The sequence below is a fragment of the Pseudomonas sp. NMS19W genome, assembly GCF_051554255.1.
In the GTDB taxonomy this organism is placed as follows: Bacteria; Pseudomonadota; Gammaproteobacteria; order Pseudomonadales; family Pseudomonadaceae; genus Aquipseudomonas; species Aquipseudomonas kribbensis.
This window is the reverse complement of sequence record NZ_CP136718.1, coordinates 4,589,319-4,646,989: the sequence shown is the minus strand read 5'-3', so window position 1 is coordinate 4,646,989 and position 57,671 is coordinate 4,589,319. Positions and strand designations below refer to the sequence as shown.

The 57,671-nt window shown below is 57.4% G+C and carries 44 protein-coding genes, 4 tRNA genes, 1 pseudogene and 1 riboswitch (1 of these 50 only partly in view); of the genes and pseudogenes, 34 read left to right on the top strand and 15 right to left on the bottom strand.

Annotated features, from left to right (window positions below):
- Positions 1-126: the 5' portion of a TetR/AcrR family transcriptional regulator gene (locus tag R1A29_RS21195; protein WP_438299473.1), read on the bottom strand. The gene continues 483 nt to the left of window position 1, outside the view; only the first 126 of its 609 coding nucleotides appear in the window; it begins with the start codon at positions 124-126; its stop codon lies off the left edge, out of view.
- Positions 127-341: 215 nt separating this feature from the next.
- Between R1A29_RS21195 and R1A29_RS21190 the strand changes: the two genes are divergently transcribed.
- Positions 342-1,415: an MBL fold metallo-hydrolase gene (locus R1A29_RS21190; RefSeq protein ID WP_438299472.1), complete on the top strand. Its 1,074-nt coding sequence runs from the start codon at positions 342-344 to the stop codon at positions 1,413-1,415.
- Positions 1,416-1,527: 112 nt separating this feature from the next.
- Positions 1,528-3,045: an amidase family protein gene (locus R1A29_RS21185; protein ID WP_438299471.1), complete on the top strand. Its 1,518-nt coding sequence runs from the start codon at positions 1,528-1,530 to the stop codon at positions 3,043-3,045.
- Positions 3,046-3,094: 49 nt separating this feature from the next.
- Here R1A29_RS21185 and R1A29_RS21180 read toward each other — a convergent pair whose 3' ends face one another.
- The 3 genes from R1A29_RS21180 to R1A29_RS21170 all read right to left on the bottom strand — a co-directional run bounded on the left by R1A29_RS21180 (position 3,095) and on the right by R1A29_RS21170 (position 4,637).
- The gene (locus R1A29_RS21180; RefSeq protein ID WP_438299470.1) at positions 3,095-3,415 is read right to left on the bottom strand and encodes a helix-turn-helix domain-containing protein; all 321 of its coding nucleotides are present in this window, start codon (positions 3,413-3,415) and stop codon (positions 3,095-3,097) included.
- A 43-nt stretch (positions 3,416-3,458) separates the two neighbouring features.
- Complete coding sequence (locus tag R1A29_RS21175) at positions 3,459-3,776, bottom strand: XRE family transcriptional regulator (RefSeq protein ID WP_438299469.1); 318 nt, start codon at positions 3,774-3,776, stop codon at positions 3,459-3,461.
- A gap of 93 nt (positions 3,777-3,869) precedes the next feature.
- A complete protein-coding gene (locus tag R1A29_RS21170; protein ID WP_438299468.1) occupies positions 3,870-4,637 on the bottom strand; it encodes an AraC family transcriptional regulator in 768 nt (255 codons plus the stop codon).
- Positions 4,638-4,749: 112 nt separating this feature from the next.
- Between R1A29_RS21170 and R1A29_RS21165 the strand changes: the two are divergent.
- Positions 4,750-5,572, top strand: a pseudogene (locus R1A29_RS21165) (sulfite exporter TauE/SafE family protein).
- 63 nt (positions 5,573-5,635) lie between these two features.
- The gene (locus R1A29_RS21160) at positions 5,636-6,784 is read left to right on the top strand and encodes a hypothetical protein (RefSeq protein WP_438299467.1); all 1,149 of its coding nucleotides are present in this window, start codon (positions 5,636-5,638) and stop codon (positions 6,782-6,784) included.
- Positions 6,785-6,787: 3 nt separating this feature from the next.
- On the opposite strand, the gene R1A29_RS21155 is transcribed toward R1A29_RS21160, so the two are convergent.
- The 3 genes from R1A29_RS21155 to R1A29_RS21145 form a co-directional block, all read right to left on the bottom strand.
- Entirely contained in the window at positions 6,788-7,774 is a 987-nt protein-coding gene (locus tag R1A29_RS21155; RefSeq protein WP_438299466.1) for a hypothetical protein, read from the bottom strand.
- A gap of 173 nt (positions 7,775-7,947) precedes the next feature.
- Complete coding sequence (locus R1A29_RS21150) at positions 7,948-8,457, bottom strand: BRO-N domain-containing protein (RefSeq protein ID WP_438299464.1); 510 nt, start codon at positions 8,455-8,457, stop codon at positions 7,948-7,950.
- A 388-nt stretch (positions 8,458-8,845) separates the two neighbouring features.
- Complete coding sequence (locus R1A29_RS21145) at positions 8,846-9,265, bottom strand: very short patch repair endonuclease (protein ID WP_114884943.1); 420 nt, start codon at positions 9,263-9,265, stop codon at positions 8,846-8,848.
- A 580-nt stretch (positions 9,266-9,845) separates the two neighbouring features.
- On the opposite strand from R1A29_RS21145, the gene R1A29_RS21140 reads away from it, so the two are divergent.
- The 6 genes from R1A29_RS21140 (at position 9,846) to R1A29_RS21115 (ending at position 19,413) form a co-directional block, all read left to right on the top strand.
- Positions 9,846-12,143 (top strand): sigma-70 family RNA polymerase sigma factor, encoded by a 2,298-nt coding sequence (locus tag R1A29_RS21140; protein ID WP_438299463.1) that lies wholly within the window; start codon positions 9,846-9,848, stop codon positions 12,141-12,143.
- A gap of 141 nt (positions 12,144-12,284) precedes the next feature.
- Positions 12,285-13,292, top strand: a complete 1,008-nt coding sequence (locus R1A29_RS21135) for an ATP-binding protein (RefSeq protein WP_438299462.1) — start codon at positions 12,285-12,287, stop codon at positions 13,290-13,292.
- A 486-nt stretch (positions 13,293-13,778) separates the two neighbouring features.
- Positions 13,779-16,652 carry a Z1 domain-containing protein gene (locus R1A29_RS21130; protein ID WP_438299461.1) on the top strand — a complete coding sequence of 958 codons (2,874 nt, stop codon included), beginning with the start codon at positions 13,779-13,781 and terminating at the stop codon, positions 16,650-16,652.
- Between the two features lie 96 nt (positions 16,653-16,748).
- Positions 16,749-17,645: a PD-(D/E)XK motif protein gene (locus R1A29_RS21125; RefSeq protein WP_438302073.1), complete on the top strand. Its 897-nt coding sequence runs from the start codon at positions 16,749-16,751 to the stop codon at positions 17,643-17,645.
- Entirely contained in the window at positions 17,642-18,610 is a 969-nt protein-coding gene (locus tag R1A29_RS21120) for an AIPR family protein (RefSeq protein ID WP_438299460.1), read from the top strand. The genes R1A29_RS21125 and R1A29_RS21120 overlap by 4 nt, the downstream gene beginning before the upstream one ends.
- A complete protein-coding gene (locus R1A29_RS21115) occupies positions 18,607-19,413 on the top strand; it encodes an AIPR family protein (RefSeq protein WP_438299459.1) in 807 nt (268 codons plus the stop codon). The genes R1A29_RS21120 and R1A29_RS21115 overlap by 4 nt, the downstream gene beginning before the upstream one ends.
- Positions 19,414-19,531: 118 nt before the next feature.
- Here the strand turns inward: R1A29_RS21115 and R1A29_RS21110 are convergent, their stop codons facing one another.
- Together R1A29_RS21110 and R1A29_RS21105 are read right to left on the bottom strand one after the other, a co-directional pair.
- On the bottom strand, positions 19,532-20,191 hold the full coding sequence (locus tag R1A29_RS21110) for a DNA cytosine methyltransferase (RefSeq protein WP_438299458.1): 660 nt from the start codon (positions 20,189-20,191) through the stop codon (positions 19,532-19,534).
- On the bottom strand, positions 20,188-20,757 hold the full coding sequence (locus tag R1A29_RS21105) for a DNA cytosine methyltransferase (protein ID WP_438299457.1): 570 nt from the start codon (positions 20,755-20,757) through the stop codon (positions 20,188-20,190). Before R1A29_RS21105 ends, R1A29_RS21110 begins: the two co-directional genes overlap by 4 nt.
- Before the next feature lie 330 nt (positions 20,758-21,087).
- On the opposite strand from R1A29_RS21105, the gene R1A29_RS21100 reads away from it, so the two are divergent.
- Positions 21,088-21,351 (top strand): hypothetical protein, encoded by a 264-nt coding sequence (locus tag R1A29_RS21100; protein WP_438299456.1) that lies wholly within the window; start codon positions 21,088-21,090, stop codon positions 21,349-21,351.
- Between the two features lie 173 nt (positions 21,352-21,524).
- On the opposite strand, the gene R1A29_RS21095 is transcribed toward R1A29_RS21100, so the two are convergent.
- The gene (locus R1A29_RS21095) at positions 21,525-22,772 is read right to left on the bottom strand and encodes a ribonucleotide-diphosphate reductase subunit beta (RefSeq protein ID WP_085709714.1); all 1,248 of its coding nucleotides are present in this window, start codon (positions 22,770-22,772) and stop codon (positions 21,525-21,527) included.
- A gap of 554 nt (positions 22,773-23,326) precedes the next feature.
- Complete coding sequence (locus R1A29_RS21090) at positions 23,327-23,587, bottom strand: DUF2790 domain-containing protein (protein WP_085709715.1); 261 nt, start codon at positions 23,585-23,587, stop codon at positions 23,327-23,329.
- 394 nt (positions 23,588-23,981) lie between these two features.
- On the opposite strand from R1A29_RS21090, the gene acs reads away from it, so the two are divergent.
- The 7 genes from acs (at position 23,982) to argR (ending at position 31,794) form a co-directional block, all read left to right on the top strand.
- On the top strand, positions 23,982-25,937 hold the full coding sequence (gene acs, locus R1A29_RS21085; RefSeq protein ID WP_085709716.1) for an acetate--CoA ligase: 1,956 nt from the start codon (positions 23,982-23,984) through the stop codon (positions 25,935-25,937).
- A 613-nt stretch (positions 25,938-26,550) separates the two neighbouring features.
- Entirely contained in the window at positions 26,551-27,324 is a 774-nt protein-coding gene (locus R1A29_RS21080) for an ABC transporter substrate-binding protein (RefSeq protein ID WP_065261786.1), read from the top strand.
- Between the two features lie 91 nt (positions 27,325-27,415).
- Positions 27,416-28,105: an ABC transporter permease gene (locus R1A29_RS21075; protein WP_065261785.1), complete on the top strand. Its 690-nt coding sequence runs from the start codon at positions 27,416-27,418 to the stop codon at positions 28,103-28,105.
- Positions 28,102-28,800, top strand: a complete 699-nt coding sequence (locus R1A29_RS21070; RefSeq protein ID WP_248742494.1) for an ABC transporter permease — start codon at positions 28,102-28,104, stop codon at positions 28,798-28,800. Before R1A29_RS21075 ends, R1A29_RS21070 begins: the two co-directional genes overlap by 4 nt.
- Position 28,801: 1 nt before the next feature.
- Complete coding sequence (locus R1A29_RS21065; RefSeq protein WP_438299455.1) at positions 28,802-29,914, top strand: succinylglutamate desuccinylase/aspartoacylase family protein; 1,113 nt, start codon at positions 28,802-28,804, stop codon at positions 29,912-29,914.
- Positions 29,915-29,937: 23 nt separating this feature from the next.
- Positions 29,938-30,702 (top strand): ABC transporter ATP-binding protein, encoded by a 765-nt coding sequence (locus R1A29_RS21060; protein WP_003227281.1) that lies wholly within the window; start codon positions 29,938-29,940, stop codon positions 30,700-30,702.
- 111 nt (positions 30,703-30,813) lie between these two features.
- On the top strand, positions 30,814-31,794 hold the full coding sequence (gene argR / locus R1A29_RS21055; RefSeq protein WP_085709719.1) for a transcriptional regulator ArgR: 981 nt from the start codon (positions 30,814-30,816) through the stop codon (positions 31,792-31,794).
- A gap of 49 nt (positions 31,795-31,843) precedes the next feature.
- Here argR and R1A29_RS21050 read toward each other — a convergent pair whose 3' ends face one another.
- The gene (locus R1A29_RS21050; RefSeq protein WP_438299454.1) at positions 31,844-32,620 is read right to left on the bottom strand and encodes a hypothetical protein; all 777 of its coding nucleotides are present in this window, start codon (positions 32,618-32,620) and stop codon (positions 31,844-31,846) included.
- Between the two features lie 257 nt (positions 32,621-32,877).
- Positions 32,878-39,573 (bottom strand): dermonecrotic toxin domain-containing protein, encoded by a 6,696-nt coding sequence (locus R1A29_RS21045; protein ID WP_438299453.1) that lies wholly within the window; start codon positions 39,571-39,573, stop codon positions 32,878-32,880.
- Positions 39,574-39,877: 304 nt separating this feature from the next.
- Here R1A29_RS21045 and R1A29_RS21040 point away from each other — a divergent pair, with 304 nt between their 5' ends.
- The 7 genes from R1A29_RS21040 to astE all read left to right on the top strand — a co-directional run bounded on the left by R1A29_RS21040 (position 39,878) and on the right by astE (position 47,586).
- Entirely contained in the window at positions 39,878-41,098 is a 1,221-nt protein-coding gene (locus tag R1A29_RS21040; protein ID WP_085709721.1) for an aspartate aminotransferase family protein, read from the top strand.
- A 131-nt stretch (positions 41,099-41,229) separates the two neighbouring features.
- Positions 41,230-42,249 (top strand): arginine/ornithine succinyltransferase subunit alpha, encoded by a 1,020-nt coding sequence (aruF, locus tag R1A29_RS21035; protein ID WP_025112905.1) that lies wholly within the window; start codon positions 41,230-41,232, stop codon positions 42,247-42,249.
- Between the two features lie 51 nt (positions 42,250-42,300).
- Positions 42,301-43,326, top strand: a complete 1,026-nt coding sequence (gene astA, locus R1A29_RS21030) for an arginine N-succinyltransferase (protein WP_027612638.1) — start codon at positions 42,301-42,303, stop codon at positions 43,324-43,326.
- Complete coding sequence (gene astD, locus R1A29_RS21025) at positions 43,323-44,792, top strand: succinylglutamate-semialdehyde dehydrogenase (RefSeq protein WP_164872184.1); 1,470 nt, start codon at positions 43,323-43,325, stop codon at positions 44,790-44,792. Before astA ends, astD begins: the two co-directional genes overlap by 4 nt.
- A 73-nt stretch (positions 44,793-44,865) precedes the next feature.
- Positions 44,866-46,212, top strand: coding sequence for an N-succinylarginine dihydrolase (gene astB / locus R1A29_RS21020; RefSeq protein WP_134827827.1), 1,347 nt, complete (start codon positions 44,866-44,868; stop codon positions 46,210-46,212).
- Between the two features lie 60 nt (positions 46,213-46,272).
- Complete coding sequence (locus tag R1A29_RS21015) at positions 46,273-46,563, top strand: hypothetical protein (RefSeq protein WP_011335531.1); 291 nt, start codon at positions 46,273-46,275, stop codon at positions 46,561-46,563.
- Between the two features lie 12 nt (positions 46,564-46,575).
- A complete protein-coding gene (gene astE / locus R1A29_RS21010) occupies positions 46,576-47,586 on the top strand; it encodes a succinylglutamate desuccinylase (RefSeq protein ID WP_085730358.1) in 1,011 nt (336 codons plus the stop codon).
- A 45-nt stretch (positions 47,587-47,631) separates the two neighbouring features.
- On the opposite strand, the gene R1A29_RS21005 is transcribed toward astE, so the two are convergent.
- On the bottom strand, positions 47,632-48,141 hold the full coding sequence (locus R1A29_RS21005; protein ID WP_039772077.1) for a 6,7-dimethyl-8-ribityllumazine synthase: 510 nt from the start codon (positions 48,139-48,141) through the stop codon (positions 47,632-47,634).
- 102 nt (positions 48,142-48,243) lie between these two features.
- A riboswitch (FMN riboswitch) is annotated at positions 48,244-48,416 on the bottom strand.
- Positions 48,417-48,613: 197 nt separating this feature from the next.
- Here R1A29_RS21005 and ltaE point away from each other — a divergent pair.
- The 9 genes from ltaE (at position 48,614) to mgtE (ending at position 57,035) form a co-directional block, all read left to right on the top strand.
- Complete coding sequence (gene ltaE, locus R1A29_RS21000; protein ID WP_438299452.1) at positions 48,614-49,618, top strand: low-specificity L-threonine aldolase; 1,005 nt, start codon at positions 48,614-48,616, stop codon at positions 49,616-49,618.
- Between the two features lie 146 nt (positions 49,619-49,764).
- Positions 49,765-52,389, top strand: a complete 2,625-nt coding sequence (alaS, locus tag R1A29_RS20995) for an alanine--tRNA ligase (protein WP_438299451.1) — start codon at positions 49,765-49,767, stop codon at positions 52,387-52,389.
- Positions 52,390-52,479: 90 nt separating this feature from the next.
- Positions 52,480-53,721, top strand: coding sequence for an aspartate kinase (locus R1A29_RS20990; protein WP_007951048.1), 1,242 nt, complete (start codon positions 52,480-52,482; stop codon positions 53,719-53,721).
- A 187-nt stretch (positions 53,722-53,908) separates the two neighbouring features.
- Positions 53,909-54,097, top strand: coding sequence for a carbon storage regulator CsrA (gene csrA / locus R1A29_RS20985; RefSeq protein ID WP_002554426.1), 189 nt, complete (start codon positions 53,909-53,911; stop codon positions 54,095-54,097).
- 62 nt (positions 54,098-54,159) lie between these two features.
- A tRNA-Ser gene (locus tag R1A29_RS20980) sits at positions 54,160-54,250 on the top strand.
- Between the two features lie 107 nt (positions 54,251-54,357).
- Positions 54,358-54,434 (top strand) — tRNA-Arg (locus R1A29_RS20975).
- 72 nt (positions 54,435-54,506) lie between these two features.
- Positions 54,507-54,583: transfer RNA gene (locus R1A29_RS20970), tRNA-Arg, on the top strand.
- 72 nt (positions 54,584-54,655) lie between these two features.
- Positions 54,656-54,732, top strand: a tRNA-Arg gene (locus R1A29_RS20965).
- An 860-nt stretch (positions 54,733-55,592) separates the two neighbouring features.
- Complete coding sequence (gene mgtE, locus R1A29_RS20960) at positions 55,593-57,035, top strand: magnesium transporter (RefSeq protein ID WP_011335525.1); 1,443 nt, start codon at positions 55,593-55,595, stop codon at positions 57,033-57,035.
- Positions 57,036-57,148: 113 nt separating this feature from the next.
- Here mgtE and R1A29_RS20955 read toward each other — a convergent pair whose 3' ends face one another.
- A complete protein-coding gene (locus tag R1A29_RS20955) occupies positions 57,149-57,475 on the bottom strand; it encodes an Arc family DNA-binding protein (RefSeq protein ID WP_003178899.1) in 327 nt (108 codons plus the stop codon).
- Positions 57,476-57,671: the final 196 nt, after the last annotated feature.

Genomic DNA, 57,671 nt, shown 5'->3' with positions numbered 1-57,671 from the left:
CACCCCGGCGGTGGCCGCGATTTTGTCCATGCTGGTGACTTCGAAACCGTTGGCACGGAATTCGGAAATGGCCGCCAGGATGATGGCTTCGCGTTTGCGGTCGGTGAGGCGCGTTGGAGCTGTCATAAATTCGATTCGGCAGGAAAAAGGAGGAAATTACACTCGGCAGTTTACTTGTCATCCGGATTCATGCAACCTAGAAAGTACACCGATCAGTGTAATGTTGCGTTAATCGGTGCAACCTAAAACCAGATGTCCGGCTAATGCGTGCGTGCCTTGGCCATTTATCGTCCCACCGTGGAAAACCGTGAATTGCGCGGTTTTTCTGGAGTCATTCAGTCATGGCCAAATCAATTTCTTCCGCGATCAGTCCCATACCTGAAGCTTCGCGCCAGGCCGAAGGGACGTTCCGCAACCACGCGCCGGTACAGCGCGAAGGTGTGCGCAAGATGCTGCGCATCATGTGGAACATGATCTTCCACAAACCGCGCAACACCCGTCCTGCGTCGGCCATTCCCGTGCAGCCACTGACCCGCGCCGACCTGCTCGCCGCCCCGAACCACAGCGTCTACCGCCTCGGTCACTCGACCCTGCTGCTGAAGCTGCAAGACAAGTTCTGGATCACCGACCCGGTATTCGCCGAGCGCGCTTCGCCGGTGCAATGGGCCGGCCCGAAACGCTTCCACCAGCCACCGATCAGCATCGACGAGTTGCCACCGATCGAAGCGGTGATCCTGTCGCATAACCACTACGACCACCTCGACTACGAAGCGGTATTGAAACTGGCAGACAAGGTCAACGTGTTCCTCACCCCTCTGGGTGTCGGTGACACGCTGGTCAAATGGGGCATCGATGCCAGCAAGATCCGCCAGTTCGACTGGTGGCAGGGCACCGAAGTCGCCGGCATCCGCTTCATCGCCACCCCGTCGCAGCACTTCTCCGGCCGTGGCCTGTTCGATGGCAACCAGACCCTGTGGGCTTCGTGGGTCATCATCGACGGCGACACGCGGATTTTCTTCAGCGGCGACAGCGGCTACTTCGACGGCTTCAAACGCATCGGCGAACAGTTCGGCCCGTTCGACCTGACCCTGATGGAAACCGGTGCCTACAACGTCGAATGGCCTCACGTGCACATGCAACCGGAAGAAACCCTGCAAGCTCACATCGACCTCAAGGGGCGCTGGTTATTCCCGATCCACAACGGCACGTTCGACCTGGCAATGCATGCCTGGCACGAACCCTTTGATCGCATTCTTGCCTTGGCCTGGGAACGCAGTGTTTCCATCACGACGCCGAAAATGGGTGAGGCGTTTAACTTGATGCAACCCCAGCGTGGGGACGCATGGTGGTTGGAAGTGGAACAGGAGATGTCAGAAAAAGGGCGCGTTGCTTGTAGCGGCTACAAGGCTGGGTGAGTTTTCCTACCAGCACTGGTTCTTGTTGCTGACAGCCGTTTCCTGCGGCTTCGGTAGGCTTGGTCGCGAGTGAAATGACTCACTCGTGATTGGCTTAAACAAGGATTAGAAAATGAAATGCCGCTTTAAACGCAACATGAATACGCTGGCGCAGGCCATCCTGCTCTCGCTGGCCAGCAGCGCTGCCTTTGCGGCGCCTTCCGGTGCTGAACTTGAATACGCAAGCGCCAGCGAGCTCAGTGCAATGATGGTCAGCAACGAACTGACTTCGGTTGCGCTGGTTCAGCACCTCATTGCGCGTATTGCGGATCTGGACAAGCAAGGTCCAACCCTCAACGCCATTATTGAAATGAATCCCGAGGCTCTCGACATCGCGACGGCGATGGATGAAGAGCGTGCGCAAGGCAAGATCCGTGGCCCGCTGCACGGAATTCCGGTCCTGTTGAAGGACAACTTCGATACCGCTGACGGCATGCAAACCAGTGCCGGCTCAATGGCCATGGTCGGACAGCCGGCGACTCAGGATGCTTTTACGGTTCAACAGCTTCGCGAGGCCGGCGCCATTTTGCTGGGCAAAGCCAACATGAGTGAATGGTCGGGCATGCGTGATATGTCTCTGCCTTTGGGGTGGAGCGGGCGCGGCGGCCAGGGGAAAAATCCTCACCTGTTGAGCGCAAGTACCTGTGGTTCCAGTTCCGGCCCGGCAACCGCAGTGGCCGCCGGTTTCACACCGCTGGCAGTGGGCACAGAAACCAATGGCTCGATCAGTTGCCCGGCCTCGGCCATTGGCGTGGTCGGCGTCAAACCGACGCTTGGACTGTTCAGTCGTTCCGGCATTGTGCCGATCACTCGCTTGCAAGACACACCGGGCACACTGACCCGGACTGTGCGGGACGCTGCATTGATGTTCAACGTCATGCAAGGCACCGATGCTGCGGACAGCGCCAATGCCAACGCCCCCACGGGAATCGACTACACGGCATTGCTTTCCGATGCTGCTCTGCAAGGCAAGCGGATTGGCTATCCAATCGCGTATACAGGATCCCACGATACGTCACTGACGCTGAGTCCGGAGATGCTCGCCGCGATGGCTGTCTTGCGGGAGCAGGGCGCTACGCTGGTCCCATTGACCGTGCGTCTTCCAGACATCGAGGGCTACCTCAATGGTCTGATGGGCGCGATGAAGCATGAGTTGCCCGAGTACCTGACCAGCCGTCAGGGCTTGCCGATTGATTCATTGCAGACGCTGATCGATTTCAACCAGGCCAACCCCGGTGATGAGCATTACGGCCAGCAGATGCTGGAGGCGATCAACACCGTGGAACTCACCCATGAGGAGGCGAGTGCACAGATTGCAATCATCAGCCAGAATTTCAAAGACGCTATCGATGAGCAACTGCGCGAACACAACCTGGACGCCCTGTTTGCCGAAAACGATGGTTATTCCCAGTTTTCTGCGGCTACCGCAGGCTATCCGGCAATCACCTTGCCCTCGGGCATGAACGATGACGGTACGCCGACTTCCGTGTTCTTTTACGGCCAGCAATGGAGCGAGCCGCAGTTGTTGGCGATGGCGTACAGCTACGAACAGGCTTCGATGGCATTGCGGCAGCCGGGGTTCAAGGATTAAGCACCTTGTTGGCACTGCGTTGTCTTCGACTATTTGATGCACTGCCGTATCAAGCGAACACCACCTCAATTCGGCCCTCTTTGCGAGAGCGGGGGGCCGATTTGACCACAATCTGCACATCTCGGCCGAGGTGTGAAAGGCATTCCATCATCTTGGCTTCACTGATGCCGCGGAATTTTCCTCTCAGCATTTCGGACAGCTTGGGTTGTGATAGCCCCAGGATTTCAGATGCTTGAGATTGAGTGAGATGACGCGCTTTGATGATTTCGCCGATCTTTGCGGCTAGCTGTGATTTGATCCTCATCTCATTGGCGTTTGGTATCTCTAGATCCTCGTAGATATTCCTTCTGCTTTCTTCGATTCCAATCAATTTCGAGTTCCTTCCGCGTGTGGGCCGACATCAATGGGTCTATTCAATCTGCCATTGCATAAGTATCGCGATCAACCGATGTGGGCATCTCACCGCGGATATTCCCCCCACGCCCCGGCGCAAATCCTGGAAAGAACACCAGCCCCTGCGCCTCAAACCGATACGTCAACGCCAACCGCGCCGCATCTGCCACGTCCTGCTGCGCCTCGAACCGCTGAATATCGTCTATCGAAACCCCTGCCTCCCGCGACAGTTGTTCCACGCTCCAGCCCAACATCCCTCGGGCCTGGACGCAATGAGTCGGGGTGAACTGGAAAAGGGCGATACGTTCGAGGATGAGGTTCATCGCTGAAGAGGCCATGGTGTGCTCCGGGCTCGAGAGTGCTGATGGAAAATGTACTGTGTTTTTGTACAGTTGTTTTCAGCCGGGATCAAACGCATTTTTTGATTTGCCCTAGTTCGCCGGCTCCAACCAGACGGACGGTGCCTGACCGAGGATTCGGCGGAACATCGTCGAGAACGCTGCCGGGCTGTCATAACCGAAATCCAGGGCAATCCGCGTCACCGCCTCACCGGCGGCCAGCCGTGCCAGCGCCAGTACCACGCAGGCGCGCTGGCGCCATTGACTGAAACTCAGGCCGGTCTGCTGACGAAACAGTCTGTTGAAGGTGCGCAAGCTTACGTGCAGTTGATCGGCCCATTGCTGGGGGGATTGGTGGGCGTTCGGCTGATGCAGAAAGGTCTGACACAGTTCGAGCAGTCTTCCGTCAGACGGCAGCGGGATATGCAAGGGAAGCGGTGCACTGCGCAACAATTCATGCAGCAACAAATCGATCAGCACACCGTCACGCCCGGCAAGGTCATAGGTCAGCGGCAGCTCCACGGCTTCCATCAGCAAGTGCCGCATCAACGGCGACACACTGATCACCTGACAACGCTCACCCAGATCCACCGCCCCCGGCTCGATATACAAACTGCGAGTGCTGACCCCCAGCATCAACACCTCATGCGCCACCCCCGGCGGAATCCATACCGCCCGCTGCGGCGGCACTACCCAGTTGCCGTCATGCGTGCTGACCTGCATCACCCCGGTCGCTCCGTACAACAATTGCGCCCGCCGATGCGTATGACGTGGCAACAGATAGCCGTGGGAATAATCCGTACCGATCGCCACTACCGGGCGCGGCGTGTCATCCAGCAGATTGATCGAAACATTGCGCATCGAGCGGCACCCGGCAATTGGCGGAAACGCAAACATTATTGGCTGACTTGCTGAAGCAGGCCAAGCGTCGCCGCTCTATTGTCGACCGCTCCCAAGCAACGGACGACGCACCATGTTCTACCTCCTGCTGACACTCTTCGGCTGCCTGACCGGCGTCACCGCCGTGCTCTTCGGCTTCGGCGGCGGCTTCGTCGTCGTGCCGCTGCTGTACTGCCTGCTCACCGCCAGCCACGGCATCGACGATCCCATCAGCCAATCCGCCATGCACATCGCCGTCGCCACCTCGACCTGCGTGATGATCGTCAACGCCCTGGTTGCCACCGGCAAACATCGCCGCGCCGGCAACCTCATCGGGGATTACCTGTGGCCCTTGGGCGGGTTCATCGGGGTGGGCGCGGTTGTCGGCGCAATCGCAGCGGTGAGGGTCAGCGGCGAAGTCATTCGGTATGCCTTCATCGCCTACCTCGGCGTGACGATTGTCGATTGCCTGCTGCGACGCGGCTTTCTCACACAGTCTGAAGGCGTCATCCCACGGCGATTGGGAACAGTGGAAACGTCTGGCGGCGGTGTAGGCATTGGCGCCATCGCAACCTTTCTCGGCGTAGGAGGAAGCGTCATGACCGTGCCGTTGTTGCGGCGTTGCGGGTTGAGCATTGAGCATGTCGCAGGCGACTTCCATGGCCAATCCATTGAGCGTGCCGGTGGCGCTGGCGGGGACGCTGACGTACATGATGTTGGCGGGGTACAGCGAGACAGACCTCGGGCCATGGTTTGTCGGATATGTGGATCTGCTGGCGTTTGCGGTGCTGATGCTGGGCTCGATGCTGGGGATTCGACTGGCGACGCCGTGGATCGGGCGGATACCGGATCGGGTGCATGCTTGGGTGTATATCGCTCTACTCATCGTCGTGATGCTGGGCATGACCCTGAAGTAGCACCTCGATTCCTGCGCGCATCCTCTGCATACTCGGCAGCCTTATTCACTCAGGGATCGATCAATGCTCAAGGGACTGTTGCGCCTGGCGCCATACGCCGCCGTGCTGTTTTCACTGCTTTCCACCGCTCAGGCTGACGACGGCCGACGTGTGTTCACCGGCACGCTGGGCAAGACGCCGATTGTGGTGGAACTCAACACTCAGCAGCCGGATGAAGTAACCGGCCGTTACTTCTACGAGAAGTATCACCGCGATTTGGCCCTCAGTGGTTCATTGCAGGAGAGCACGTTGACGCTGGTTGAGGGCAACAATCGCTTCAGCGAGGACAAGCCACTGCCAACCCTCAAACTGAAATCCACCGCCAGCGGTTGGCAGGGCGAATGGCAAAACCCGAAGGGCAAAAAGCTGCCGGTACAACTGGTCGAGGCCAGACTTCCCGCGCCGACTGCAACGACGTTGCCCTTTATTGCCACGTTGCCGAAAGACGACCCCTACGAGTATTTGCGCCTGCAGGGGCTCAAGCTCAAACCGGGGAAGAAAGAGAACTTCATGGGCTACGAGCTGCAGTGGTGGGCGGAGCCTGAGTCGAAAATCTCTTTCTTTAGTATCGAGTCCGGTTATCCGAAAGAGGAGCAACAGCGGATCAACGAGCAATTGTTGGGACGACTCTGGAGAGAGGTCATCAGTTATCACGCCTGCATGTTGCAAGGTGGCGAGAATGCCGAGCAATGGCAAAGCGTTGCGCCCACGTTTCTCTCGTCCGATATCGTCAGCCTGAACATCAACACCGGTTACGACTGCGGCGGCGCGCACCCGGATGTCGGCAACTCCCCGATCAAACTCAATGCTCATACTGGGCAAGCGATAAAGCTGGAAGACGTTTTGGCGGTGGGTGGGCCTGAAGGCACCTCGACTGGAACAAGCGAAGGCAAACAGAGGGAGGAGTTTGCGCAGTGGCTTATAAAGCAGTTCACCTCGCTGTATCCCCAGGAAATGAAGAAGCCAGCCGAAGGTGATGAAGACAGCTGCGACTACACCGATGAAAACGTCTGGGGCGTTTTCGATTGGTACTTCACCGCCAAGGGCATTTACCTGGGGCCGTACTTCCCGCGGGTACAACGTGGTTGTGATGAACCCGAGTGGTCGATCCTGCCGTACTCCGTCGTCAAACAACACCCCGGCGCCGTCAAACTGCAACTGCCCCAGGGCTAACCCTCACGCCAGACCCGGCGCTTCACGAATAATGAAGTGATCCAGGTTCTCGATATTGGCATTGAAGACCTCGAAAGGCTTTTCGGGGTTCTTCTTGCCCGGCACCTGTTTCAACTCCGGCGTCACGCCATAAAAGAAGCAGAACAACTCCTTGTCGCTGTCGATGGCGTGCTTGATCTCTTCCAGAAACGCCTTGCGCTTGCGGTAGTTGTCGATCAGCTTTTTGTTGAGATAAACACTGACCGGATAAGGCTTCTTCTTGCTGTCATCCGGTTTCTTGAACCAGACCTTGTCCTCGAAATCGATCCGGAAACTGGCGCTGTGGAAGTCCTCGATCTTCTTGATCCGGCCCCAGTAAATCAGCCCCTTGTTGTCCATCAAGTACTCGATCTTCTTGAAGAACGAACTGTACGGCGCCGTATGCTCGCCAATCTTCAACGGCATGCGCTTGAGCAAATCCTTGTCCGCGAAGTTCGACACAAAACACTCCACGGGGTGAGCGAAGACACTGGTCTTGTCCGGTGCCGTGTCACGACTCGGCGACTCTTTTGAGGGGGAAGCCGCCACCCGCACCGGATCATCCCGCAACACATCCGCCGCCCCCGCTGGCGCGGCAGGCTTGCGCACATACTCACGACGCGTCAGCAACAACTCCGACGGGAAATGCTCCTCCCGACCGTCATCCGTTTCCCCATCCGCCGCCTCAACCCCCAACGCAGACGTCTTCAAACTCACATACGGACAGCCCGCCACATGCTGCGTACCGGGCAGATTCTTGAAGTGCGGCGTGCGCACGTAATTCACGTTCTTGGCGTTGAACGTGCCCAACTCGTTGGAAGCATCGAACGCCGCACGACAGGCATCGTTGGGGCACTGGAAGTGTTCCTTCGCAGAATCGAACGCCACCGTCTCATCGAAATTGAGATCGCGAACGTCATAGATCGACAGCTTGTCGTCGAGACTGAGGCAGTAGGCGAGGTCGAATTTCATGGTGGGGCTCGGGTCCTTGAGTGGGGAGAGGGGTATTAATAGCGGGTGGTGGGGTGGGTTGCACTGATTGTTTTCAGAATGATGCGGAACCAGCCTGCCGAGGATTGGCTATCCCAGGCAATCCGGGCCATAAAAAAACGCTGCTTGAAAACTCAAGCAGCGGTTTTTTAATGTCAGTAACTACGCAGCATTCGTGAAGCTTTACGCCACCAGGATTCCTGCCGATTGAACGGGTCCTCCGCCAGCAAACACGGCATGTCCCGCAAACGAATCCACGGCTCATCTTGCCAGTGCAACGTGCTCAACGACATCTTGGGCCAGCTCAAAACACTCAGTATCGGCCGCTCAACGGAGCGCATCGGACGGGCATCTCGCAGCGCAGGCACAACCTGATGCGTCACCCACTCACGAAGCTGCCGATACTCGGGGCAGTAGTGATAGATCAGCAGCGCATATACGCCTGACTCGCTCACCATCAAGTGTTCTCCGGCTTCGCCATAAGTCTTCACGCACATCATCTGCCGCTGATCGGCATCGAGTTTGCGTAGCTGTCGCTCATCCAGATATTTGCCCATCAGCCGCCCCAGTTCATGGACGCAGAACCAGGCCTGGTTCTCCACCAGAAGAGCATGCAGATGGGTTTTGTGGCGGGTAAAACGAGTCGGAATAAGTGGTTCAGACATGGCGTGCCTCCCGAGTCCGGAGCACGGGATTCAAACGACGGGTACAGCGATTCGCCTTCATCATGAAGGCTGAGTAGTCAGGCATTTCCATTTACCTCTGGCTGCTTTCTTAGGGCATTCGTTAAGGGTGTCGGGAGCTAAGAAACCCACCAGAGACGGGCCGGACATATTCCCCTTTCGGGTCTTGTATTCGCCCACTCCCGACATAACGGGACTTTTCGCAGACGTAGAGAAACCGCAGACGAAAAAAAGCCGCATGACTGTCGGGTGCGGAGGACCGCTCTGGTTGAGGCGTTTCTTAGGCGCCGGGACAGAAGCCTAGGGCTTCAAAGCGGCGTGGTCAATCCTATAAAAATGATCGTCGACTATTTGCTCGATTCCCGTAGGTCTAAGCATTCAAATCAAATGCAGAACGGATTTCATTGTGTAGGATTTCTCTGTCTTTGGTGTGGCACTCCCAAACGATCACTACTTTCCAACCAAGCTCCTTCAGCTTCTCCTGCACCTGCAAGTCCCGCTCAACATTCTTCGCGAGTTTAGGAAGCCAAAAGTCGAGTCTGCTTTTTGGTGTGTACGCATATTTGCAGCCCGGATGTCGGTGCCAAAAGCAGCCGTGGACGAAGATACATAATCGGTGCTTGGGGAATACCAGATCAGGCGAACCTGGCAGATCTTTTCGATGCAGGCGATAACGAAATCCCAATTCATGGCACATCGAACGCACGACCATTTCGGGCTTGGTGTTTTTGCCCTTGATCATTGACATGATCTTCGAGCGGTGTTCGGGGGAGACAATGTCTGCGCTCATCCAATGTAGGCATCCGTACTAGTCCATTGATTCGACTTTTTCGCGGCGCTCGAAACATGACATCAATGGTTCGGGGAGGTAGTCGAGATTGCATCTTCTCGGAAAGTCATGCCTATACCCCCAGTTGAAAAACATATCTTGGCGTATCCAATGTGCCGCCTGTCGGACGAATTTACATGTAGGGCACCAATATTTTCAGACGATCGGTACTGTATTTACTAACAGATAAGCAACGCGTGGCTGCTCAGAAATGCAAGCGCTGACAACCCGAATCAGTGTAGTGATAGGCATCCTTGGTCTGTCCTTTACGTGCCTTTAACAAGTGGATATTGTGGATGGCGTTGCGCCACTGTGCTCCTCTTTGAGGAAAACGTAAGTGACTTCGGGAAGGCCTCGCACGACATTCAACCGCGTTCTCATTAGGCCAAATTAGTGTCAGCACTAAGGGGTATGAGCTTGCAAATGGAAGCATGAACAAGGAGTCGGTTCTGAAAAAAGAAGGATGTAGCAAAGTCATTTCTCAACTGATTGATGTGGGAGTGACTTTTAAGGCGAATCGCTTGGGCGTGTGGGTAGCACCGTGGCTAAATTGAACCCCTTGCTCCGTATGGCGACCATTGCCGGTGTGGAGGTTGCAGTCAAACTCCATATCGCGCGTGGCGACGATCTTGACGCTCGCGATGGGGCAGGCGCTACGCCTCTAATGCTTGCCTCTGCTCGAAAGAAAAACGGCATTGTACGGCTTCTGTTGGCTGCTGGAGCAAAACCAGAGTTGCTCGATCCCGAAGGCCGAACTGCTCTCGCTTACGCGGAGAAGAGTAACTGTGCTCAATGTATTGACCTGTTGAGAGAAGCACTTGGTTTTTCCTTCCAAGTAAACGATGTGGGCACTGAACATTCGCTTCTGAGTGATGTAAGCGCCGGAGAGTTACTCCCTCACTCGGTCCAGAGCGAATCGCCGCATAACGACATAGAAGATAAAGCGGTTAAGGTGCCACCTCAGGTTGATGAAGTGCTCGCGTCTGGAAATCACCCATCTTTTGAACTCGTCATCCGCGAGGCGGAAACGATCCGAGCTGACGAGCATGCCGTTCCCTTCGAGACAAAGGCGCACGAAGACCTGATCGAACTCGACGACGAGCCTCTCGACTTGGGGTTTGAGGATGACTGGGAAGCGGAGTCTGAAGTGGTTGCCCCGCAGGGCAACATGGCCGTAGCCGAAGAAATCAGCACACTTCAAGTAACGATAGGCAAGTTCAAAGCGATCGACACTGATGTGGAGTGGGACGATGTCGATCTGTTTCTTCCAGAAAGATCGCTTCCTTTAACCAGTGAGGATCGTGCTGATCTACGTGGCTTATTCTTCCGGGGTTTACGAGAAGGGACAGTACCCCAATCAGCTCTTATCGATGTATGCCGTGAGGGTGATCTCTCCCGCAATGAGGAAACTGAGCGTCTTCTGACTTTCGTTTTAGGCGATCTTGGAGTCTTGATCGATGAGTGGGCGGAGATTACCGATCAGTCTGATCTTGTCGAGCCGTCAGTTGATGAAGAATTAAAGCTATCAGAAGCCTTGGAGTTCGCAGAAGACCTCGCATCGGGTCGTAACGAACCGCTGAGATTTTACGCTAAGGGCTTAAAGAAAGACCTGCTTCTGGCTGCTGAGGAAATTGCATTGGGCCGGGAAATGGAGGAGGCAAGGGCTCAGGCCCTGGATGCGCTCTCACGCTGGCCCTCAGGACTTACTTTTGTTTTCGAAGCTGCCGACAAAGTAGCCGGAGGCCAGGCGAGTCATGAGAACTTCACCTCTCGCGATGATCCAGCTAGTGAAGGTGACGTAAGCGAAAACTCCAGTGAGATGCCCTCCAATGAGGAGGCAGATTACGAAGAGGATAAGATCGGACTCGATTCGATCGCAACAACCTTTGTCTCCTCGGTTTCAGCTGCACGCTCTGCTGGCAACGATTACGTGAAAGTCCGAAGTGGACTTGCCGCTGCAAATCTTTCCCGAATTTTTCTCATTGAGCTTTCGAGGAAGGCGGATTGTGATTTGGCAGGTGCAGGCTTCTCCTCTGCTATTCGACGCCAGGAAGCTGCGCGAGAAAGGATGATCCTTTCTAACCTTCGTTTAGTGCTTTCCATAGCCAACAAATATCGATGGTCCGAGCTCGCTTTTGATGATCTTGTGCAGGAAGGCAACATAGGTCTGATGAGGGCTGTAGAACGGTTTGACTGGCGCAAAGGGTTCAGGTTTTCCACTTACGCGACGTGGTGGATTCGACAGCAAATTACGCGCGCTATCGCTAATCAAGAGAGAGCGGTCCGTGTTCCAGTTCACATGCAAGAACTGGCAAGAAATATCGTACGAGAACGGGATAAGTTCAAATTTAAGTTGGGCCTTCCCGAAAGCGAACGCGAGACATCCCATCGAACAGGGATTGCTCTCGATAAGCTCAAGCTCCTTTTAACCGTGTTCGAAAAGATCAGCAGTTTGGATGAGTGGTTCGACGAAACCTCTAATTCCTTGCTCGATTCTCTCTTGGAGGAGGAACCATCTGACCCGGCAAACGCTGCAGAGCATGCTTCCTTACGAGCGATTTTGATGGAAATGATTGGAGAGCTTGACGAACGTTCGGCCAAGGTGATCAACCTCCGTTTTGGCTTTGGCCAAGATGACGCTATGACCCTGGAGGAGGTTGGATCTCTGTTTGACGTCACTCGTGAGCGAATTCGGCAAATTGAATCGAAGGCACTTAAAAAGCTGTGCCATCCGTTAAGAAAGGAAAAGTTAGTCTTGTATGTAGGCGACTACTTCGAGATGAAAAAATCTCTCCCCTCAGATGAGCAATCAGAGAAGGTCACGGATGAGCGTAGCTGATGATGACCCGCCTCCAACCCAACTGGATGGAGTGCGCAAGTTTGCACGTAGGATGGCTGAACTCGGCTTCACGCACCTTTCTGGAATTGCCTAACTCAAATGAACGAACGTACTAGGTATGCCCCACCGCGAGCCGACGCAATGCTTGAAGCCCTACGTGGCCTCGGATATTCGACTGCCTCTGCTTTAGCTGATGTGATTGATAACGGTGTTTCCGCTGGAGCAACGGAAGTTCATGTGGCTTTCGACTGGGATGGTGAAAGAAGTCGAATTTCCATTTTGGATAACGGACGAGGCATGACCGACGCTGAGTTAGAGGTGGCAATGACGCTTGGCGCCAAAAACCCTCTCGATGATCGAGCGGCTAATGATCTTGGGCGTTTCGGGATGGGCCTCAAAACAGCGTCATTTTCTCAGTGCCGCTCTCTCACTGTTGCGTCTAGACCGAAGAGTGGTTCAGTTTCCTGTCTGCGTTGGGATCTCGATGCCATTGCGGCATCGAGGGACGTTGGATGGAGGATATTTGAAGGGGCAGCCCGTGGCTCTGAAGCTTTCGTTGAGCCGCTCAATGCTCTTCATTCCGGGACAATAGTTCTCTGGGAGAAGTTGGACAGAATCGTAACACTTGGCTATACGCTCAATCACTTTGCCGACTTGGTAGATGATGTTGAGCTACGTTTGGCGATGGTTTTTCATCGTCTGTTAGAAGGAAAAAACCCGGTCATCCGACTTTTCCTCAACGGAAAGATAGTTAGTCCATGGGATCCCTTTATGACAGGGCATCCCTCTAAGCCTTGGCAGTCACCAGTCGCCAAAATTGTCACCGCATCAGGGCTTGTTGAGGCTCAATGCCACGTTCTGCCACATAAAGATCGCCTCTCTGATGATGAGTTCCGTAGGGCGGGTGGGGCAGAAGGATGGACCTCTCAGCAAGGATTTTACGTATATCGAAGCCATCGTTTGCTTTTGGCAGGTGGATGGCTTGGGATTGGACAGGGCCGCGCTTGGAACCGAGAGGAACCTCATCGACTCGCCAGGATCATGTTGGACATTCCTAATACAGCCGATTCCGACTGGAAGATCGACGTCAAAAAAATCTACGGCCCGACCTCCTGTATCTGTACGTCCGTGGCTCACGAAATTGGCTGAAGATACGAGGGAAAGAGCCAGAAGAGTCTTCGCTTTTCGAGGCTCGCCAATGCTTGGACTCGGAGGACTCAAGGTTGAGCACCAAGCGTGGCGTGTAGACAGGCTTAAGGATGGGGTCCGATATCGCATCGACGAGAGGCATCCCGCTGTGGCTGCGGTAATTGAAGCGGTTGGTGGTAATGCTGGTCTTGTTCGGGCCATGTTACGCGTTGTCGAGGAAACGGTGCCTGTACAACGTATATGGCTAGATACAGCTGAAAACAAAGATACCCCAATGACTGGCTTCTCAGGGGTGCCTGAGACGGCCCCCGACGGTGTCAGAACTGTCCTCTTGACGCTATTCAGGGACATGGTCGGGCGGCGTGGAATGAGCGTCGAAATGGCTCTGACTTCGTTGTCTATGACTGAACCTTTTCAGAACTACCCCAATCTCGTCGCGTCTCTTCCGAGTCTCGCGACGATACCCGCCGAAGGGAAAGCAAGTTAATGGAAAAGCAGAATAAGGTATTTCAGCGCGTTGTCAGCGTTACTCAGACATTCTTGGTTGAAGCCTTGGAGAAAGGCTCTGTCACGCCCGCCCTTATCGCCGAGAAAGTTGATTTTGTCGCGACTCACATGGCGCCTGGCGAAAACATCGACCGGAAGGAGGCTGTCGCAGAACTCATTCGTCGATTCAGCCTCTGGATCGGCGGTGCGTCCACGTTATCAGATAAGACTGGCCACAAAGATTGGCTTAATGCAGCTCGCAGAAGAGACTGGCGTTATTGGCAGCGATATCGCGACTTTCTTGAAAGTAAGATGTCCGTCAAGGCCGTGGACGCTTTGGATGAGGCGACCAACAAAATTCTTGAACTGCTTGAAGACCCTCTTCGCGAGGAGGGGTGGGATAGGCGCGGACTCGTGGTTGGACATGTCCAATCCGGTAAAACTGGCAATTACACAGGGCTTATATGCAAGGCGGCCGATGCCGGCTACAAGATCATCATTGTGCTTGCTGGTCTCCACAATAATCTGCGTTCCCAGACCCAGATTCGCTTAGAAGAAGGCTTCCTTGGCTACGAGACCTCGGCGAAGAATGATGTCGTCCGTTACATCGGAGTGGGAGAGAACGGGCGTGACGCCGAGATTCGCCCCAACTGTGCAACAAACCGCTCGGACAACGGTGACTTCAATACCAAGGTCGCGAAACACTTAGCCATTTCTCCGGAACAGAGACCATGGCTATTCGTAGTCAAAAAAAATAAGACCGTATTGGATCGCTTACTTAAATGGATTCGCAATCATGTTGCGGACTCTAAGGACGCTGAAGGTCGTCCGCTAGTCTCAGGCTTTCCGTTGCTCCTCATTGACGATGAGGCCGATCATGCCTCGGTCGACACCGGGGACCAAGTGATAGGCAAGGACGGGGCCGTGGACGACGAATACCAACCGAAGGCCATCAATAGCCGTATCCGAAAAATCCTTCACTCTTTCTCCCGAAAAGCCTATGTGGGATACACCGCCACGCCGTTCGCTAATATCTTCATTGACCGGCGCAAGGCAACTAAGGAGGAGGGGCCCGATTTATTCCCTCAGTCTTTCATCATTAATATTTCTGCACCTTCAAACTACGTCGGTCCGGCTCGTGTTTTTGGGCTTCGGGCGACAGAGGGTAGGGCCGGCGGTTTACCGCTTACTCGTGAAGTTGATGACCAGGCGGACGAGACAGGGGAAGGAGGCTGGATGCCGCCTCGGCACGACAAAAATCACGTGCCCTTGTACAAGGGGCTCGACGAGGTGCCACCGTCGCTAAGAGAGGCTGTTTCGTCCTTTGTTCTGGTGTGTGCAGTCCGCCTCCTGCGTGGACAGGGGCGCAGACACTGTTCAATGTTAATTCATGTTACTCGCTACACCGCAGTACAGGAGGAGGTGCGCCGGCAAGTTGAGGAACTAGTGAAAAACTATAGACAGCGGGTTGAGCGCGGCTTTGAAAAAAACAAATTGATGGTGGAATGGCAAAGGCTCTGGGAGTCTGATTTCGTTCCAACGTCGGCTGCTGTAGCGACTGCCATGGAGGAGGCAAGTGGAGAATTCGACCTTCCCCGTTGGGAAGAAGTTGAGGCAGTCGTAGCGGATGTGTTGGGTGATTTGGCAAGCAGCGTCAGAGCAATCAACGGTTCGGCAGGGGACGTCCTTGATTACGCTGAGCGTGAGGAAACCGGACTGAAGGTCATCGCGGTCGGAGGTGACAAGCTCGCACGAGGACTTACCCTCGAGGGGCTTTGTGTTAGCTATTTCGTGAGAACCACGAAGATGTACGACACCCTTATGCAGATGGGGCGCTGGTTTGGATATCGTCCAGGATATCTGGATCTCTGTCGCCTCTACACCAGTTCTGATTTAGTCGAGTGGTTTGGGCACATCACAGATGCTGCGGAGGAACTTCGTCAAGAGTTCGACACCATGGCCAAGGTTCATGCCACACCCGAAAATTACGGTATGAAGGTTCAGTCACACCCTGTTCTCATGGTTACCTCACCGATCAAGATGCGAAGTGCCAAGAGTCTGCAAGTTTCCTTTTGTGGATCTGTTCTGGAGACAGTGGCTTTCCATCGCGACTCATCTGTCATTAAGAGAAATCTAGCCGTCATGGAGAGGCTACTCGACGCTGCTGGGACTCCTGCAGAGAACGGAGAATTTGTTAGACAGCGGGGTGAGGCTTGTCAGGAGTGGAAGGGATTTCTCTGGGATAACATCCCCGCCGAGCATGTTATCGAGTTCTTCTCCGGGTATTTGACTCATCCTGCTGCGAGAAAGGTTAACAGCGCCGTGCTGGCTGACTTCGTCAAGGTGATGGCAGCAAAAGGTGAGCTCACCTCTTGGACCATCGCTCTGATAGGAGGAGGTGAGGGAGCCAGTAGCATTTTCTGCGGAAAACATGCGCTCGGAAACATGATCACTCGAAACCAAAATCCCGCTTCCAAAGGAGAGCACTACTCAATCGGGCGTCTTTTGTCGCCCAGAGATGAATCGATCGATCTCGACGAGGATGCTTGGATGGCGGCCTTGAGTCTCACCGTCGAAGACAGAATGAAGGACCCTGCGCGAGGAACAGAGGAGACAAGCAAGGACTCGCCCAAAGCCCCAAGCGGGGTCTTCGTACGACAAGTTCGAGGATTGGGCGCGAAAGGAATACCTGGTCATCCCGAGCGAGGTCTTTTGCTTTTGTACCCAATTGACCCGAAAAGCGCTGGACTCCCAGATGATGGTCTTCCCATAACCGCCTTTGGGGTCAGTTTCCCTGCTAGCTATTCGGCAACCACTGTCAAGTACGAAGTAGATCACTTGCTATGGGAGACTGAATATGCCCCGGTCTATTGAGGAGTTCGTAACAGCTTGGGACGCTCTTTCGGGGGAGTGCGGGCAGGAGGGGGGTGGCTTGGTATTGTGGTGACTTCCGTTGGCGCATGTGAACTCATGGCGGCTCGGCGTTTCCCAGGAAACGAGGAAGCTCTTCTTGCTCGCTTTCCCACAGCCCGGCTAGCTTCCGCCGAGCGGCTACCTGAGGGCATGGGTTTTGAAGTTGTAAGGGCGGATCCTCGCCGCGATGGCAAGACTTGGATAGCTCTCTCACGCAAAGAGTCAGGCAGCCCCGAGTTGTTTTCAGAGATGGTCGGTGACGTTGTGGGTGCTATGGACGCCTCTGTTGGAGAGGGCGAGGCAGCGGTTCAGCGGACGATGCTACGCAGGGTTCGCATGTGGCAACAGTTCATGTCCCGTGGGGCTACTCCTCTCAGTCCTGAGGCGGAGCTTGGTCTAGTGGGCGAACTCACCATTATGGCCATTCTTATGGACTCAGGCGTTTCAACTGAGGAAGTACTCGGGGGATGGGTGGGGCCTGACGACGCTTTACAAGACTTCCTGTTGGGTGACGGAGCGCTAGAGGTGAAGGCGACGATGTCCTCATCTGGCTTTCCAGTAAAGATAACGTCCCTTGAGCAGTTGGACGATTCGGTGGCGTCACCACTCTTTCTGGCTGCGGTTCGGTTTGCGTGTGAGGAAGGCGGGCTCACCCTTCCTGAAATGATTGGGGAAGTAGAGAAACGTCTTGGTGAAGAGCCTGGAGCGGTAAATTACCTTAGAGATAAGTTGATTGTTGCCGGATATGCCGAAACCCAATCGAGGCATTACACCCGAAGATTCGAATCAAAAGAAATTCGAATTCTCTCCGTGTCCGAAGGCTTTCCGCGGTTGACTCCGGGAACGGTTCCCGTCGGAGTTATGCGAGCCCTTTACGAAATCAATCTAGACCACGTTGGTGACTACCTAATGGACCTCGACACGGCGCTCAATTTGTTAGGAGTAAATGGATGACCCTTGATGATTTTTTCGCAGAGACAAGGGGCGAGATAGCAGCCCAGATGTCTGATGGTGCTCCTTTTGGCGAACTGGTTTTTTCCGATGTGGTGATGCAACACCTTGCTGACGCGGGTATGACATTCGACCCAGTTGTGTGCCACTTTCAAGGGAAAATCGCCAATGCGAATTTGCGTTTGAGTGGTTATGCCATGTCTGAAGACGCCGATCAGCTTGATCTTTTTGTAAGTCTGTACGAAGGCTTTGAAAGTCTAAGTCCTATTCCCGATCAAGATATTAAGACGGCCGCGGCGCAATGTGTTCGATTCTTGGATCTTTGTGCAGAAGGACGTATTGCCGAAAAACTTGATCCGTCGAGTGATGTTCATTCTCTGGCTTTAACAATCCGAGAAATTTATGACGGGCTTGAACAGGTTCGTGTTTATATCCTTACAGATGGTGTAGCTAAGTCGAAAAGCTTTCAATCTCGGAATGTGGGCGGAAAACTAGTAAAGCTTGAAGTCATGGATATTGAGCGACTTTTTCGCCATCGTTCCGAAGGTAAGCCACGCGATGAACTTGTCGTTGACTTCACCGATGTGTCAGGTTCTCCTCTGCCCTGTGTTTTCGTACCAGGCGAAACAGGGGATTATGACTACGCACTAACCGCAATTCCAGGTGAGGCGCTTCGATTCGTTTATGAAAAATTTGGACCTCGCCTGCTTGAGGCCAATGTGCGCTCATTTCTAAGTGTGAAGGCGAAGGGGGTGAATGCTGGGCTTCAGAGTACTTTACGGAATGCGCCAGAAAGATTCATGGCCTATAACAATGGGATAGTGTTAGTTGCTGATGAGATGTTGTTGGATCGCACTGCCGATGGGTCGCCTGGTATAGCTTGGTTGCGAGGCATGCAAATCGTTAATGGCGGGCAAACTACGGCTTCAATTTTTTTGCCAAGAAAAAGTATGCGGATACTGATTTGAGCAAAGTTCGTGTCCCCGCAAAAATCATTGTTATGAAAGAGCAAGATCCTGCGAAAGAGGAAGCTCTTGTCTCTGATATCTCGCGTTATGCCAATAGTCAAAATGCTGTTCGACAATCTGATCTATCTGCTAATAAGCCTTTTCATGTCGATATCGAGCGATTGTCACTTTCTGTCTATTGCCCTGATGGCATAGGTCGATGGTTCTATGAGAGAGCTGCAGGCAGTTATAACACTCTTCTTGCTCGTGACGGTACGAGTCCAGCCAAACTTCGAGCTCTGAAAGAGTCTGTGCCTCCCTCTAGAAAGATCACAAAAACTGAATTGGCGAAGTACGCTGTCGCATGGGGTGGAAATGCGGATGTTGTCAGTCTTGGTGCGCAAAAGTGCTTTGACCGTTTCATGGCCGGCATGGCTGATATGGAAGCTAAAGGGACCGCTTTTACTCCGGATGTTGCTTATTACAAGGACGTTGTTTCGAAAGCGTTACTGTTCAAAGCAGTACATAAAACAGCGCGACCATTGGTGCCTGCATTTCTCGCGAACGTTGCAGCTTATACAGTTGCAGTAATTTCTCAGACTTATGGCGAAGCCTTTAACCTAGAACGTATCTGGAATAAGCAGGGTATTTCTCCCCAACTTGTTAAGCAGATTGAAATCTGGGCCAGAGAGGTCAATGATCGACTTCATGAGACAGCAAAAGGCAAAATGATCTCTGAATGGGCAAAACGTCCCGAATGCCGAGACGCTATGTTTTCCCAGCCTTTTTCTTCTCCGTCAGCGGATATTCCTGAGGCGCTCTGACATTGCGGGCCTTTTGTAGGACAAGTTCCAGAAGGTGAGTCAGTCGGGTATGCGGTGGAGGGGGCGGGTTAAATACCTGCCCCACGAAACCAAAACATCGAAAAACCGAAAGGTTTGATCAATTGCCTACTGATGTTTGGCGGCTTTTCCCTGCGCGATAGGAGTCAATGATCGCTGAGACAACTGCTGCGATTTTTCTAGCAAGGAGTGGCGGAACCGCGTTTCCTATCTGTGTGTACTGTTCCGTTCTATTTCCTTCAAAGAAGTAATTATCAGGGAATGTTTGCAATCGAGCTGCCTCTCGAACAGTCAAGCTGCGACACTGACTGGCATCAGGATGTATGTAGTAATGGCCATCTTTGGCAATGTGGGCGACGACAGTGGTAGAAGGGCCATTCTCTAATTGAACCCTGAAGCGATCACTGAACGGGACGGATTCAGAGAAAACGTTTTCATGGGCAGGTAGGAACTGCTCAGGAAACTGATGTATTTTTGGGGAGATGCCATTCAACTTCGCAAATGACGCTGCGTAGATATATCTATGCAGGTCAGTGCGCATATGACTCCTGGCCTCATGTTGTAGAACCCCTCCCAATCTAGGGTCGAGAAACCATTCGCGCTGCTTGGCATTCATGTCTGGAGACACTTTCCAAGGTATGAATCGACTGCCGCTAGTTTTCAGCCTTTGTGCCTCATCAGCCGCTTTTTTTACGGCATCTATCAAATCCCCCCGCCCGGCCTCATAGGGGTGTAATAGCATAGAGCTTGCTTCATTCAAAGTTGAGAGCCATGCCTCGATAGAGTCTCCACCCTTTGAAATTTTGCTCCGTATTGGGGGAGGCCCGATAAAGCCTGTTGAACGGTGAAAATCTTTTGGCTTGTTTCCATTACAAGTGTTTGCGGGCGCTCCAACAAGGCAGGGCAGCTTGAGGCAACGTCAGAGCGAACTCCGAGCAAGATAACTCTATGTCGAGCCTGCGGAAGTCCATGACGTTCTGCTTGAATGACAAAATCGTGTGGGTCTAGTTTTTCTACGTCTTTAGGAACCACTAAAGAACGAATGTTGTAAGAAAGGTTTTCAGCAGGAGTCGATAGATCATCAAGGATTTGTTGGAATATGTGCGAGCCACTGTGTTTTGAAGAAAGTATGCCCTTCACGTTTTCCATAACGAAAATAGTCGGTTTGAATTCGCGAATAATCCGCAGATATTCTTTGTAGAGAAAATGCTTCTCGTCGCTCTCAAACTTTTCTTGGCTTTCTCTCGTTCGACGTGCACGACCTGCTACTGAATATGCTTGGCACGGCGGGCCACCTATAAGGACCCATTCATCTACACCCTCCAAGGCCTCTTTGATCCAATTGTCGACCTCTTCGGGAGATTTTTACCAAGCTCTGCGAGCTTGGCTTCTTGAGCTGCTTCCCTTGCTTCTACCGGTACATCCGGATGATTGAAAAGCTCATCACGAGTAATTTCGCCACGGATGTATTGGTAGTATGCGTCTGGCGCTTCGCCCTTCGGAAAGCTGCGAAATAGTGCGCGGAGCGATAAGGTCCTGTGAGCGATGGGGTCTTTTTCGATCGAAACGCGAAGCTGAAACTTACGTACTCTCTTCTCAGCGCCGCCGATTGAAGAGAATCCCTCACCAAGTCCCCCTGGGCCCGCAAAGAGGTCGATGACCGGTATAGATTCCTTGTATTTCATTGATTTAGTAGATGCGCCTAAGAAGAAAGTAAAAAAGCGCATTGCAGCGCTCAGAAGAGATGCGGCGTTAGATAGACACGCCCTAAGTGCGATAAATGGTAACGGTTCACTTGATGTCGGGCAAGAAATGAACCTTGGCAGAGGCAGTGAGTTTACTAAACGAAGGAGCTCGTTAAAGCTGCCAATCCATTTATTTTTTGCTGAGCCCTCAAATATCAGGCTTTCGCAAAATTAATAGGTTCCCAGAAACCGTCAGTGCGGAAACTGCTGCAAGTGTTGTAGGATTTTTGGTAGTCAAGCTGAGGAAGTGAGTGTTTCTATTCCCAACAAAAAAAGCCCCAATTGAATTGGGGCTTTTTTGTTTTTCAGTTTTGGTATCGATCTGTCAAGTCGCGGTTAATTCAGGAATCAATCCCAGCTAAGCGCACCACCAGTCTGATACTCAATAACTCTCGTCTCAAAGAAATTCTTCTCTTTCTTCAAGTCCATAATCTCGCTCATCCAAGGGAACGGGTTAGTCGTCCCTGGATATTCTTCTTTAAGGCCGATCTGCGACAGACGACGGTTAGCGATGAACTTCAGGTAGTCCTCCATCATCGCTGCGTTCATGCCCAGTACGCCGCGAGGCATGGTGTCGCGGGCGTATTCGATTTCCAGCTGGGTGCCCTGCAGGATCATCTGCGAGGCTTCTTCCTTCATTTCGGCGTCCCACAGGTGTGGGTTTTCGATTTTGATCTGGTTGATCACGTCGATGCCGAAGTTCAGGTGCATGGATTCGTCGCGCAGGATGTACTGGAACTGCTCGGCGACGCCGGTCATTTTGTTGCGGCGGCCCATGGAGAGGATCTGGGTGAAGCCGCAGTAGAAGAAAATGCCTTCCAGAACGCAGTAGTAGGCGATCAGGTTGCGCAGCAGTTCTTTGTCGGTCTCTACGGTGCCGGTGTTGAATTCCGGGTCGGAGATGGCGCGGGTGTATTTCAGGCCCCAGGCGGCTTTTTTCGCGACCGACGGGATCTCGTGGTACATGTTGAAGATCTCGCCTTCATCCATGCCCAGCGATTCGATGCAGTACTGGTAGGCGTGGGTGTGGATCGCCTCTTCGAACGCCTGGCGCAGGATGTACTGGCGGCATTCCGGGTTGGTGATCAGGCGGTACACGGCCAGGGCCAGGTTGTTGGCAACCAGGGAGTCGGCGGTGGAGAAGAAGCCGAGGTTGCGCATCACGATGCGGCGCTCGTCGTCGGTCAGGCCTTCCGGGTTTTTCCAGAGGGCGATGTCGGCGGTCATGTTGACTTCTTGCGGCATCCAGTGGTTTGCGCAGCCGTCTAGGTATTTCTGCCAGGCCCAGTCGTACTTGAATGGCACGAGCTGGTTGAGGTCGGCGCGGCAGTTGATCATGCGCTTTTCGTCAACGGCGACACGGGCGGCGGAGCCTTCGAGTTCGGCGAGGCCTTCGGCGACGTCGAGGGAATCCAGTGCAGCCTTGGCGCGGGCCACGGCGGCCGAGTCTTCGGCGGTCACGGCGCGGGCTTCGAGGGCGGCGGCACCGCCGGCGCTGTCGAGGCGGTCCATGTTGGCTTCGGTAGCGTGGCCGGCGTTGGCGCCTTTTACTGCTACTTCACTGTCTTCTTTGTCGAATTCGTCCCAGCTCAGCATGACGTGTCGTCTCCTGCGTGAGGGCCTGTGCCCGTGTGAAAACTGATTGGTTGGTTTTTCACACGGCCGTACAGGCCGCGTTGGATGTCGTTTTTTGCAGCGGTACAACGCAGGCAATAAACAGAAAATTTTTACGGGTTTCCGAGAGCCTCTGACGGGCGCGAGTCAGCGTGGACGCTGCTGCGGGGCTTCAGAATGGCTTTGATCCCTGTAAGGGAATATTGCTGACCCGATTGGGCGGCATTATAGGGAAAAAAACACCGGCGTGGGGGAGGGCGAAACAGCGCAGGGCGGTCGAGCGGGAGGGTGATTTCGTTTGGAGCGAGGGTTTACAGGGCTTTCGCCGGGATTGGCCCCGGAGAATTTTTTTTCATTAATTTTTCTGCGTGTGATTGGTTGCTCAAAAAACGAGCAAAAAACCGCGTTTTTCACTATATCTTGTGTTTTGCAACCCTTTTACGTCCCTTCAAACACAACTGAGCCCGACCGAAGCCGGGCTGGAATCGACCCTCGATGTTGCGCTGAGCGATCCGATTCGGTGCAGTCTCAAACCATCAATTGGTGCAGCCGTTACCCATCACGCTGTAACGCAGGATGTGACGCTGGCCGGTGGAGTCGTCGTACTCCATTTTCATCGGTACCACTTCGCAGACATTCGGAACTTCGCTCATCGATACAACTTTGGCGATGTCCAGGTGAGTGGAGTAAGTGTATTCCTCGATGGCCGGTTGTTGCTGTGCGACATCAGTCGGGACCTCGTCTGCCATGGCGGTTGCGCACAGACTGCTGAGGGCCAGAACCAATAAAGCTTTCATTTGAAATTTACCTTCTTGAGGTCGAGTGGGGTCACGCAACCTTTTTGGGGTTGCGTGTGGAACTTCATCGTTTTGGTTTGTTACTTCAGAGCTGGATTAACGGCCTTCGTGGGGGCTGTAACGTTGTTAATCACTTTGCCTTGTCGGCGAGGCAGATTTTAGGGAGGCGGGGTGGGTGTAAACAGATGGGGTTTTGATAAACACCTTTGGCAGATTTGGTAACAATCGCTGCCAGGCCAGTAGATTCAAGGCCTGCGAGGTCGTTGAGGGCGAGCATCGGGATTATCGCCACGACCTGTAGGGGCTTGTTACTACCATCGTCGAATGGTTCTATACGGTCGCCCCGGCTACAACAGGGTCATACAAAAACAACTATTACACCGAGGTAGGAAAGATGAGTGCGGCTTCTCTGTATCCCGTTCGTCCCGAGGTTCTGGCCAATACGCTGACCGACGAGGCGACCTACAAAGCCATGTACCAGCAGTCGGTCGTCAACCCTGACGGCTTCTGGCGCGAACAAGCCAAGCGCCTCGACTGGATCAAGCCTTTCACCACGGTGAAACAGACTTCGTTCGACGACCACCATGTCGACATCAAGTGGTTTGCCGACGGCACCCTGAACGTTTCCTATAACTGCCTCGACCGCCATCTGGCCGAGCGCGGCGATCAGGTCGCCATCATCTGGGAAGGCGACGATCCTTCCGAAAGCCGCAACATCACCTACCGTGAACTGCACGAACAAGTCTGCAAGTTCGCCAACGCCCTGCGTGGCCAGGACGTGCACCGCGGCGACGTGGTGACCATTTATATGCCGATGATTCCCGAAGCCGTGGTCGCCATGCTGGCCTGCACCCGGATCGGCGCGATTCACTCGGTGGTGTTCGGCGGTTTCTCGCCGGAAGCCCTGGCCGGTCGCATCATCGACTGCCGCTCGAAAGTGGTGATCACCGCTGACGAAGGCATCCGTGCCGGCAAGAAGATTTCCCTCAAGGCCAACGTCGACGACGCCCTGACCAACCCGGAAACCAACAGCATCCAGAAAGTCATCGTGTGCAAGCGCACCGGCGGCGACATCAAGTGGAACCAGCATCGCGACATCTGGTACGAAGACCTGATGAAAGTGGCGGGCACTGTCTGCGCGCCGAAAGAGATGGGCGCCGAAGAAGCGCTGTTCATCCTTTATACCTCCGGTTCCACCGGCAAGCCGAAGGGCGTGCAGCACACCACCGGCGGTTATCTGTTGTACGCAGCCATGACCCACGAGCGCGTGTTCGACTACCGTCCGGGCGAAATCTACTGGTGCACCGCCGACGTCGGTTGGGTCACCGGTCACTCCTACATCGTCTACGGCCCGCTGGCCAACGGCGCGACCACGCTGCTGTTCGAAGGCGTGCCGAACTACCCGGACATCACCCGGGTGGCGAAGATCGTCGACAAGCACAAGGTCAACATCCTCTACACCGCGCCGACCGCAATCCGCGCGATGATGGCCTCCGGCACCGCTGCTGTCGAAGGCGCGGACGGCAGCAGCCTGCGTCTGCTCGGTTCGGTGGGCGAGCCGATCAACCCGGAAGCCTGGGACTGGTACTACAAGAACGTCGGCAAGTCCCGTTGCCCGATTGTCGATACCTGGTGGCAGACCGAAACCGGCGGCAACATGATGAGCCCGCTGCCGGGCGCTCATACCCTGAAGCCGGGTTCGGCCGCACGTCCGTTCTTCGGTGTGGTGCCGGCGCTGGTGGACAACCTCGGCAACATCATCGAGGGCGAGGCTGAAGGCAATCTGGTGATTCTCGATTCGTGGCCGGGTCAGGCGCGCACCCTGTACGGCGACCACGACCGTTTCGTCGACACCTACTTCAAGACCTTCCGTGGCATGTACTTCACCGGTGACGGCGCTCGTCGCGATGCCGACGGTTACTACTGGATCACCGGTCGCGTGGATGACGTACTCAACGTGTCCGGTCACCGCATGGGTACTGCCGAAATCGAAAGCGCGATGGTCGCCCACCCGAAAGTCGCCGAAGCGGCGGTGGTCGGTGTGCCGCACGACATCAAGGGGCAGGGCATCTATGTCTACGTCACCCTGAAGAATGGCGAAGAGCCGAGCGAGCAACTGCGCCTCGAGCTGAAGAACTGGGTGCGCAGGGAGATCGGCCCGATTGCTTCGCCGGACGTGATCCAGTGGGCGCCAGGGCTGCCGAAGACCCGTTCGGGCAAGATCATGCGCCGCATCCTGCGCAAGATCGCTACCGCCGAGTACGAAGGCCTGGGCGACATCTCCACCCTGGCCGATCCGGGCGTGGTGCAGCATCTGATCGACACCCACAAGACCATGAACGTCGCGTAAGCGGCGGGTCTGAAGGCTGAAAAGCCCCGTCCGGCATCGCGCCTGGCGGGGCTTTTTCATTTTTGGATGATCGTTCCCACGCGGAGCGTGGTAACGATCAGTGACGGGGGATCTTCGGCCAATAATTATCGAATTGCTCCGTCAGCCCATTCCCACTGTTACCCACCAGCCTTCAAGTAACCGAATGTGTAACCGCCCGCCCCGCAACGGGGCAATGAGAAACGCATCGCCCCGTTTTTGAGCCTCAAAACGACCGGTGAAAAATAAGACATCACCCCGCGCTTGCCGGATTAGAAGGGTTTGCGAATAATAGGCCCGCAATTTGCAGCATAGATCGGTTCACTGTCTTTCGCTCTTGCATGAAATTGCGGAGCTGTCAATGTGCTCAGGCGGGTTTCTCGGTGCTTCTGTAATTAGTTGTCGCATTGAAGAAATATCGGCTTCGGGCCTGTCGTTAGAATGCCGATCACTCGCTCGTCGTGGCTCGCGTTGAAGCCTTCAGGGTTTGTTCGGAAATATCCCACGCACGCAGCAACCGCTTTCGTTCCACCCATTCGCATATTGGGCTGTCGCTCACTCTGCCGTTTTTGCCCTTTACCGATGGAGTCCCAAGATGAAGAAACTTGTGCTGCTTGGCGCCCTGGCACTGTCCGTGCTGTCCCTGCCGACATTCGCCGATGAAAAGCCTCTGAAGATCGGTATCGAAGCGGCTTACCCTCCATTCGCATCCAAAGCCCCGGACGGCAGCATCGTCGGTTTCGACTACGACATCGGCAACGCACTGTGCGAAGAAATGAAGGTCAAGTGCCAGTGGGTCGAGCAAGAGTTCGACGGTCTGATCCCGGCACTGAAAGTGCGCAAGATCGACGCGATCCTCTCGTCCATGTCGATCACTGAAGACCGCAAGAAGTCCGTGGACTTCACCAACAAGTACTACAACACCCCGGCCCGCCTGGTCATGAAGGAAGGCACCGTGGTCAGCGACAAACTGACCGAGCTCAAGGGCAAGAATATCGGCGTGCAGCGTGGTTCGATCCACGAGCGCTTCGCCCGTGAAGTCCTGGCTCCGCTGGGTGCCGAGATCAAGCCATACGGCTCGCAGAACGAAATCTACCTCGACGTGGCCGCCGGTCGCCTCGACGGCACCGTGGCGGACGCCACCCTGCTGAACGACGGCTTCCTGAAAACCGACGCCGGCAAAGGCTTTGCGTTCGTCGGCCCGCAGTTCACCGATGAAAAATACTTCGGCGACGGCGTAGGCATCGCGGTACGCAAGGGCGACGCCCTGAAAGACAAGATCAATACTGCCATCGCGGCCATCCGCGAAAACGGCAAGTACAAGCAAATCCAGGACAAGTACTTCGACTTCGACATTTACGGCAAGTAAAGACGTCGCTCGACCCGTCCGAAATGGCGCAAGCAACAGGATCTCTGCGGTTTGCGCCATTTTTTCATCCCAACTTTCGAGGACCTGAATCATGTTGAAAGGCTACGGGGCTGTCATCCTCGATGGCGCTTGGCTGACGCTTCAGCTCGCCTTGTCGTCCATGGCCCTGGCCATCGTTCTCGGGCTGATCGGTGTCGCATTGCGCCTGTCGCCGGTGCGCTGGCTGGCCTGGCTGGGCGATCTGTATTCCACGGTGATCCGCGGGATTCCCGACCTGGTGCTGATCCTGCTGATCTTCTACGGCGGTCAGGACCTGCTCAACCGCGTCGCCCCGATGCTCGGCTATGACGAGTACATCGACCTGAATCCGCTGGCCGCCGGTATCGGCACCCTCGGTTTCATCTTCGGTGCGTACCTGTCGGAAACCTTCCGTGGCGCGTTCATGGCGATCCCCAAGGGTCAGGCCGAAGCCGGCATGGCGTACGGCATGAGCAGCTTCCAGGTGTTTTTCCGGGTGCTGGTGCCGCAGATGATTCGTCTGGCGATTCCGGGCTTCACCAACAACTGGCTGGTGTTGACCAAGGCCACCGCGCTGATTTCCGTGGTCGGTCTGCAAGACATGATGTTCAAGGCCAAGCAGGCGGCCGACGCCACCCGCGAGCCTTTCACCTTCTTCCTCGCAGTGGCGGCGATGTACCTGGTAATCACCAGCGTCTCGTTGCTGGCGCTGCGTCACCTTGAGAAGCGCTACTCGGTAGGCGTAAGGGCGGCTGATCTATGATCTTCGACTACAACGTCATTTGGGAATCGCTGCCGCTGTACCTCGGCGGCCTGCTGACCACCCTCAAGTTGCTCGCGCTGTCGCTGTTTTTCGGTCTGCTGGCGGCGTTGCCGCTGGGGCTGATGCGCGTCTCCAAGAACGCCGTGGTCAATGGTGCGGCGTGGCTCTACACCTACGTGATTCGCGGCACGCCGATGCTGGTTCAACTGTTCCTGATCTACTACGGTCTGGCCCAGTTCGAAGCCGTGCGTGAAAGCTTCCTCTGGCCGTGGCTGTCCAGCGCAACGTTCTGTGCGTGCCTGGCGTTCGCGATCAACACCAGCGCCTACACCGCCGAAATCATCGCCGGCAGCCTGAAGGCCACGCCGAACGGTGAGATCGAAGCGGCCAAGGCCATGGGCATGTCGCGGGTCAAGATGTACAAGCGCATCCTGCTGCCGTCGGCCCTGCGTCGGGCACTGCCGCAGTACAGCAATGAAGTGATCATGATGCTGCAGACCACCAGTCTGGCGTCCATCGTGACCCTGATCGACATCACCGGCGCGGCCCGTACTGTCAACGCGCAGTTCTACCTGCCGTTCGAGGCGTACATCACCGCCGGCGTGTTCTACCTGTGCCTGACCTTCATTCTGGTGCGCCTGTTCAAGCTGGCCGAGCGTCGCTGGCTGAGCTACCTGGCCCCGAGGAAGCACTGATATGGAACGCATCGACCACGTTCTGCCGTGGAGCCACCTGGGCAGCGAGCGCCGGATTTCGGTATTTCGCTTCGGTAGCGGTGAGCGCAAGGCCTATATCCAGGCCAGCCTCCACGCCGACGAACTGCCCGGCATGCGCACTGCCTGGGAACTGAAAAAACGCCTCGGCGAACTTGAAGCCAAAGGCCAGCTCAACGGCGTCATCGAACTGGTGCCTGTGGCCAACCCGCTGGGGCTTGGCCAGTTGCTACAAGGCAACCATCAGGGGCGTTTCGAGGCCGGCAGCGGCAAGAATTTCAACCGTGATTTCGTCGAGCTCAGTGCCCCGGTGGCCGCCAAGCTGGAAGGACAACTCGGTGATGACCCGCACGCCAACATCCGTCTAATTCGTCAGGCAATGGCCGATCATCTGGCCGCGTTGCCCGAGGCCAGCAGCCAGTTGCAAGGCATGCAGCGCATCCTGCTGCAACATGCCGCCACTGCCGATGTGGTGCTGGACCTGCATTGCGACTGCGAAGCCGCGCTGCACATGTACGCCTTGCCTCAGCACTGGCCGCAGTGGCGTTCGCTCGCCGCGCACCTGGATGTGAAGGTCGGCCTGCTGGCGGAAGATTCCGGCGGCAGCTCGTTCGATGAAGCCTGTTCGCTGCCGTGGCTGCGTCTGTCGCGGCTGTTCCCGGACGCGCAGATTCCACTGGCGTGTCTGGCAACCACCGTTGAACTGGGTGGTCAGGCCGACACCACACCTGCACAAGCCGAGGCTTGGGCAGAGGGGATTCTGGCGTTCCTCGCAGAACAAGGCCTGATCCGTGGCGAGTGGCCAAGCGCCGTGCGCGAACCGTGCGAAGGCATGCCGTTTGAAGGCACTGAATTGCTCCTGCCGCCGCATCCCGGTGTGGTGAGTTTTCTGCGCAAGCCCGGCGAATGGGTTGAAGCCGGTGACAAGATTTTCGAAGTGATCGATCCGCTGTCGGATCGGGTCAGCACGGTGTGTGCTGGTACGTCCGGGGTGCTGTTTGCCATTGAGCGGCTGCGTTACGCCCAACCCGGTTTCTGGCTGGCCAAAGTGGCGGGGCGCGATGCGCTGCGCGACGGCCCTTTGCTCAACGACTGACTGTTTTTGTGAGAACCGACCGCATGTACAAACTTGAAGTCCAAGACCTGCATAAACGCTATGGCAGTCACGAAGTGCTCAAGGGCGTTTCCCTGAAAGCGGCCGCCGGCGATGTGATCAGCATCATCGGCTCCAGTGGCTCCGGCAAAAGTACTTTCCTGCGTTGCATCAACCTGCTCGAGCAGCCGCACGCGGGCAAGATCCTGCTCAACAACGAAGAGTTGAAGCTGGTGGCAAACAAGGACGGCGCGCTGAAAGCCGCTGATCCGAAACAGCTGCAACGCATGCGTTCGCGCCTGTCGATGGTGTTCCAGCACTTCAACCTGTGGTCGCACATGACCGCGCTGGAAAACATCATGGAAGCGCCGGTCCACGTGCTGGGTGTGTCCAAGGCCGAAGCCCGCGAGAAAGCCGAGCACTACCTGAACAAAGTCGGCGTGGCCCATCGTAAAGACGCGTTCCCGGGGCACATGTCCGGTGGCGAGCAGCAGCGTGTGGCAATCGCCCGTGCGCTGGCGATGGAACCGGAAGTGATGCTGTTCGACGAACCGACTTCGGCCCTCGACCCGGAACTGGTCGGCGACGTGCTGAAAGTCATGCAGGCCCTCGCTCAGGAAGGCCGGACCATGGTGGTGGTGACTCACGAAATGGGCTTCGCCCGTGAAGTGTCGAACCAGCTGGTGTTCCTGCACAAAGGCGTCGTGGAAGAAAGCGGCAACCCGCGCGAAGTGCTGGTCAATCCGCAGTCGGAACGTTTGCAACAATTCCTCTCGGGCAGCCTCAAGTAATCGCTCCCGTTATGCACCAAATTAGGTCATGCTGCGCAGCGCGCCAGATGGTCTAATTTGGTTGCAGCCGATTTCGGTTTTTCCCTCTGTTTACGTTTCGGATCGCCCGCCATGACTGCCCATCGAATTGGTTTCCTGATTTGGCCCAGCACTAAAGCTCTGACTTTGGCGCTGGCAGAGGAGGCCTTGCGTGTTGCCCAGCGTGTGCATCCGGACGTGGTTTACGAGCTGTCGTTCCTGCAGGCCGAAGCACCGACCGAAGGTGAATGGCAACTGCCCGGCGAACCCTGGGCCGGCAAGCTCGAAAACTTCCAGAAACTGTTCCTGCTCGCTGACGAGCCACCGACCACGTTGGCGCCGGCACTCAGCAGCGCGCTGAAACAACTGGTGCGCGCCGGTTGCGTGATCGGCGGTCTGTCGGCCGGCGTGTATCCGCTGGCGCAACTCGGTCTGCTCGACGGTTATCGCGCGGCGGTGCACTGGCGCTGGCAGGACGATTTCGCCGAGCGCTTCCCGAAAGTCATCGCCACCAGCCATCTGTTCGACTGGGATCGCGATCGCCTGACCGCGTGCGGCGGTATGTCAGTGCTCGATCTGTTGCTGGCGGTACTGGCCCGTGATCACGGTGCGGAACTGGCCGGTGCGGTCTCGGAAGAACTGGTGGTCGAACGCATCCGCGAAGGCGGCGAGCGTCAGCGCATTCCATTGCAGAACCGTCTCGGCTCCAGCCATCCGAAGCTCACCCAAGCGGTGCTGCTGATGGAAGCCAACATCGAAGAGCCGCTGACCACCGACGAAATCGCCCAGCATGTGTGCGTGTCCCGACGTCAGCTGGAGCGGATCTTCAAGCAATACCTCAACCGCGTGCCGAGCCAGTACTACCTGGAACTGCGCCTGAACAAGGCCCGGCAGATGTTGATGCAGACCAGCAAGTCGATCATCCAGATCGGCCTGTCCTGCGGTTTCTCCTCGGGGCCGCATTTCTCCAGCGCCTATCGCAACTTCTTCGGCGCCACGCCACGGGAAGACCGCAACCAACGGCGCAGCAGCAGTCCGTTCGAACTGTCGTCAGTGCCGCCCGAGCGCGGTTGATCCTCCAATCACAGCGCCATGCTTCATGGCGCTGTTGATTCAAGTGTTGTTAATCCTCGATCTCGCCACTGGGGCGACCGCTCACCGGTGGATGTTCGAGCACCCCGTCAACGTTCAGCGTCAGGCCTGTTTCCTGGTAATAAGCCCGGATTCGCTGCATGGCCTGAGCGGAGAAGGGATTGCCGCGCAGGTCGTAGCGATCCGCAACATAGGCAGGCACCTCCATCAGTTCGTCCGGCATTTCACGGATTTCATTGCCCGACAGATCCAGCTCCATCCAGTTGAAGTTATCGAGAACGCCCTTCGGGATTTCGCGAATGCCGGTGGTGCTCAGGTCCAGATCGGTAAGCCCTTGCAGATTGCTGAGGTCAGGTGTCAGCCCGAGCGGATTGTCATGCAGGTGCAGCAGATCAAGGTTGTCCAGGTTCGCCAGCCCTGCGACGTCCCGCGGTGACAGGGTGAGGCCGCACGCTGGCAGACTCAGTGTGTTGAGCCGCTTCATCCGGAAGATGGCCTCGGGGATACCGGTCAGTTCATAGCCTTGGATGTCGACGCTGACGAGCTGAGGGAATGCCTCGAGAAATCGCCCGATCCGTGGCGAGTCATCGCGGGTGTTGACCAGATGCAGGTCCGAAACATGGTCGAAGCCGACGCTCAGTGTCGGCAGTTCGCCCAGGATCGGTAGCCGGAAAGTGAAAGTGTGATCGCCGGTGTCCGAGCCTTCCACGGGTATTCTGCGCCAGCAGGACAGCAGCGCTTCTCTGAATGTCGTTCTGTTTTGTTCCTCCGTCAGGCGTTCGTCAAGCGTGAGTGGCTGACCGGGCAAGCGATGGTCCGGTATATCGCTTTCCCAGGTCGCCAGCTCGCCCAGTAACCGGCCGAGTTCCGCTTCCCGGCGGGCCAGTTCTCTGCGGCCATCGGTCAGTGAACCTTCAAGTTGATAGATGAGCGTGCTGGCCTGTTCATCGTCCAGCGCCGGATAGAGTGTCCGGGTGCGTGCGATGTCTGCCGGTTCGGCCAGTACACCGAGGTTCTCCCCGGTCTCGCGATAGTAGGTCTTGATGCGCTCCCGGGTGGGTGCGTTCAGCGGATTGCTGCCGAAGTCAAAGCCGTTGGTGACAGAGGCGGGCAGCTCGAAGAGTTCCGGGGGAGCTCGGTGAGATGGTTGCCACTGAGTATCACCGTTTCCAGTCCTGGTGCCTCCAGCAAACCTGGAGGAAGACTGGAAATTCCGGTGTTCGAAAGGTCGAGAAACTCCAGAGACGGCAGCCTGCGGACGTCGGGCGAACGGCCCAGGGGATTGCTGTAGAGATCGAGCCGGACCAGTTGCTTCAGCGAATGCAGCGCGGCGCTACCTTGGTCATCCAGCACGATTTTGCAGTGACTCAGAGCCAGTTGTCGCAGGTCCGGCATTCCGGTCAGCGCCTGCGGAATCTCTGACAGTGCCAGGTTACCCAGCTCAAGCGAATCGAGACCGGTGAAGCCGCGCAGGAACTCCGTGCCCACCCGTAACTGGTGATCGCCGACGATCGACAGTGCCGTGACGTGCGCGAAGTCTGCGCTCAAGGCCGGCAGCTCACCGATGAATCCCGGGTCCAGGCTGAGGATTACGGCTCTTGATTCCGGATTTTCCGCAGACCTCAGGCGCCAGAACGATTCCAGCTCCAGGCGAAATGTCGTACGGCTGGCGAACTCCGCGGCGCGGTCGCTTTCGGTCAGTACAAGGCCACTGCCCGGATAGCGTTCCGGAATATCGGTTACCCACTGTTCCAGATCTTGCTCCAGCTGCTGCAATTCGGCCTCCCAGCGTTCGATCTGCAACCGGCCGTCATCGATGTTTCCCTCCAGCAGATACAGCACTCGATTGGCGTCATTATCGTCCAGGGACGGGAACAGCTCGCGGACTCGCTCGATGTCTTCCCGAGGCATCGCAACGCCAAAGTTCAACCTGAACTGCCGGTAACAACGCTTGATGCGCTCAAGCATGGCGGGTGAGAGCGGGTTGTCGGCAAGGCTGAGCTGTCTGGGCGGCCGGGCGTCGACTTCGAAGAGGATGTCGGGCAGTTCACGGATCTGGTTGCGATCGAAAAAAGCTGCGAGCAGACGGGGATGGTCGAACAGGTCGTCGGGCAGGCTCGAAATGCCGCTGTCGACCATGTGCAGTTGAAGCAGTGCCGGTAGCGTTTTGAGGTTGGGCGATTGCCCCAGTGGATTTCGGTTCAGATTCAGGTACTGAAGGGTGTCAAGTGATGACAGGGTCGCGTGGCTTTGTGGGGTAAGCGTCAAGCCGCAGTTTTCCAGAGTCAGACGTTCCAGAGAGGGAATGTGCAAAGCTGATATCGGGTTTTGCCCAAGACTGAAATCCCGCAGTTCCAAATGATGCAGAGTGGAGAAAGGCTGAAGAAACCCGTCAAGGTCGCTCAGTGCTGCATTGCCCGTGAGTGAAAGGATGCGGATGTGGCCGAAGTCGGTCGTCAGCCTTGGCAGCTCCCCGCTGAACGCCAGGTTGGCGACCAAAGAGTCGCCCCGTTGCCTGGGGTTTTCCGGTAATCGGACACGCCACAGTGCCTGCAGTCGTTCGACAAAGGCTGCTCTTGCCGAGTGTTCCGCGAGGAACTCCGAAGTAGTGAAGGGGCGTTGAGTGGCGGGATGCGTCTGGGGGATCGCCATTTTCCATTGCGCCAGATCGGCGGTGAGTTGCTCGAATTCCGCTTTCCAGTGCCTGAGTTGACCGCGCCCATGCTCCAGGTCGCCGGGTAAGCCATAGAACACATCGCTGGCCTCTTCGATATCCAGGGCGGGAAACAGGGCCTGGGTGGCTTCGATGTCCGGTTGCTCGGCGAGTACCGCGAAATCCACACCGGTTTCCCGGGAATGACGTTTGATCCTTTCACGAGTATCGGCGGTCAATGGATTGCCGGAGAAATCGAACCCTTCGCTGGCCGGCGCGGGCATGTCAAACAAGGCTTCGGGCAGCTCGCTGATCCGGTTGTCGCTGACGATGGCCGTTCGCAGTTTCGGGTGCCCGGACAGGCCGGCCGGCACATGCCTGATGCCGGTGTGGGAGATATCGAGGTAGGTCAGTTCGGTCAGGCTGCCGACATCGGGTGTGTTGTCCAGCGGGTTATCCGGCAATTCGAGCGATTCAAGTTCGCGCATGGACGCCAGTGCGATCTGTAGCTCGCCAGTGAGCCGCACACCGCAATTCTTGAGCAGCAACGTCTCAAGCATGGGCAAGGCGCTGAGTGTCTGTGGCAGTTGATCCAGTGCAAAGTCATGCAGGATCAGGCGCTTCAATCGGGGGAAGCTTTGGAGGAAGGCAGAGGTGGCATTTATCTGTTTGTTTCCGTTCAGGGATAGCGTCGTGATGTGGTTGAAATCTGCCGTCAGCACGGGCATGTCGCCGATGAACGTGGCTTGCGCCGAGAATACGTCCGCTCTTGTCAGCGGGTGTGCGGTCGAGCGGTGGCGCCATAGCCGTTCAATCCTTCCGGCAAATATTTCCCGCTCGTAAAACTGACTGGAATGTTCCTGGGGTGTCAGCATCTCCCCTGTGGACGGATTGCGATTCGGCGTGTTCCGCGCCCATGTCGCTAGGTCGGCGGTCAGCCGGGTGATTTCACTTTCCCATCGCTCCAGTTGAAGTCGGCCTTGCGCCAGTGAGCCCGGCAGGCTGTAGATCAGTTCGCTGGCCTGACGGTCGTTAAGATCGGTAAACAGTGCTTTGGTCCGGCTTATTTCCGTTTGCTCGGGGCGAACTCCCAGATCGCTGCCGGTCCGGTTGTAATAGATCTTCACTTTTTCCCGGGTCGCACTGGAAAGCGGATTGCCGAAAAAATCGTATCCGGCGGTAGAGGCGGCAGGTTGCTGGAAAAAAGGATCGGGGAGCGTGGTGATCTGATTGTCGGTAAGCCACGCGCTGATGAGGCGAGGATGGTTCAGAAGTCCCGGCGGGACTTCGGAGATTCCAGTGCTGGAAAGATTCAAGTGAGTCAGGTTTGGCAAAACGCTGAAATCGAACGTCACCCTCAGTGGGTTGTTCTCCAGATTCAGTGCGGTCAGCCCGTTGAGTGACGACAGCAGCGACTGGTTTCCGGGTGTCAGGACGACACCGCAATTTTGCAGCGTCAGCTGTTGCAGTTGCGGGAGGTTCGTCATGCGCTGCGGCAGATTGCGCAGGTCGAAATCGAGCATATCCAGGCGTACCAGCCCCGGAAAGCGCTCGAGAAAGGTATTCACGGCGCCAGGCGTGTTACTGCCGATCAGCTCCAGCTCGACGACGTGGCCGAAGTCCGCTGTCAGGGCCGGTAGATCGCCCACGATCGGCTGCGAAAAGCGCATCTCGTAACCATTGAGACCGCGCATCTCTCTGCGCCAACAGTTGCGCAGGGCGTGGGCGTACATCTGGCGATCGCGGATGGCCGACATCCGCTGGTCATCCGATATTCGGGTGCCGTTTGCCGGGTTGATATCCGGGAGGTCGAATATCCATTGATTGAGGTCGCTATCGAGTTGTGCATATTCAAGCTGAAGCCGGGACAGCTCGGCGATTGCTCCACCCGGGTGGTTTTCAAGACGCCGGGCCAAGGCGAGCCGATCGGTCTCGGACATTCTCGGGTAGATCTGTCTGATCCGGTTATCCAGCGTGCGAGGTGCTTGCAGGGCTGGCGGTGCGTTGCGTGAGTAACCATCGGCACCCAGCAATCGCAAGGCGTCCACGGCAGGTGCCGGGGCAGGGGCGGGCAAGATCGCCAGCCGCAGTTCGGTGCGGGGGAGCGGATTGTCGCGGATGGCTTGCCTGAGCTTTGCGCCATCGCCGATCTGCAGGTTCAATGCTTGTCGTTGCGCGTCCGGCAAGGCTTGCAGGACAGCCGTGTAGAAGTCGGTGGGGCCCAGCAGTTCCAGTCCCTGTTCGTCGTGTGGCTGCCAGAGACCATCGGGTTTGAGGACCAGCACTTTCCGCACGGGAGCGTCGACAGGGCCGGTGCTGTCGAGTAGCTGGCCTTCACGGGATTGGGCACGGACTTCAAGATGTACGTCTGCTGGCCAGCCAGGCAATTGCTGAAGGCTGTGCAGGGCGAGGGTGTCGGAATCGGGATTGTGCACCGAGTCCAGTTCAAGCCCCTCGTAGGCACGGGTAATGCGCAGCTCGTGCCTGGCCTGATCTGTCAGGGCCTGCTGCCGTTCGGGCCAGCGTCCCTGGCTGATCTCCACCAGCTCTGAGCCGGTCGCCGTCCTCAGCAGTTCTTCGGTGATTCTGATGGGCAGTTGCGGTGCATGCACAGCCACATGCCTGGCCAAGGGATCAACGCTCCGTTGCAGCGCCTGATAGCGCGCCTCGAAAAGTGAAGGGCGCTGTTGTCGGGCAAGCTGTGCAAGCATGGCTCTGAGTTTGCGGGTGCGCGCATCGAGGGCGTACATCTCGCCGAACCCCTCGCCCAGCAATGTGTTGATTTCCGGTTCGTCGAGGGTCTGGATCAGTGTCTTGAGCAGGTCACCTTCGGCGAGGCTGTCCTGGCGGAGCTCCGTCAGAGGAAGCGATTGGTCGGTCGTGGATTGCCATGCGAGTTCACCTTGCTCGTTGATGAATCGCAGCCTTTTGTTGGCCGGCCACAGATTCTGTTCCTTGAGAAGCTGGAGCTGGATCAGCGGAGCCGCATTCAGGTATTCCTCGGGTCTATCGCTGGCGATACGGTCAATGAAGTCCTGCAGGTCCTGATCGATCCGAAAGCGCTGGATGCTGTCGGCCAGCAACGGCGGCAGGCGTTCCTGGTTGACGTGCATTTTGCGCAGTGCATCTTCCGGATAACCGCTGACCTTGAGGATCCGTTCGCGTTTGGCGGGGAAAAACGCTTCGACGCTATGGCCGATGCGTTGCAATGCTGTCGTGGTGTCCCACTCGAGCGGTCGTTCAAGCTCGGTGTAAAAGGCGCCATCGCCGTTATGGCGCACGATGGGGCGGTAGGTGTCCGCGCGGGTCGGATGCTCGATATACAGTTTTCCGGGATGCTCGTGAGCGCTGACTTCGTAATGACTTTGGTCGATGGGGAGCAGCCTTTTCCCTTGGTACAAATGCAGTCCTTGCGGGTCGGGCCCGGACCCCTTGGGTGGTTTAACCTGACGTGCGTACGGCTGCAGATCCGGTTTCCAGTACAGCGTCTTGCCATTGCGCAATTTCACGGGCTGGAAGCGGTCGATCAGTGCGATGAGCTCCGCAGGCAGGATTTTCGGCAGCTCCTCGACGGCGATGGCACCACCGATGCCGAAGGCTCCGAGCTGGATCAGTGATTCAAGTGCGCCGAACATGTGCTCGGCAACCTCTGTGCTCAGCCCCTCGGCCCAGTCGACGATGCCTTCGAACACTTCGTCGAGAAACTGATAGGCCATGTACGCCATCATCATTTCGCCCAGAAAGGGCACGAAGGGCATCAGCACGAACGAGGCGATTTCAAGAATCGAAAAGGCAATCCGGCTGAAGGCATCCCATGTCGCCCAGCGGGCGTTGCGGTCGACGGTAGCGGTCGGGACAGCGATCGTCGCCGCGTCATTGAGGATCTTGTTCAACTTTCGTTGATAAAGCTGATCCAGCAGCGGACCCTCGATGGGCGTGGTGGAAAATTGCAGATTGGGCTTGTCGACGGGCGTGTCTCGCCAGGCGGGCAATGAGCTGCCGGGTGCCGAAGGGTGCCATTTCACCCGACTCAGGCGCTGCCCGAGGTCGGCGAAAAAGTACCCGCGCTGGTCATGGGCCACGAAGCGGCTGAAGAATTTCTGATACTCCGGGTTGCGCAGCTGACGTGTCAGCTCGCGCATCATGTCTGCGGTCGAGGCGTATTCCTTGAGCGGATGTTCGGGGTCGTCCGGCACATAGGCCACCACCCTGACCGGGGTGCGTGCCTGCTGCAGATCCGGCGCGAAAAGAACGATGCCGGTCAGCTTCGACGACATCATGCTCAGGTCATGGCAAAGCAGCGCCTGGCCATTGACTCGCATGCCTTGCAAATCGTCGAGCAAGCCGCCGATCAGACGCACGTACAGCTCGCTGACATCGCCATTCATTTGCGCCATCTGCAAGGCGACCTGGATGGCGATCTTTTCACTGGCGTTGATGCGCAGATGCAGCGCCGCGCTGGCGACGGGGTCGCCGATACCCAGGTTTTCTTCAAGATACGTTTTGTAGCGGGCGCCGATATCCAGTTCCCGGCACAGTCGGGCGAACGCCGCGACGCTGATGAGCGCCTTTAACTGTGGCAGGGTTTCGAACTGGCCCGACGGCGATGGACGGGTGATAAAGGTGGACTCGCTGGCGTAGGCGTCAACTGCGGTTTCGTCTTCTTCGAAGTTGTGCAGCGCTGCATCGAGCAGCGATACCGTCCAGGTACGACTACCGGTGGTGATCGAAAATCCGGGCGTTGTCACCGGGATGTAGAGATGCAGGAATGTGTTCCTGACATCCACGTCCAGACTGAATCTGCTCTTCAGCGCCTGGGTCAGGATTGGCTCGGCGTAGGCGCCGGCGTCCTGCAGATGCTCAAGCGTCCGGTCGATGGTGTTTTGCATGCTCATGCGTTGAGCGATGAGGGCTCTCAATTCAGCATGCTGCGTTTTTGGTGCTTTCTTGAGGTTGTCGGTGAGCGTGCGGCGATTGTTTTTCAGAGCCTGGCGGCGTGCAGCCGAGGCTTTGCCGAGCCATTCCGGGAAAGCGTTTCTGAGGGGTTCGTAGTGTTCAGGGGGATTGAGCGCTGCGTGGGCTGCAACTTGTCCGGTGGATGCCTGCATCGAGTCTGTCCATGTACGTCGGGAAACCGTCAGCAAACCAGAGATCTCGGCAGTGGATGCGGTACATATGTATGACAGACCGGCACATGCCAATTGATATGCTCGTGGGCCTGCTGCAATTGTCGGCGACGGTTTAAACTGCGCCTTTGCGACGCTATATGTCGCATTGCCGTAAACCCGGGAAAATCCGGGGTTTGCGCTATAAGAAGTTGTCGCTTGGCGACAAGGCCGGGCACAAAACTGTCCTTACAATCCCCCCATCGCTCGCCAGTTTCAGGCGGGTGGCCCTCATCAGGAGACTCCGATGTCCGTTGAGCACGCTGCGGTACAACGCGCCGATTTCGACCAGGTTATGGTTCCCAACTACGCGCCTGCCGCTTTCATTCCGGTGCGTGGCGCCGGTTCCCGCGTCTGGGATCAGGCCGGCCGCGAGCTGATCGACTTTGCCGGCGGCATCGCCGTCAACGTATTGGGCCATGCGCATCCGGCGCTGGTCGGTGCCTTGACCGAGCAGGCGAACAAGCTGTGGCACGTGTCCAACGTGTTCACCAACGAGCCGGCCCTGCGTCTGGCGCACAAGCTGATCGACGCCACCTTTGCCGAGCGCGTGTTCTTCTGCAACTCCGGCGCCGAAGCCAACGAGGCCGCCTTCAAGCTGGCCCGTCGTGTCGCGTTCGACCGTTTCGGCACCGAGAAGTACGAAATCATCGCCGCGCTCAACAGCTTCCACGGTCGCACCCTGTTCACCGTGAACGTCGGTGGCCAGTCGAAGTACTCCGACGGTTTCGGCCCGAAAATCACCGGCATCACCCACGTGCCGTACAACGATCTGGCGGCACTGAAAGCCGCTGTTTCGGACAAGACTTGCGCGGTCGTTCTGGAACCGATCCAGGGCGAGGGCGGCGTGCTGCCGGCCGAGCTGGCTTACCTGCAAGGCGCCCGTGAACTGTGCGACGCGAACAACGCGCTGCTGGTGTTCGACGAAGTGCAGACCGGCATGGGCCGTACCGGCAACCTGTTCGCCTACCAGCATTTCGGCGTGGTTCCGGACATCCTGACCAGCGCCAAGAGCCTGGGCGGCGGTTTCCCGATCGCCGCGATGCTGACCACTGAAGCGCTGGCCAAGCACCTGGTCGTCGGCACTCACGGCACCACGTACGGCGGCAACCCGCTGGCGTGCGCCGTGGCTGAAGCGGTGATCGACGTGATCAACACCCCTGAGGTGCTGAACGGCGTCAACGCCAAGCACGACAAGTTCAAGACCCGTCTGCAACAGATCGGCGAGAAGTACGGCCTGTTCACCCAGGTGCGCGGTCTCGGTCTGCTGATCGGTTGCGTGCTGAGCGATGCCTGGAAAGGCAAGGCCAAGGACATCTTCAACGCCGCTGAAAAAGAAGGCCTGATGATTCTGCAGGCCGGTCCGGACGTGATCCGTTTCGCCCCGAGCCTGGTGGTTGAAGACGCGGACATCGACGCCGGCCTGGATCGCTTCGAACGTGCTGCTGCGAAACTGACCCAAGCCTGATTCATGCAAGACCGCCCGGCACCTGTCGTCATCGACAGGCGCCGGGACAAATTTCCTGTGCCGGGCCTGCCCGGCATTTTTTTCCCGAGTCGGCGCTTTCGCCGACCTGAAGTAGAGAAAGGAGTGACACCATGCTGGTGATGCGCCCCGCGCAAATGGCTGATCTGGGCGAGGTACAGCGTCTGGCTGCGGACAGCCCGATTGGTGTCACTTCCTTGCCGGATGACGTTGAACGCCTGAGCGACAAGATCGCCGCGAGCGAAGCCTCGTTTGCCGCCGAAGTGAGCTTCAACGGTGAAGAGAGCTACTTCTTCGTCCTCGAAGACACCGCCACCGGCAAACTGGTGGGCTGCTCGGCGATCGTCGCTTCGGCCGGTTATTCCGAGCCGTTCTACAGCTTTCGCAACGAGACCTTCGTGCACGCTTCCCGCGAGCTGAAGATCCACAACAAGATTCACGTGCTCTCGCAGTGCCACGACCTGACCGGCAACAGCTTGCTGACCAGTTTCTACGTGCAGCGCGAGCTGGTGGGGTCGCCTTGGGCCGAACTCAACTCCCGTGGCCGTCTTCTGTTTGTCGCCAGCCATCCGGAGCGTTTCGCCGATTCGGTGGTGACCGAGATCGTCGGTTACAGCGATGAAAACGGCGACTCGCCATTCTGGGACGCCATCGGTCGCAACTTCTTCGACCTGAACTACGCCGAGGCCGAGCGTCTGTGTGGCCTGAAAAGCCGCACGTTCCTCGCCGAACTGATGCCGCATTACCCGATCTACGTGCCGCTGCTGCCGGACTCCGCTCAGGAAGCGATGGGCCAGGTGCACCCGCGTGCGCAGATCACCTTCGACATCCTGATGCGCGAAGGCTTCGAGACCGATCACTACATCGACATTTTCGACGGCGGCCCGACCCTGCATGCGCGTGTCTCGGGGATCCGTTCGATCGCCCAGAGCCGAGTGGTGCCGGTGAAGATCGGTGAGCCGGTCAAAGGTGCCGGGCGCCAGTATCTGGTGGCCAATGCCCAGTTGCAGGATTACCGCGCGGTACTGCTGGAACTGGATTACGCACCGGGCAAACCGGTGACCCTGGATCTGGAAGCGGCCGAAGCCCTGGGCGTCGGTGAAGGTGCCAGCGTGCGCCTGGTGGCGGTTTAACGCCTTAGCGAGTTTCACGGGTGGCCACGGCGGCCCGTTTGAGGAGATAGCATGATTGTTCGTCCCGTACGCAGCAGCGATTTGTCCGCTCTGATCGACCTGGCCCGCAGCACCGGCACCGGCCTGACCACTTTGCCGGCCAACGAAGAACGCCTGACCCACCGGGTCGGCTGGGCCGAGAAGACCTTTCGCGGTGAAGCCGGCCGTGGCGACGCGGACTACCTGTTCGTGCTCGAAGACGACAACGGTCGCGTGGTGGGGATTTCCGCCATCGCCGGTGCCGTCGGTCTGCGTGAGCCGTGGTACAACTTCCGTGTCGGCCTGACCGTCAGCGCCTCGCAGGAGCTGAACATCTATCGCGAAATCCCGACGCTGTTCCTGGCCAACGACCTGACCGGCAACTCCGAGCTGTGTTCGCTGTTCCTGCACGCTGATTACCGCACCGGCCTCAACGGTCGCATGCTGTCCAAGGCGCGGATGCTGTTCATCGCCGAGTTCCCTGAGTTGTTCGGCAACAAGATCATTGCCGAGATGCGCGGCGTATCCGATGAAGCCGGCCGTTCGCCGTTCTGGGAAAGCCTGGGCCGTCACTTCTTCAAGATGGAATTCAGCCAGGCCGATTACCTGACCGGCGTCGGCAACAAGGCGTTCATCGCCGAACTGATGCCGAAATTCCCGCTGTACACCTGCTTCCTGTCGCCGGACGCGCGCAACGTCATCGGCCAGGTGCACCCGGACACCGAGCCGGCGCTGGCGATGCTCAAGAGCGAAGGCTTCAGCTACCAGGGTTACGTCGACATCTTCGACGCCGGTCCAGCCATCGAGTGCGAGACCAGCAAGATCCGCGCGGTGCGTGACAGCGAGGCGCTGGTGCTGGCCATCGGCACGCCGGGCGACGACGCGACGCCGTTCATCATCCATAACCGCAAACGCGAAGACTGCCGCATCACGGCTGCGCCGGCCCGTCTGGCCGCCGGTACGCTGGTGGTCGATCCGTTGACCGCCAAACGTCTTCAACTCAACGCTGGCGATCAGGTTCGCGCCGTGGCGTTGTCTGCTGCCCGGGAGTCGAAATAATGAATTCGCTATACATCGCAGGTGAGTGGCTGGCCGGTCAGGGCGAGGCCTTTCAATCGCTGAACCCGGTGACCCAGCAAGTGCTGTGGTCGGGGGAGGGGGCCACCGCCGCTCAGGTCGAGTCGGCCGTGCAGGCTGCGCGTCAGGCGTTCCCGGGCTGGGCCCGTCGCACGCTCGAAGACCGCATCAGCGTGCTCGAAGCGTTCGCCGCTGCGCTGAAAAACCACGCCGACGAACTGGCCCGCACCATTGGTGAGGAAACCGGCAAACCGTTGTGGGAAGCCGCGACCGAAGTCACCAGCATGGTCAACAAGATCGCGATCTCGGTGCAGAGCTACCGCGAACGTACCGGCGAGAAGAGCGGCCCGCTGGGCGACGCCACCGCCGTGTTGCGCCACAAGCCCCACGGCGTGGTGGCGGTGTTCGGCCCTTACAACTTCCCCGGCCATTTGCCGAACGGCCACATTGTGCCGGCGCTGCTGGCCGGTAACAGCGTGCTGTTCAAACCGAGCGAGCTGACCCCGAAAGTCGCCGAGCTGACGGTCAAGTGCTGGATCGAAGCCGGTCTTCCGGCTGGTGTCTTGAACCTGCTGCAAGGCGCCCGGGAAACCGGGATTGCTCTGGCGGCGAATCCAGGCATCGACGGTCTGTTCTTCACCGGTTCCAGCCGTACCGGCAATCACCTGCACCAGCAATTCGCCGGGCGCCCGGACAAGATCCTCGCGCTGGAAATGGGCGGCAACAATCCGCTGGTGGTCGATCAGGTCGCGGACCTCGACGCTGCGGTGTACACGATCATTCAGTCGGCATTCATTTCCGCCGGTCAGCGCTGCACCTGCGCCCGTCGTCTGCTGGTGCCTGAAGGCGCGTGGGGCGACAGCCTGCTCAAGCGTCTGGTGGAAGTCAGTTCGACCATCGAGGTCGGCGCGTTCGATCAGCAGCCGGCGCCGTTCATGGGTTCAGTGGTTTCCCTCGGCGCGGCGAAAGCGTTGATGGATGCCCAGGCGCATCTGTTGGCCAATGGTGCAGTGTCGCTGCTGGCAATGACTCAGCCACAGGCGCAGTCGGCGCTGCTGACCCCGGGCATCGTTGATGTGACGGCGGTTGCCGATCGCTCCGACGAAGAACTGTTCGGCCCGTTGCTGCAAGTGATCCGCTACGCCGATTTCGCGGCGGCGATTGCCGAAGCCAACGACACCGCATTTGGTCTGGCCGCCGGCTTGCTGTCGGATTCCGAAGAGCGCTATCAGCAGTTCTGGCTGGAAAGCCGCGCCGGTATCGTCAACTGGAACAAGCAACTGACGGGGGCTGCGAGCAGCGCGCCGTTCGGCGGTGTCGGCGCTTCGGGCAACCACCGCGCCAGCGCCTACTACGCGGCGGATTACTGCGCGTACCCGGTGGCCTCGCTGGAAACCCCGAGCCTGGTATTGCCGGCGGCCCTGACGCCTGGCGTGAAGATGGCGTGAGGGGTGTCCTACCTCGATTGCACTCGATTGTTATTTGATGCCTATAAAAACAGATTCTCGTGGAGCCTCGCTGATGAAATCCTTTGAAGTCAATTTTGACGGTCTAGTGGGGCCGACCCATAACTACGGTGGTCTGTCCTACGGCAACGTCGCGTCCCAGAGCAACAGCCAGCAGTCCTCGAACCCGAAGGAAGCGGCGCTGCAAGGCCTGGCGAAAATGAAAGCGCTGATGGAAATGGGCTTTCAGCAGGGCGTTCTCGCACCGCAGGAGCGTCCGGATGTGGCGGCTCTGCGCCGTCTGGGTTTCAGCGGCACCGACGCCCAGGTGATCGAGCGCGCCGCGAAAGAAGCGATGCCGCTGCTGGTCGCCAGTTGCTCGGCGTCGAGCATGTGGGTGGCCAATGCCGCCACGGTCAGCCCGAGTGCCGACACCGCTGACGGTCGCGTGCACTTCACGGCCGCCAACCTGAACTGCAAATACCACCGCAGCATCGAACACCCGACCACCAGTCGTGTGCTGGGTGCGATGTTTGCTGATCAACAGCACTTCGCTCACCACGCCGCATTGCCGGCGGTAGCACAGTTCGGCGACGAAGGCGCAGCGAACCACACGCGTTTCTGCCGTGAATATGGTGAGGCCGGTGTCGAGTTCTTCGTGTTCGGTCGCAGTGCGTTCGATACCCGCTATCCGGCGCCACAAAAATACCCGGCGCGCCAGACTCTCGAAGCGTCTCAAGCGGTTGCCCGTCTGCACGGGTTGCGTGACGACGGCGTGGTCTACGCGCAGCAGAACCCGGCGGTGATCGATCAGGGCGTGTTCCACAACGACGTGATCGCAGTGGGCAACGGCGAGGTGCTGTTCTATCACGAGGACGCGTTCCTCGACACCGAGAACATGCTGGCCGAACTGCAAGCCAAACTGGCCAAGGTCGGCGGCAAGTTCCAGTCGGTCTGCGTGCCGCGCTCAGCGGTTACCGTGGACGACGCGGTGCGTTCCTACCTGTTCAACAGCCAGCTGCTGTCGCGCCCTGACGGTTCGATGTTGCTGATCGTGCCGGAAGAGTGCCGTGGCAACGAGCGCGTGTGGAATTACCTGCAAGGCCTGACCAGCTCCGGCGGCCTGATCCGTGAGGTGAAAGTCTTCGATCTCAAGCAAAGCATGCAGAACGGCGGTGGCCCGGCGTGCCTGCGACTGCGCGTCGCGCTCAACGAAACCGAGCTGGCGGCCGTCAACCCAGGGGTTATCATGACCGCCCCGTTGTACGGTTCGTTGACCGCATGGGTTGAAAAGCACTACCGCGACCGCCTGAGCGAAAGCGATCTGGCGGACCCGCAATTGCTGCTTGAATGCCGGACGGCACTGGATGAACTGACGCAAATCCTTAAACTGGGCGCGGTTTATCCATTCCAGATCAATTGATGACCGGTGCGCCGCTTCGTCGCGGCGCACGGTTCCATCTCCCCCAAGAGAGCGTAAAACATGAGCGATTCCCTGCAGCTGATCCTTGAAGACACCGACGGCACGCAACTGCAAACGTCCTGCACCCGCGTCGCGGTCATGTGGCAAGGCAAAGAGCTGTGGATCCAGCAGGACGGCCGCGGCCAGCTGCTGATCGGCGTGGACGTCGAAGAAGGCGACGAAGAGTACGCCAACCTGTTGCTGCGCCCATTGGCGACTAATCTGGTAAGTCTGCAACTGGAGATGGAACCGGCTGACCTCGGCGACGATGACGGTCACGTGCACGGCCCGGATTGCAACCACGACCACTAAGGAAACCGCTCTATGCTCGCCCTCGGCAAACTGCTTGAACTGACCCTCGCCGGCCGCGAACCGGCGGAGAAGACTCAACTGACTGTCGAAGGCGTGCGCATGCGCTGGCTGAGCGAGGGTGCGCTGGAAGTCCGGCCACCCGAAGCGCGCGACAATGGCCTGGACCTGCTGCTGTCGGCAGGCATCCACGGCAACGAAACGGCACCGATCGAATTGCTCGACCGGCTGCTGCATGACATCGCCCGCGGCGACTTGAAGCCGCGCGCACGCATTCTGTTCCTGTTCGGCAATCCGGAAGCGATTCGCAAGGGCGAGCGCTTCATCGAACAAGACGTCAATCGGCTGTTCAACGGCCGTCACGAACAAAGCAGCGGTTCCGAAGCCCTGCGCGCCTGCGAGCTGGAACGCCTGGCCGCAAGTTTCTTCAGCGTGCCGGATCGTCAGCGCCTGCACTACGACCTGCACACGGCGATTCGCGGTTCGAAGATCGAGCAGTTCGCGTTGTATCCGTGGAAGGAAGGTCGTCAGCATTCCCGCCTTGAACTGGCCCGCCTGCGCGCCGCTGGCATGGAAGCGGTGCTGTTGCAGAACAAACCGTCGATCGTCTTCAGCTCCTACACCTACGACAAGCTCGGTGCCGAGTCCTTTACGCTGGAGCTGGGCAAGGCGCGGCCGTTCGGGCAGAACGCCGGGGTCAATGTGTCGCTGCTGGAAACCCGTCTGAAGCAGATCATCGAAGGCACCGAGCCGGAGATGGCCGAGCAGGGCCTGGACGGTCTGCAACTGTTCAGCGTGGCGCGGGAAATCATCAAGCACAGCGACTCGTTCCGCCTGAACCTGCCGGCGGACATCGAAAACTTTTCGGAGCTGGATGTGGGTTATGTGTTGGCCGAAGACCTGGCCAATACCCGCTGGATCATCGAAGAGCAGGGCGCGCGGATCATCTTCCCCAATCCCAAGGTCAAGAACGGCCTGCGGGCGGGCATTCTGATCGTGCCGACCACTGACGAGCAGTTGGCCTGACACTGAGTCTCCCCCGCGCGACGCACGGGGGAGATCGTTATTGCATCAGACCGCTACAGCGCGCGGCTCGGTGCGGCGCAATGCACGCACTTTCTGCAGCGTATCCGCGCAAGTCTTCGCCGCTTCCTGACCTTTGTGCACGAAATGCTCGAAGAAGAACTTCTGGTGTTCTTCGCCGGCATGGAAGTGGTGCGGGGTCAGGGATACCGAGAACACCGGCACTTCGGTTTCCAGCTGAACCTGCATCAGGCCGCTGACCACCGACTGGGCAACGAATTCGTGACGGTAGATGCCGCCGTCCACAACTAGTGCGGCCGCGACGATGCCGGCGTAACGGCCGGTCTTGGCCAACAGCTTGGCGTGCAGGGGCATTTCAAAGGCGCCGCCGACTTCGAAGAAATCGATGTCCGATTCCTGATAACCCTGGGCGATCATTTCGGCGAGGAAGCCTTTACGGCTCTGATCGACGATTTCCTTGTGCCAGCAGGCCTGGATGAACGCGACGCGCTCGCCGTGAGGGTGTTTGCTTTTGCTGTCGATAGCGGTGGGTTGCATGTTCTGACTCCTGTTTGTGTGAAAAACAGGGCGTTATGAATCGAAAGGGATTCAAGGGTACGCACGCTCGCGCGAACACGGCGGACGGCCCTTTGGCGTCAATCCCGTTCTCTCTTCATCCGGACTGTGACCGTCGGCCCCGGAATCACACCGGGTCTGCTGACCTTGCCGCCGTTCACGATTTTCTGCCGTGTCCGTCACCAAGCGCTCGCGGGCTATGCGCATTGCGCGCAATTACCGCCGGTGGGGAATTGCACCCCGCCCTGAGAACGTTTCGCCGCCCTTTATCGGGCGGCGCAGCGTTTTTAACACAGATTGCCGGGCCGTGCATTGCGCCTTTGTGATGATTGCCATCGGATTTTTCGAAGCGTGGAAACGACTTTTCCTTGCGCGAGGGTTGATTAATCCGCGCCATGCCCGCAGTAATTCCTCTACGAAAAGGGATTTCCCCTGCTGACCAGAGGCCAGGTTCATGAGCGTTATCGATCTTCGCAGCGACACCGTCACCCAACCGACTCCCGCCATGCTCGACGCGATGACCGCGGCGGCCACCGGGGATGATGTGTATGGCGAAGATCCGACGGTCAATCGTCTGGAAACCGAACTGGCAAAACGGCTGGGTTTTGCCGCCGCGCTGTTCGTCCCGACCGGCACCATGAGCAACCTGCTGGGCTTGATGGCCCATTGCGAGCGCGGTGACGAGTACATCGTCGGCCAACAGGCGCACACCTATAAGTACGAGGGGGGCGGCGCAGCAGTGCTCGGCTCGATCCAGCCGCAGCCGCTGGAGGTGCAGGCCGATGGCTCGCTGGACCTGGATCAGGTGGCAGCGGCGATCAAGCCTGACGACTTCCACTTCGCCCGCACCCGCCTGCTGGCGCTGGAAAACACCATGCAGGGCAAGGTGTTACCGATGGAGTATCTGGCCCGGGCGCGTCAGTTCACTCGGGACAATGGCCTCCAGTTGCATCTGGACGGTGCGCGTCTGTACAACGCCGCCGTCAAGCTCGGGGTTGATGCCCGGGAAATCACGCAACACTTCGATTCGGTGTCGGTGTGCCTGTCCAAAGGCCTCGGCGCGCCGGTGGGGTCGGTGCTTTGCGGTTCGGCCGAGTTGATCGGCAAGGCACGGCGCCTGCGCAAAATGGTCGGCGGCGGCATGCGTCAGGCCGGATTGCTGGCGGCGGCAGGTTTATATGCGCTGGATCACAACGTCGAGCGTCTGGCGGATGACCATGCCAACGCGCAATTCCTGGCCGAAGGCCTGCGCGAGGCGGGTTTCAGCGTCGAACCGGTGCAGACCAACATGGTTTATGTGCAGATGGGTGACCGTGCCGAAGCGATCAAGGCATTTGCCGCCGAGCGCGGGATCAAACTGAGCGCTGCCGCCCGTCTGCGGATGGTCACGCACATGGACGTCAATCGCTCGCAAATCGAGCAAGTGATCGCGACATTCGTCGAGTTTTCGCGCAAGTGACAGCGTTAGCCCCTCAATTGACCGTTTCTATCGTATAAACACGCTGTACCCCGCGCGCAGGGCCGATATAATGCGGCCCTTTGCCGTCGTTTCGTCTGTTGACGTTTCGTACAGGCCTTTGGCCGCAGCCTCCGTGGAAGAACCTAATGAAAAGCGCAGAAATCCGTGAAGCCTTCCTTCGCTTCTTCGAAGAGCAAGGCCACACCCGTGTAGCCTCCAGCTCTTTGATTCCGGGCAACGACCCAACCCTGCTGTTCACCAACGCGGGGATGAACCAGTTCAAGGACTGCTTCCTGGGCCAGGAAAAGCGCGCGTACACCCGCGCCGTCTCCAGCCAGAAATGCGTGCGCGCCGGCGGCAAGCACAACGACCTGGAAAACGTCGGTTACACCGCCCGTCACCACACCTTCTTCGAAATGCTGGGCAACTTCAGCTTCGGCGATTACTTCAAGCGTGACGCCATCACCTACGCCTGGAACTTCCTGACCTCCGAGAAGTGGCTGAACCTGCCGAAGGAAAAGCTGTGGGTCACCGTCTACGCGAGCGATGACGAGGCTTACGACATCTGGACCAAGGAAGTCGGTGTGCCGGCCGAGCGCATGGTGCGTATCGGCGACAACAAGGGCGCGCCTTACGCCTCCGACAACTTCTGGACCATGGGCGATACCGGCCCGTGCGGTCCTTGCACCGAGATTTTCTACGATCACGGCGCCGACATCTGGGGTGGCCCACCGGGCTCACCGGAAGAGGACGGCGACCGTTACATCGAAATCTGGAACAACGTGTTCATGCAGTTCAACCGCACCGCCGATGGCGTGTTGCACCCGCTGCCAGCGCCGTCGGTGGACACCGGCATGGGCCTGGAGCGGATCAGTGCCGTGCTGCAGCACGTTCACTCGAACTATGAAATCGATCTGTTCCAGAGCCTGTTGGCCGCTTCGGCCAAGGCCATCGGTTGCAGCAACGATAACCAGGCGTCCCTGAAAGTCGTGGCTGACCACATCCGTTCGTGCGGCTTCCTGATTGCCGATGGCGTGCTGCCGTCCAACGAAGGCCGTGGCTACGTGCTGCGCCGGATCATTCGTCGCGCCTGCCGTCACGGCAACAAGCTGGGCGCCAAGGGCAGCTTCTTCTACCAGATCGTTGCTGCACTCGTGGCCGAGATGGGTGAAGCCTTCCCAGAGCTGAAATCCCAGCAGGCGCACATCGAACGCGTACTGAAAGCCGAAGAAGAGCAATTCGCCAAGACCCTGGAGCAGGGCCTGAAGATCCTCGAGCAGGATCTGGCCGAGCTCAAAGGCGACGTGGTTCCGGGCGACGTAGTGTTCAAGCTCTACGATACCTACGGTTTCCCGATGGACCTGACCGCGGACATCGCTCGCGAACGCAGCCTGACCATCGACGAAGCCGGTTTCGAGCGTGAAATGGAAGCCCAGCGCGTCCGTGCACGTTCCGCCAGCTCCTTCGGCCTGGACTACAACAGCCTGGTCAAGGTTGATGTCGATACCGAATTCACCGGCTACCACGCCACCAGCGGTTCGGCGAAAGTCGTTGCTCTTTATAAAGATGGCCAGTCGGTGGACGTCTTGAGTGAAGGGCAGGAAGGCGTTGTGGTTCTGAACCAGACGCCGTTCTACGCAGAATCCGGCGGCCAGGTTGGCGATTGCGGTTACCTGCAGGCCGGCAACAGCCGTTTCGACGTGCGCGACACCACCAAGACCGGCGGCGCATTCCTGCACCACGGCGTTCTGGCGTCGGGCAGCCTGATCGTTGGCGCCCCGGTAGAGGCTCACGTCGAAGCCGACGTGCGTCACGCCACTTCGCTGAACCACTCGGCCACTCACTTGCTGCACGCAGCATTGCGCAAAGTGCTGGGCGATCACGTTCAACAGAAAGGCTCGCTGGTCGACAGTCAGCGCCTGCGTTTCGACTTCAGCCACTTTGAAGCGATCAAGCCGGAGCAGATCAAGGCGCTGGAAGACATCGTCAACGCCGAGATCCGCAAGAACTCCGCCGTTGAAACCGAAGAAACCGACATCGAAACCGCCAAGCAGAAAGGCGCCATGGCGCTGTTCGGCGAGAAGTACGGCGACAACGTGCGCGTGCTGAGCATGGGCGGCGATTTCTCCGTCGAGCTGTGCGGCGGTATCCACGCCAACCGTACCGGCGACATCGGTCTGCTGAAAATCATCAGCGAAGGCGGTGTGGCATCGGGTGTGCGTCGTATCGAAGCGGTCACCGGCGCTGCGGCGCTGGCTTACTTGAACGCTGCTGAAGAACAACTCAAGGAAGCGGCCAGCCTGGTCAAGGGCAGCCGCGAAAACCTGATCGACAAGCTGTCGGCCGTACTGGAACGCAACCGCGCACTGGAGAAACAGCTCGAGCAGTTGCAGGCCAAGGCCGCTGCTGCCGCCGGCGATGATCTGTCGGCTTCGGCTGTGGACGTCAAAGGCGTGAAGGTTCTGGCCGTGCGTCTGGATGGTCAGGACGGCAAGGCGCTCCTGGCGCTGGTCGATCAGCTGAAAAACAAACTCGGTCGCGCAGTGATCCTGCTCGGCAGTGTCCATGAGGAAAAGGTCGTACTGGTTGCAGGCGTGACCAAGGACCTGACTGGCCAACTCAAAGCCGGTGATTTGATGAAACAGGCTGCTGCGGCAGTGGGCGGGAAGGGCGGTGGTCGTCCGGACATGGCGCAGGGCGGCGGTGTTGATGCCGGTGCTCTGGATGGTGCATTGGCGCTGACCGTTCCATTCGTCGAGCAGGGTTTATAAGACGGCCCGTCGGGCCCGCAGTCTAGTGGCGGGCCCGGCGGCTGTTCGAGTGATTATTGGGCGCCCTTCATGGGCAGAGGCGGCTTTGAAATGGCTTTGATCGTACAGAAATTTGGAGGCACCTCGGTCGGCACTGTCGAGAGAATCGAGCAGGTCGCCGACAAGGTTAAGAAATTCCGCGATGCCGGCGATGACCTGGTGGTTGTGCTGTCTGCAATGAGCGGCGAAACCAACCGTCTGATCGATCTGGCCAAGCAAATCAGTGGCGAAGATCAACCGGTTCCGCGTGAGCTGGACGTGATTGTTTCCACCGGTGAGCAGGTGACGATCGCCCTGTTGGCCATGGCGCTGATCAAGCGCGGTGTGCCGGCGGTGTCGTACACCGGTAATCAGGTGCGGATCCTGACGGACAGTGCGCACAATAAAGCGCGTATCTTGCAGATTGATGACCAGAAGATTCGTGGCGATCTGAAGGCTGGTCGTGTAGTTGTGGTCGCCGGTTTCCAGGGCGTCGACGAACACGGCAATATCACGACCCTGGGTCGTGGCGGTTCCGACACTACCGGCGTGGCGCTGGCTGCTGCGTTGAAGGCTGACGAGTGCCAGATCTACACCGACGTCGATGGTGTCTACACCACTGACCCGCGTGTGGTATCGGTCGCTCAGCGCCTGGACAAGATCACCTTCGAAGAGATGCTGGAAATGGCCAGCCTCGGTTCCAAGGTGCTGCAGATCCGTGCCGTGGAGTTCGCCGGCAAGTACAACGTTCCGCTGCGCGTACTGCACAGCTTCAAGGAGGGTCCGGGCACCCTCATTACTATTGATGAAGAGGAAACCATGGAACAGCCGATCATTTCCGGCATCGCTTTCAATCGCGATGAAGCCAAGCTGACCATCCGTGGCGTGCCAGACACCCCGGGCGTGGCGTTCAAGATTCTCGGCCCGATCAGTGCCGCGAACATCGAAGTCGACATGATCGTGCAGAACGTCGCGCACGATAACACCACCGACTTCACCTTCACCGTGCACCGCAACGACTACCAGTCCGCGCAGACCGTGCTGGAAAACACCGCTCGCGAGATCGGTGCTCGTGAAGTCGTCGGCGACACCAAGATCGCCAAGGTTTCGATCGTCGGTGTCGGCATGCGCTCCCACGCAGGCGTGGCCAGTCGCATGTTTGAATCCCTGGCGAAGGAAAGCATCAACATCCAGATGATCTCGACTTCGGAAATCAAGGTTTCCGTAGTGATCGAAGAGAAGTACCTGGAACTGGCCGTGCGCGCTCTGCACACGGCTTTCGAACTGGACGCTCCAGCCCGTCAGGGCGAGTAATCCTGGTCAATGAAGGGCGCGGTCTGACCGCGCCCTTTATTTTTTGAATGGCGCGAGCCCTGAACTGTTTTTTTGCTCGTGCTGGTCAATACTCAGGCATGTAGGGCTACGATCGCTCCGGTTGTAGGTCGGGTGCCTTTTTTTTGCAGACTGTTGTCCCTGAAATGATTCGCGTGAGGAGAAAGGTATGCTGATTCTGACTCGTCGGTGCGCAGAAAGCCTGATTATCGGTGATGGCGAAATCACCGTGACCGTGCTCGGCGTCAAAGGAAATCAAGTGCGTATCGGCGTCAATGCCCCGAAAGAGGTCGCCGTGCACCGTGAGGAAATCTACCTGCGTATAAAGAAAGAGAAGGACGAAGAACCAAGTCATTAATTTTTATTGATTTTTATGTTTGCAAACGGGGAAAAGGTTGGTTAAGATACGCCCCGTGTTGCGGAGAGCTGGCCGAGTGGCCGAAGGCGCTCCCCTGCTAAGGGAGTACACCTCACAAGGGTGTCGGGGGTTCGAATCCCCCGTTCTCCGCCATTATTTGCTTAGTACGTTGTAATCTGGCTTTTTCTGTAAGTTGTTGAAATTAATAGAAAAAGTGGTTGGAATAGAGATTAGACGGGCTATAATGCGGCGCAACAAATGCACTCGTAGCTCAGCTGGATAGAGTACTCGGCTACGAACCGAGCGGTCACAGGTTCGAATCCTGTCGAGTGCACCATTTAAGGGTCAGTTACAGCAATGTAAATGACTCGGCTTCAACCAGGTGTGATCTGGTCTAACAAACACAAATGCACTCGTAGCTCAGCTGGATAGAGTACTCGGCTACGAACCGAGCGGTCACAGGTTCGAATCCTGTCGAGTGCACCATTTAAGAGTTAGTTGCAGCAATGTAAGTAACTTGGCTTCATCCAGTTGTGGTCTGGTCTAAAAACACAAATTGCACTCGTAGCTCAGCTGGATAGAGTACTCGGCTACGAACCGAGCGGTCACAGGTTCGAATCCTGTCGAGTGCACCATATACCAGAAAGCCCGCGTTTAACGCGGGCTTTTTTGCTGTCCGGGATTTGAGTTTTCCCGTCACGCATCCTTTCTCATCAAAATCGACCTGAGCACTACGGCCTCGCTTGAGGTCGTAACGATAAGTCGTTGCCGAATTGCGGATGCTGATCCTGTCAGGCTTGCCCAGGGCGCTTTCAACATCCTGTTGGCTCATGCCGGCGATGATTCGTTGATTGATGATTGCTTCGCGCTTCTGTCGCGCGTCGATCAGATCTCCGCATTTGTCTTGTGTCCGGCCTACGACGGCCATTTCTCGCTTTCTGATATTCATACCGGATATTTCTTCGTGTCGGGCTTCGGGTATCAATGCCACTGTCGAGCCGGGCGAGTAGGGGCGTACCTCCTGAAGTAGAAGGCGTTCATTGTTAGCGCAACTCAGCGTCGTGAATGTGAGGCTACCGTCGGCAGCTTCGCAGCGGTGAAGTGTCGTTGTGTTCCCTGTGGCCGGAAGGCAGAGCAAGGTGGTCAATATGAGTCTGGATGTTTGCGATGGCATTTGGCGTCCTCCTTGACGATCCTTTTCAAGCGTAGCCGGGGGATTTTTTCATCGCTGGTGTGTTTTCTTTTCAGAATGAGTCGTCGCAGTCTGAAGAATCAGGACAACGCTCAGGTTTGTCTCGCAAGCGCTTGTTTCGGGCTGGATTTTTTAACGTTTAAAACCGTCAGGCGGTGTATCATTGCGCCCGTCAGCCCCGCCGGGGCTTATGGAAAACCTCCATGGACTTACCCAGTAGTTACTCAATACTCAGTTTTACCAATCATGAATTGACTGATTGATCCTTCCGGCGTGCCCCGCTGCTGGGAGTGGAGTTCGCCTATGTCCGAAATCGAAGTAAAGAAAACACAGGAAAGCCTGCAGGATCGCCTGGCTCAGGTCGTCGAGCTGCTGCAGCGCCAGAGGGTCGTCGAAGACCTGACTCACCGTCAGGAAGGCCCGCACCATGACCGGGTCGAGAACCTGGTCCACCGGCAAAATCTTGTCGAGCTGCAGCGCAAGCTCGATGATCTGCACTCCGCCGACGTCGCCTACATTCTTGAAGCCCTGCCTCTGGATGATCGTCTGACGCTTTGGCAACTGGTCAAGGCCGATCGCGACGGCGACATTCTTCTCGAGGTATCCGACTCCGTCCGTGAAACGCTGATCGCCGACATGGACGATCACGAGCTCCTGGCTGCGGCCAAGGACATGGATGCCGACGAACTTGCTGACCTGGCCTCTGAGCTGCCGCGAGACGTCGTCCATGAGCTGATGGAGACCCTGGATCAGCAGCAACGAGAGCGCGTGCGCTCGGCCCTGTCCTACGACGAGGAGCAGGTCGGTGCGCTGATGGACTTCGAGATGGTGACGATCCGTGAGGACGTCAGTCTCGAAGTGGTCCTGCGTTACCTGCGTCGCTTGAAAGAACTGCCGGGTCATACCGACAAACTGTTCGTGGTCGACTACGACGGCGTGCTCAAGGGCGTGCTGCCGATCAAGCGTTTGCTGGTCAATGATCCCGAGAAGCAGGTTTCCGAAGTGATGGCCAGCGATCCGGTGAGTTTCCACCCGGATGAAGATGCCTACGACGCCGCTCAGGCGTTCGAACGTTACGACTTGATCTCGGCACCGGTGGTCGACAAGAACGGCAAGCTGATCGGTCGTCTGACAATCGATGAAATGGTCGACCTGATTCGTGAGGAGAGCGAAAGCGAAGTCCTCAACATGGCGGGTCTGCGGGAAGAGGAAGATATTTTCGCTTCCGTCTGGAAATCCCTGCGCAACCGTTGGGCGTGGCTGGCGATCAACCTGATCACCGCTTTCGTTGCTTCACGGGTGATCGGTCTGTTCGAGGGATCGATCGAGAAACTCGTGGCGTTGGCGGCATTGATGCCGATCGTGGCGGGTATTGGCGGCAACTCCGGCAACCAGACGATTACCATGATCGTTCGCGCTATGGCGCTCGATCAGGTCAGCACAGGTAACACTTCGCGTCTGATGCGCAAGGAACTGGCCGTGGCATTGATCAACGGTCTGGTCTGGGGCGGTGTGATCGGTGTGGTGGCCTACATGCTGTATGGGAGTTGGTCCCTCGGCGTGGTGATGACCGCCGCGATGACGCTCAATCTTCTGCTGGCGGCGTTGATGGGGGTGTTGATTCCGATGACCCTGGCCAAGATGGGGCGCGACCCGGCGATGGGTGCCAGTGTGATGATCACGGCCATGACCGACAGTGGCGGCTTCTTCATCTTCCTGGGATTGGCGACCATTTTCCTGCTCTGATCGCCTGCATCGAAATAGCCCGCCATTTGGCGGGCTTTTTTTCGTCCTGGAAAAGCTCAAATAACGGGCAAAAAAAGCCAGCACTCATGCTGGCTTGAGGTGTTCGGTTTGACTCAGGATGCGTCTGCGGCCATTTCGGCGTCGTGGGCGATCAGAGAAACCAGCGCGTTCTGCTGGCGATGGGAAAGTTGGCGGAAGCGTTGCAACAACTCGCGTTCGTGCAGCGAAAGCTCCGGGCTGTCGAGGCGCATGCTCAGTTCTTCGCCCAGTGCGCCTTCCTGAATAAGACTCTGCTCAAGGCGCGCAATGATCTCGGAGTTCATGCTGCGATGATGATTGCGAGCCACCTCGGCAATGCGTTCACGCATTCCGTCTGGCAGACGTACGACGAACTTGTCAGCCGTACGGCTGGAATAAATTGCCTGTTTCAATGGGCGCATATATTTAACCGGTTAGTTCAGGGGAGCGGTTCTCGGGATTGGCCGCAGGATGAGTTGTAGGACATGCATCCGCGCCAAATGGTTCAACCTGAATTGTTAAGAGGCTCGCATCATGCCTCAAAATTGCCAGATCATTGGCGTCAATTCTGTGACAAATATTGATCCGGGTAAAGGCGTAATGCCAGCACCAATTATC

Excerpts from the sequence above, each read along its gene's own strand:
- R1A29_RS21190 (WP_438299472.1), top strand. The coding sequence starts at position 342 with ATGGCCAAATCAATTTCTTCCGCGATCAGTCCCATACCTGAAGCTTCG.
- R1A29_RS21185 (WP_438299471.1), top strand. The coding sequence starts at position 1,528 with ATGAAATGCCGCTTTAAACGCAACATGAATACGCTGGCGCAGGCCATC.
- R1A29_RS21175 (WP_438299469.1), bottom strand. The coding sequence starts at position 3,776 with ATGGCCTCTTCAGCGATGAACCTCATCCTCGAACGTATCGCCCTTTTC.
- R1A29_RS21170 (WP_438299468.1), bottom strand. The coding sequence starts at position 4,637 with ATGCGCAATGTTTCGATCAATCTGCTGGATGACACGCCGCGCCCGGTA.
- R1A29_RS21160 (WP_438299467.1), top strand. The coding sequence starts at position 5,636 with ATGCTCAAGGGACTGTTGCGCCTGGCGCCATACGCCGCCGTGCTGTTT.
- R1A29_RS21155 (WP_438299466.1), bottom strand. The coding sequence starts at position 7,774 with ATGAAATTCGACCTCGCCTACTGCCTCAGTCTCGACGACAAGCTGTCG.
- R1A29_RS21150 (WP_438299464.1), bottom strand. The coding sequence starts at position 8,457 with ATGTCTGAACCACTTATTCCGACTCGTTTTACCCGCCACAAAACCCAT.
- R1A29_RS21145 (WP_114884943.1), bottom strand. The coding sequence starts at position 9,265 with ATGAGCGCAGACATTGTCTCCCCCGAACACCGCTCGAAGATCATGTCA.
- R1A29_RS21135 (WP_438299462.1), top strand. The coding sequence starts at position 12,285 with ATGCTTGAAGCCCTACGTGGCCTCGGATATTCGACTGCCTCTGCTTTA.
- R1A29_RS21130 (WP_438299461.1), top strand. The coding sequence starts at position 13,779 with ATGGAAAAGCAGAATAAGGTATTTCAGCGCGTTGTCAGCGTTACTCAG.
- R1A29_RS21125 (WP_438302073.1), top strand. The coding sequence starts at position 16,749 with ATGGCGGCTCGGCGTTTCCCAGGAAACGAGGAAGCTCTTCTTGCTCGC.
- R1A29_RS21120 (WP_438299460.1), top strand. The coding sequence starts at position 17,642 with ATGACCCTTGATGATTTTTTCGCAGAGACAAGGGGCGAGATAGCAGCC.
- R1A29_RS21100 (WP_438299456.1), top strand. The coding sequence starts at position 21,088 with ATGACCGGTATAGATTCCTTGTATTTCATTGATTTAGTAGATGCGCCT.
- R1A29_RS21095 (WP_085709714.1), bottom strand. The coding sequence starts at position 22,772 with ATGCTGAGCTGGGACGAATTCGACAAAGAAGACAGTGAAGTAGCAGTA.
- R1A29_RS21090 (WP_085709715.1), bottom strand. The coding sequence starts at position 23,587 with ATGAAAGCTTTATTGGTTCTGGCCCTCAGCAGTCTGTGCGCAACCGCC.
- acs (WP_085709716.1), top strand. The coding sequence starts at position 23,982 with ATGAGTGCGGCTTCTCTGTATCCCGTTCGTCCCGAGGTTCTGGCCAAT.
- R1A29_RS21080 (WP_065261786.1), top strand. The coding sequence starts at position 26,551 with ATGAAGAAACTTGTGCTGCTTGGCGCCCTGGCACTGTCCGTGCTGTCC.
- R1A29_RS21075 (WP_065261785.1), top strand. The coding sequence starts at position 27,416 with ATGTTGAAAGGCTACGGGGCTGTCATCCTCGATGGCGCTTGGCTGACG.
- R1A29_RS21070 (WP_248742494.1), top strand. The coding sequence starts at position 28,102 with ATGATCTTCGACTACAACGTCATTTGGGAATCGCTGCCGCTGTACCTC.
- R1A29_RS21065 (WP_438299455.1), top strand. The coding sequence starts at position 28,802 with ATGGAACGCATCGACCACGTTCTGCCGTGGAGCCACCTGGGCAGCGAG.
- R1A29_RS21060 (WP_003227281.1), top strand. The coding sequence starts at position 29,938 with ATGTACAAACTTGAAGTCCAAGACCTGCATAAACGCTATGGCAGTCAC.
- argR (WP_085709719.1), top strand. The coding sequence starts at position 30,814 with ATGACTGCCCATCGAATTGGTTTCCTGATTTGGCCCAGCACTAAAGCT.
- R1A29_RS21045 (WP_438299453.1), bottom strand. The coding sequence starts at position 39,573 with ATGCAGGCATCCACCGGACAAGTTGCAGCCCACGCAGCGCTCAATCCC.
- R1A29_RS21040 (WP_085709721.1), top strand. The coding sequence starts at position 39,878 with ATGTCCGTTGAGCACGCTGCGGTACAACGCGCCGATTTCGACCAGGTT.
- aruF (WP_025112905.1), top strand. The coding sequence starts at position 41,230 with ATGCTGGTGATGCGCCCCGCGCAAATGGCTGATCTGGGCGAGGTACAG.
- astA (WP_027612638.1), top strand. The coding sequence starts at position 42,301 with ATGATTGTTCGTCCCGTACGCAGCAGCGATTTGTCCGCTCTGATCGAC.
- astB (WP_134827827.1), top strand. The coding sequence starts at position 44,866 with ATGAAATCCTTTGAAGTCAATTTTGACGGTCTAGTGGGGCCGACCCAT.
- R1A29_RS21015 (WP_011335531.1), top strand. The coding sequence starts at position 46,273 with ATGAGCGATTCCCTGCAGCTGATCCTTGAAGACACCGACGGCACGCAA.
- astE (WP_085730358.1), top strand. The coding sequence starts at position 46,576 with ATGCTCGCCCTCGGCAAACTGCTTGAACTGACCCTCGCCGGCCGCGAA.
- R1A29_RS21005 (WP_039772077.1), bottom strand. The coding sequence starts at position 48,141 with ATGCAACCCACCGCTATCGACAGCAAAAGCAAACACCCTCACGGCGAG.
- ltaE (WP_438299452.1), top strand. The coding sequence starts at position 48,614 with ATGAGCGTTATCGATCTTCGCAGCGACACCGTCACCCAACCGACTCCC.
- alaS (WP_438299451.1), top strand. The coding sequence starts at position 49,765 with ATGAAAAGCGCAGAAATCCGTGAAGCCTTCCTTCGCTTCTTCGAAGAG.
- R1A29_RS20990 (WP_007951048.1), top strand. The coding sequence starts at position 52,480 with ATGGCTTTGATCGTACAGAAATTTGGAGGCACCTCGGTCGGCACTGTC.
- csrA (WP_002554426.1), top strand. The coding sequence starts at position 53,909 with ATGCTGATTCTGACTCGTCGGTGCGCAGAAAGCCTGATTATCGGTGAT.
- mgtE (WP_011335525.1), top strand. The coding sequence starts at position 55,593 with ATGTCCGAAATCGAAGTAAAGAAAACACAGGAAAGCCTGCAGGATCGC.
- R1A29_RS20955 (WP_003178899.1), bottom strand. The coding sequence starts at position 57,475 with ATGCGCCCATTGAAACAGGCAATTTATTCCAGCCGTACGGCTGACAAG.